The sequence below is a fragment of the Actinoplanes sp. NPDC026619 genome, from assembly GCF_040638295.1.
In the GTDB taxonomy this organism is placed as follows: domain Bacteria; phylum Actinomycetota; class Actinomycetes; order Mycobacteriales; family Micromonosporaceae; genus Actinoplanes.
The window spans coordinates 224,528-281,244 of sequence record NZ_JBEZYA010000015.1 but is presented as its reverse complement, the minus strand read 5'-3'; the positions used below and the strand labels follow the sequence as shown (position 1 = coordinate 281,244).

Genomic DNA, 56,717 nt, shown 5'->3' with positions numbered 1-56,717 from the left:
CGCCCCGACCTGCTGCTGATCGGCGCGTTCCTGCACGACGTCGGCAAGGGTCTGCTGGGCGACCACAGCATCGTGGGCGCGCCGATCGCCGCCGACATCGCCACCCGGATCGGCCTGCCGCCGGCCGACGTGGCCACCATCGAGAAGCTGGTCCGGCTGCACCTGCTGCTGCCGGAGGTGGCCACCCGCCGTGACCTGAGCGACCCGCTGACCATCTCCACCGTGGCCGAGAAGGTCGGCGACACCGCCACCCTCGACCTGCTGCACGCGCTGGCCCGCGCCGATGCGCACGCCACCGGCCCGGCCGCCTGGTCGGACTGGAAGGGCCGGCTGATGGCCGAGCTGGTTCGCCGGGTGCACACCGCGCTGGACACCGGCGAGCTGCCCGAACCGCCGGCGCCCGACCCGGAGCTGCTCGAGGGCGACCTGCCGGCCGTGCATCTGGACGGCGACCGGGTCGCGGTGGCCGCCGCCGACCGGCGTGGCCTGCTCGGCGCGGTCGCGGCCTGCCTGGCCATGCACCGGCTCGACGTGGTCGGGGCGAACGCGTCCACGGTCGACGGCCGGGCGATCGTCGAGTTCTTCACCCAGCCGCGCTACGGCTCGCCGTACGACCCGGTGGCGCTCGCCGCCGATCTGCGCCGGGTCGCGGCCGGCGACGTGTCGGTCACCCAGCGGGTGCGGGCCCGGGCGATGAGCGCCCGGGGTGGCACCGCCGAGCCGCGCGTGGTGTGGCAACGCGACGTGGCCACCGACGCGGCCGTGCTGGAACTGCGGGCGGCCGACTCGGCCGGGCTGCTCTACCGGGTGGCAACGGCGCTCGACGAGGCCGGCGCGACCGTGCGGGCGGCCCGCATCTCCACCCTCGGAGGTGACGTGGTGGACGCGTTCTACCTGGTCGGCCCGTGGGCCGAGCAGGCCGAGCGGGACCGGGTGCAGGCAGCGGTGCTGGCCGCCGTCTGATCGACCCGGCGTCACCCACCGGCCGCAGAGGCGTTGGTCGAGGCATGCAACACCCGCAGCCATTCGGCCTGCTCGATGATCACGTCCGGGCGATCGGCCCGCGGCTCCGGCTGGCGCTGACCGCCACCGCGTCCCGCAACCGTTCCCTTGACGCCCGGCAGCTGATGGCGCGGGCTGCGCTGGGCGAAGGCAAGGGCAAGCTGGGCGAAGGCAAGGGCAAGCCGGGCGAGGCGAACACGCTCGACGAACTGCTCGCGGCTGCCCGGCGTGGCGACCGGCGCTGGCTGCGCCGCCGTCGCCGGAAGACCGATCCCGGGCTGCTGGCCGCGGTGGCCCAGATCATCGCCCTGCAGGAGCTGCTGCCGGGGGACCGGGAGGATGCGCTCGCGCTCTACGACCTGGTGCGGCGGGCGTACGGTCCACGGGCGCTGTCCCCGGCCAACCAGGCCCTGCACGCTCAGATGGCGCTCGCCTTCCACGGCCCGGAAGCGGCGAAACGGCTGCTCGGCGACTATCGGCGGATGACCGCGCACACCCGCGAGTCGCTGCGCCTGGACCTGAAGAACCCGTTCGTGGCGGACCGGCCGGCCGAGCCGTGGCTGCGCGGCTTCCAGGCGCTGGTGCCCGCGCCCGGGCCGGTGGTGGGGGCGGGCGACGGCGTGCCGTTCGACCGGCTGGCCTCGCCGGCGGCCGAGCGGGTCGAGACCCCGCACCGGGTGTCGGTGGTGGTCACCGCGTTCCGCCCGGATCGCGGGCTGCTCACCGCGGTCCGCTCGATCCTCGCGCAGAGCTGGGCCAACGTCGAGATCATCATCGTCGACGACGCGTCGCCGCCGGAGTACGACGACGTGCTGCGGGCGGCGACCGCGCTCGGCGAGCGGATCCGGCTGGTCAAGCTGAGCGTCAACGCCGGCACCTACGCGGCCCGCAACGCCGGGCTGGACGCGGCCGGCGGGGAGTTCGCCGCGTTCCAGGACTCCGACGACTGGTCCCATCCGCGCCGGCTGGAGCTGCAGGTCGCGCCGATGCTGGCGGATCGCCGGCTGGTCGCCACCACCTCGGACGGGCTGGCCGTCACCGATCAGATGCTGCTCACCCGGCCGGGCGTGCGCAGCGGCCGGTTCAACCCGTCGTCGCTGATGATTCGCCGCAACGCCGTGCTGTCCCGGGTCGGCTATTTCGACCGGGTGCGCAAGGCCGCGGACAGCGAATACATCGGCCGCATCCAGGCCGTGTTCGGCCAGCGCCGGGTGCGGCACCTCGACTCGCTGCCGCTGGCGCTGATCCGGCTGTCGACCGGCTCGCTGTCCCGTTCTGAGATCAAGCCGCACTGGATGCATCCGGCGCGGACCGCGTACAGCTCGGCCTACCTGCGTTACCACCAGCTGATCGTGGCCGGGGTCGCGTCGCCGGTGCGGCCCGCGGACGGCTCGAACCGGCCGTTCGCGGCGCCCGGGCACCTGCTCGGCGCCGATCCGGAGCGGGCCGCCGAGTACGACGTGCTCATGGTGGCCGACTGGCGGTTCCTGGAGAGCGCGCAGCGGACCGCGATCGACGAGATCGGCGCGCTGCGGGCGGCCGGGCTGCGGGTGGCGTTGCTGCACCTCGAGTCGGCCCGCGCGGTGTATCTCAAGCGTCAGCCGATCTGCGCGCCGGTCCAGGACCTGATCAACTCCGGTGTGGTGGACCGGGTCGCGCCGAGCGAGCGGGTCGACGCCGCGCTGGTGCTGGTGCGGCAGGCCGCGGTGCTGCAGTTCACCGACGGCGTGGCCAGCCGGGTCGCCGGGCAGCGGGTGGTCGTCGTGGCCGACCGGGCGCCGATTCGGGCCGACGGCGCCGACCATCGCTATGTTCCGGCGACCTGCGCCGCCGCGGCGCGGCGACTCTTCGGCGCCGACCCGGTCTGGGTTCCGCAGGACGCCGGGGTACGCGCCGCATTGCGTACGCAGGAGGGCGTGACCCTCGCCGACCGTGACCTCCCCACCGTGCTCGCCGCGCCCGGCTGGGTGGCGGATCGCGTGGGCGTCTCGGCGGGCGGCCCGGCGATCGCCGGCACCGACCTGTGCGATGCCGCCGCGTGGCCGCCCGACCTCGAGGCCACCCTGGCCGCCTGCCGCCGCCTGCCCGAGGTCGACGTACGGGTCCGGCTGCCCGACCGCCCCCGCACCGAGCCGGCCAAGTCCGGGTCGGCCAACTTCGGGCCGGCCAACTCCGGGCAGGCCAACTCCGGGCAGGCCGATCCCGGGCCGATGGCGCTGCTGCCGCGCACGTGGCTCGGCTACGAGGCCGCCGATCTCGGCCCGCGGCCGTTCCTTCACCAGCTCGACTTCTATCTGCACTTCCCGCCGCCGGAGAGCGCCGAGTGGTATTCGCGCCCGGCCCTCGAAGCGGCCGCGATGGGCTGCGTGGTGGTGATGCCGGAGCGCTATGCGGGCCTGTACGGCGATGCGGCCGTCTATTGCGGCCGGTCCGAGATCGGCCCGCTGATCGACCGCTACCGAGCCGATCCCGCGCTGTACGCCGAGCAGAGCCGCCGGGCCCGCGAGGTGGTCGCCCGAGTCTGCGATCCGGCCCTGTTCGTCGAGCGGATCATGGAGCTTTCTCCCGTAACGGCCGCCACGACGGACGCGTTACCGATGGTGACCATTTAGTCGGATTCGGGTAAGCAGGCGGGGTGGCGGCGCGGTGGCTGGACGAGTGATAGCGAAACTGAAAAGGCTGGTCAAGGCGCTGCTAGGGCTCTCGTCCCGGCAAGTCGCGGGGCTTGCCGTGATGGCGGCGGTCGGGGTCGGCGTGGCCGTCGCGGCGGCGGCCGGCCGGGCCGCGCTCGCTACCGGCCTGCTCGCCCTGCTGGTGGTGGCGATGACGGCCGGCGTGGTCCACCTGTCCCGGCGGATCGGCGGGGTCAACCGCGCCACCCAGGACGCGGTCCGCGACCTGCGGGTGGTCGTCGAGCAGTTGCAGCGCCGGGTGATCGCCTCGGTGGAGAAGGAACGCCTCGCCGCCGGCGACCGGCACCAGGAGCTGACCGAGGCACTCGCGCGCAACGAGCGGCTCACCGGCCGCGGCGCCGAGCTGCTGCTGCGCGAGCAGAACCAGGAGATCGAGGCGCTGTTCCAGCTGTTCCAGCAGGTCAAGCCGCGGGCGCCGATGCCGGCCGGTGGCGGGCTCAACCCCACCGACCTGCTCGGGCTGCTCACCATCGCGGCCGGTCGGCAGCCGGGGCTGACCGTGGTGCTGGGCGGCGGGCCGGCGACGGTCTGGCTCGGCTACGGACTGGAGGCCACCGGCGGGCGGCTGGTCGCGGTCGATCACGACAAGAAGCGGGCCGACGACACCCGCTTGATGCTGCGCGAGCACGGACTCGACCGGGTCGAGGTGCGGCACGCGGCGTCGACCGAGCTGACCGTGGAGGGGCGCGCCGTCGACTGGTACGACGTCGACGCGCTGGCCGGCCTCGCCGACATCGACCTGCTCGTGGTGGACGGCACGGCCGCGCCCGGCGCCGAGGCGGTGGCGCCCGCCCTGCACGTGCTGGGCCGGCGGCTCGCCGACGGCGGCGCCGTGGTCGTGGACGAGGTGCCTGGTCGGATCGCGCCGCGGCAGGGCGTCTTCGGCCTCACCGAGCAGCGCCGCTTCGCGGGGCGGTGGACCACGCTCGCCCAGCCGTCGACGCCCGCCACGGTCGCAAAGTAAACGCGACCCCGCCGCGGGGGACGGCGGGGTCGCGGGTCGCGGGAGGCAGGGGAATCTCCCGCGACAGCCGGTCGGGGAACCGGCCGTTCTTGGTGACTTACAACCCCAAGAATCGGTTGGCCGGGGGCCCGCTTTAACTTCGGCTCGGGTGCCCTTGGGTTGCCAACAGGGCAGCGCGCTCGGCGTAGAGCTCGTGACCGTGGTTCCGGCGTACGAAATCGGGCCCTTTTGCGGCTTGGGCGTGCAGCGCCGGCCGGTTCTCGTGCAGAGCCCGGACCGTCTCCGGCACCTCCTCGGGCTCGCAGTAGACGGCCGCGTCGCCGAACGTGGCGGCATACCGGTAGGGGAGCAGCACCACGCAGCCGGCCGCGAGCGCGGCGAGCACGTCCGGGTCCGGATCGGCCGGCACCTCCGGTCGGGGCAGGTGCAGGTAGAAGTCGACCTGGTAGAGGAAGTTGCGCAGGGTGACCTCCTCCCGGCCGTAGACCAGCCAGGCGCGCGGGGCGCCGAACCGGCCGAACGACCGCCCGGCCGAGCCGTCGTCGTCGAGCAGCCGCAGGTCGACCCGGCTCGAGTCGGGCAGCTCGTCGCGCAGCCGCCGCCATTCGGCCCGGCCGCCCCGGCAGCGGCGGCCGACCACCGGCCGGTCGCCACGCGGGCCGCGCCGGTCCAGCCGCCAGTGCCCGACGTCCACAGTTCCGGGCAGGTCGACGGCGGTGAGCAGGTCGCCGGGGGCGCCCACGGCCAGCGGATCCTCGGCGAGGGCGGCGGTGAGGTGCCGCCGGCCGTCCGGGCCGGCCGGTGCCCACAGCGGGCGGCGGCCGAACAGCCGGCGGGCCGCGGCCGCGGCCGACCGGGAGATCGCCGCCGACTCGATCACCACGCGCTGGGCGCGGATGCCGCTGGCCAGGTCGGGGGCGTGCTGCAGCACCCGGGCCGAGCGGGCCACCACGAGCCGCGTGCGTACGTCGTCGGTCAGCTCCACCTGGGTGATGTCGCCGGAATTGATCAGTTCCTGCACGGCCGGGTCCAGGTTGTGCGGGCCGCTGCGCAGGTTGGCCAGTTCGTCCAGGTGCAACAGGGCCGCGCGCAGGCCGCGCTTGTCCAGCGCCCGCAGCTGCCCGATCCCGGCGGCTCCGGCGCCGCCGTCGGTGGTCCAGTCGCCGGCCAGCAGCACGTCGTAGGCGCGGGCGCCGGTCACGCCGCGGATCCGGCGCGGGGCCGCGAACGCGCGCGGCTCCCGTGGCGCCGCGGTCCCGGCCATGATCCGCCGATGCCAGGCCTGGAACGCGGAGAGATAGGAACGGCGGGCCGGGTGCATCCAGCCGACCCGGTAGTCGGCGCTGGACAGCGAGCCGGTGCTCAGCCGGATCAGGGCCAGCGGTGGTCCGCCGAGGTGCTGGGTGGCGGACCGGCCGAAGACGGCGCGGGCGCGTTCGACGTACTCGGCGTCGGCGCCCTTGCGGACCGCGTCGAGGTAGCCGACCCGGTCCAGCGCGATCTGCCGGCGAAACATCAAGGACGAGAGGTTGTACGACCGGGTCTGCTCGACGCCGGGCCGGGTCAGCACCAGGTCGGGGGTGACCCGCATGCCGGTCGACGTGGTCGAGAAGACGGCGTCGTCGGCGAGCAGCGGAGCGACCTGCTTCTCCAGCCGCAGCGGGTGCGACCAGTCGTCCGAGTCCTGGAACGTCGCGAAGTCGCCGGTGGCGGCGTCGAGGCCGGCGTTGCGGGCCACGTAGGTGCCGCCGTTGGTCACTATCCGGATCACCCGGACCCGCGGGTCGAGGGCGGCGGCGGCCCGCAGCACCGCGTCGAACTCCGGCGGCGAACCGTCGTCGACGACCAGGATCTCGTGGTTGGTCCAGGTCTGGGCGACCAGCGAGCGGACGGCGGTGAGCAGCGCCTGGTCGGGCCGCCAGGTGGTGACGATGGTGGTGATGCGCGCGGGGTGGCCGAGGCGCTGGGCGGCGCCGCTGGTCAGGCGGTCGAACGCGTCGCCGGGGCCGTCGCCGACCCGGATGCCGGGGTGTGGCGTCAGCTCCGCGAAGCCAGCCGCCCAGTCTGCGCCGCTGCCCCCGGCAAAGGGATTGGCCAGGTCGAGTCCGACCGCCGCGCGGATCGGGTCGGCGACGTCGGGGTACTCGTCGAGCAGCGAGATGGCCAGGGAGCGGTCGCCGGCCACGTAGGCGAGCTGGACGTGCAGTCCCTGATGCTCGGGCGCGATGACGCCGGCCCGGCGCAACCGGGCCAGGATGGCGAGCGCCCCGGCCTGGTCGTCCGGGCGCAGGTCCTGCAGAGCCAGCACCCGGGCCAGCTCGCCGGCCAGCCACGGCTCGGTGGCCTCGCCCGCGATCACCGCCTCGGCCGAGGCTGCCCCGGCCGCGCGGGCGAGCGGCCCGCGAGCGGCCACCGAGCGGGCCTGCAGGGCCGCAACGGCCAGCGGATCCGGTCCGGATGTCATCAGCAATCTCCTCGCGGCGGCGTACTCCTCGGAGTTCTTAACGAACCACGGCGCAAGGTGAATTGTCCGTATCGCCCACTTAGTTCCCGTCGTTTGACCGACCGTGACCTTGTACGACGTCGCCATCCTGTCCGACCTGCGATACCCGGGGGGCAATTCGGCGAGCATCGTCGCCGAGGTCCGCGCGCAGGCCGCAGCCGGGCTGTCCACGGTGCTCATCCACGTGCCGTCCCCGCATCTGCGGCACGCCCGCCCGTTCCAGTCCCGGATCGTCGCGTGCCTGCGTGACGGCCTCGCCGACCTGGCGCACGACGACGGATCCGAAGTGACCGCCCGGGTGCTGCTCATCCGCCAGCCCCGCATCTTCACCTCGGAGCCCGCGGTCGTGCCGAAGGTGCGCGCCGGGCACACCATCGTGGTGCTCAACCAGCCGCCCGGCGACGAGCGCCAGGACGAGCGCTACTACGTCTTCGACGACGTCCGGGAGCGGATCGAGCGGCTGTTCGGCGACGGCGTCGTCTGGGCGCCGATCAGTGGGCAGGTGCGCGACAACGTGCATCGGGTGGCGCCGCGGACGACGCTGCCGGACACCGACTGGCACGAGATCATCGACGTCTCGGACTGGGCCGCGGAAGACCGCGAGCCCGGCCCGGTGCCGGTCATCGGCCGGCACGGCCGGCCGGACGAGGTGAAGTGGCCGCGCGATCCGGGTGAGCTGCTGCAGGCTTACCCGGACTCGGCGGAGGTCAAGGTCCGGATTCTCGGCGGCGGCGAGATAGGTGTACGCCGTCTCGGCCGTCTCCCGGGCAACTGGGACGTCATCGAGTTCGGCGCGGAATCGCCACGCGACTTCCTGGCCGGGCTCGACTTCTTCGTCTATTTCCACGACCCGGACTGGAAGGAGGCGTTCGGCCGCACCATCCTCGAGGCGATGGCCAGCGGGGTGCCGGTCATCGTCGGCCCGCACTTCCGCGGCATCTTCGGCGATGCTGCCCTCTACACCGACCCGGCCGGCGTACGGGATCTGGTCCGCCGGCTCCATGCCGACCGGCCCGCGTACGAGGCCCAGGTCGAGCGGGCCCGCCAATACGTCACCGAGCAGTTCGGCAGCGCCTCGCACATCGCCCGGCTCGCCTCGCTCGGCATCATGCCCCGCGCCCGCCGGCGCCTCACCCACCCGCCGGTGCGCCCGTCCCGGCCGGATCGGCGGGTGCTGCTGGTCGGCGACGACGTGGCCCGCTTCCGGGCGATCGCCCGCCGGCTTCCGGCCGGCCTCGAGGCGGTCGTGGTGGCCGGCTCGGCCGGGTTGGCCGACGCACACGCGGCCGGGCTGCTCACCGAATACCTGCCCGACGCGGCCGAGCTGGGTGCGCCGGCGGCCCGCTGGGACGGATTCGTCCGTGCCCGGCTCGGTCATCTCGTCGAGCTCTACCAGCCGCGCGCGGTGCTGGTCGGCGGCCTGCCGCACGACGGCGTCCTCGCCGCGATCGAGGAGAACCCGCTGCCACGCTGGCTGTGGCTACGCCCGGCGATGTGGCGGCGCGGCACCGGCGGCCACTGGGCCGGGCGCGGCGCGGCCTTCGCCGGCATCCTGGAACCGGGCGAGTTCGCCGCGGCCGGCGACGAGGGCTGGACCACCACCGCCCGGGCCGGGGTTTCCACCGTGGCACCGATCACTGACCGGCCCGACCGCCGACCTGACCGGCATGCTCGCCGCGACGACGACACGCTGCTCTGCCGGGGTGTGCAGGCGTCCCTGCCCGGCTTCCGCCCGATCGAAGCCGTCGAGGCCGCCGAGGCCACCGCCGTTGAACTGGGCGAGGTCGCGGTGGCGGTGTCCCGGGCCGACTACACCAACTTCCACGAGCTGCTCGGCGCCGGCGTGCCGACCGTCTTCGTGCCCGACCCGGACGCGACCGACGACGAGCTGGCCCGCGCCCGGTTCGCGGCCGCGGCCGGGGTGGCGCGGTACGCCACCGACGACGAGTCGGCCGCAACCGAACTGGAGAAACTCGCCGATCCGGCGGTGCGGCAGGCAATCCGCCGCCGCTGCGCCGAGCTGTCCTTCGGCAACGGCGCCAACGACGCGGCAGTCTGGCTCGCCGGCCACTGCCGGGAGGTGAATCGTGCCCGACACTGACGATCTGTCGCTGGCCCGGTGGGAGGTGGCCGCGCTGACCGGCCGCCTGCGCTGCGTCGAGGCGGAGCTGGACGAAGCGGTCCGCGACCGGCAGCGCGCCCAGGATCTGATGCTCGAGCTGCGGCGCAGCCGCTCCTATCGGGTCGGCAAGACCCTCGTCGACCTCGCCCGCGATCCGATGCGGACGAGCCGGCGGCTGATGCGCCGGCGGCCGGTGACCGCAACTCGGAGCAAGCCCGCGCCCGGTCCGATGCCGGCCCGCGTCTACGTGGCCGTCGGGCTCGACCGGGACGCCTCGCACGACCTGGTCCGCGCGCTGCGGCAGCGCATCCAGGTGGACGGCGATCACCTGCCGGTCGTGGTCACCGACCAGCCCGCGCTGCGCGGCCTGCAGATGCCCGGCGTGGTACTGGAGTACCTGCCCGACCCGGTCACCTGGTCCCGGCACCAGACCGGCGAGTGGGAGGCCCTGCTGGCCGGCCGGGTCGCGCAGCTGTGCCGCGACCACCGGGCGGCCCGCACGGTCGTGGTCGACCCGCGTGACCCACTCACGCTGGCCCGCCTGCTCGAACCGTCGCGTTACTGAGCCGATCGTGATTTCGTTGGCCACTTCGTGACCGCGTCCGTGCTCGAAGCCGAGGCCCCCAAGGTCGCGATGCGTTTCGTCGTCGAGGGGCCGCCCGTCGGCGCGCTCTGGCGGCGGGCCCTTCTGCGAGCGGCCTTCGCGCCGCTGGTCGTGCTGGCGCCGCTGCTGGCGATGGCGCCGACCGCCGACCACCGATTCAACATCTACTGGCACGGCGGCCTGTTCCGGGACGACCCGTTGCGGATCGTCCCGCACACGCTCGACTCGATGCCGAGTTATCTGCGGATGGGCAACTTCCGGCCGCTCGGGCGGATGCTCGAGAAGCTGCTCGACCTGATCGCGTACGTCCTCGGCGACGTCGTGGGGATCCCGGCCAACATCGCGTTCCGGCTGGTGTCGTTCGCCGCCGCGGCGCTGCTCGGCGTGGTGGCGATGCTGCTGGCGGAGAGCATCGTGGCCCGCGGCCGGATGTTCCGGCGGGCGCCGTCCACGCTGGCCGCGGTCGTGCCGTTCGCGGTGGCCGGCGGCCTGGTCGCGGCCGGCCGGGCCAGCCCGGTGGTGCTGTTCGCCGGCCTGTACCTCAGCTCGGCCGCCCTGGTCCTGGCCGTCCCGGCGATGCTGTGCCGGATCCACTCGCAACGCCCGATCCGGTGGTGGTGGATCCTGCCGCTGATCGTGGCGGGCGCCGCGCTCGCCTCGTTCAACGAGGTCGCCTACCTCGCCCTCCCGCTGGCCACCGTGACCGTGCTGGCGCGCGGCCGGTGGGTGCTCGAACTGACCGGCCGCAAATTCTGGCTGGCCGCGCCCATGCGCGTACTCGGCCTGCTCTGGCTCGGTTTTCTTCCGGTCTTCCTGGCCGTCCGGGCGGTCATCAACCACTACTGCTCGGTCCGGGCCTGCTACAGCGGCTCGGACGTGTCGGCCGGCCCCGAGGTGTTCGCGGCCCTGCCGAGCCGGGCGCTCGGCTGGTTCCCGCCGCTGATGTGGGGCGACGCCGCCGGCGGGCGAACGTCGAGCATCGTGCTCGTCGTGGCCGGCGCCGTGCTGCTGGCCCTGGCCGTCTTCGCGCTCCGCGACCTGGGCCGGATGTCCGTCGTGGACCGGCCGGCCGGGGCGGCGCTGGTGCTGGTCGCGGCCACCGCGGTGCTGCTCGGCGCGACCATGGGCGCGCTCAACGGGGAGATCCAGCGGGTCGCCGCGCACGGTGACTGGGGGATGGGCTGGCGCGACTCGGCCATCACCATGCCGGCCGGCGCGCTGCTGCTCGTCGCCCTCGGTCATCTGATCCGGCCGGGCCGCCGGGCGCTGATCGCCGGGCTGGTGCTGCTGTTCGCGGCCGGCGCCACCGTCTCGGCCACCGTGAACAAGAGCTTCCGGGACGCCGTGATGGCCGCCCCGGCCGCCCGGCTCGACAACCGGCTCGCCCAGGCCATGGCCGACTTCGATCCGACTCCCGGTGGACAGGCGCGGCGCTGCGAGCTACGCGCCGAGTTCTTCGCGATGTTCGCCGACGCGCCGTTCTCGCGGTACCGCTTCGACCAGTCGTTCGACGTCGCGGCGCAGCAGAAGGCCGGGGTCCAGTTCTGCCCGCACGCTCCGATTGCCCGGGGAGGCAAATGATGGAGAGACTCCGGAAGATCACCCCTACGCAGGCCGTTCTGCTGGCCGCCGCGATCGTCCTCGGCACCGCGATCGGCGGCAGCTCGCTCACCGGTCACGTCGGCCTCGCGCTGGCCGTGCTCGGCGTGGTGCTGGCCTGCCTGGCCGCCGGGCTGGTGCTGGTGCTGCACCGGCTGGCCGTGTTCGGCCGCGAGCAGCGCCGGGCCTACCGCGAACAGCGGGCCGTGCTCGACCAGACGCAACGCCGGGTGCTCGGCGCGGTCGAGCAGTTACTGCTCACCGCGGGCGACCGGCACCGGGAGCTGACCGAGCTCAACGCCGCCGCACAGAAGGCGGCCGCGAACGGCACCGACCGGCTCCTGCGCGCGCAGACCGGCGAGGTGGAGGCGCTCGTCCAACTGTTCCAGGGGTTCACGCCGCGGGCGCCGATGCCGTCCTCGGGTGGCTTCGCGCTCAACCCCACCGACCTGCTCGATCTCCTGCACCTGATCCAGGTGCGCCGGCCGAAGCTGGTGCTGGAACTGGGCAGCGGCACCTCGACGGTGTGGATCGCGTACGCGTTGGAGAAGGCGGGCGGCCGGCTCGTGTCGCTCGACCACGACCCCGGTTACGCCGAGAAGACCCGGATCGCGCTGGCCGCGCACGGGCTCACCGAGGTGGCCGAGGTTCGCGACGCGCCGCTGCGCCCGGTCGTCCTGGACGGCCGCACGTTCCCCTACTACGACACCACGGCCGTGGCCGACCTGCGCGGTGTCGACCTGCTGCTGATCGACGGGCCGCCGGAGAAGACCGGCAAGGACGCTCGTTACCCGGCCATGCGGGTGCTCGAGGACCGGCTGGCCGACAACGCCACCGTGGTCTTCGACGACGCCCACCGGCAGGACGAGGCGGAGGCGCTCCGTAAGTGGGTGGAAACGATCGAGGGCCTCACCCAGGAGGAAGGTGAGGCCCGCGGACGGCACGCCGTGTTGTCGTACCGCCGGATCGTTCGTCAGTTGACGCCGGCGCAGTGACTGTCAGACGGCTCAGTAACCGAAGTCCTGGGTGTAGTACGGGGTGCCGTTGGCGGCGTAGACCGCGCCCACGCCGACCCGGGTCGACGCGCAGTTGAGGATGTTGGCGCGGTGGCCCGGGCTGTTCATCCAGCCCTTGACGACCTCGGCGGCGCTGCGGTAGCCGTAGGCGATGTTCTCAGCGGACGGCTTCGAGTAGCCCGCGGTCTTGATGCGGTAGTCGAAGGTCGAGTTGCCCCGGCCGGTGTGGCTGAACGAGCCGGTGGTGGCCATGTAGGCGCTGTGCGCACGGGCCGCGGTCAGCAGGTGGCCGTCGACGGTGAGCGCCTTGCAGCCGTGCGCCGCGCGCTGCTGGTTGATCAGGGTGTTGATGCCGTTCTGCAGGTTGACCACGCTGGTCGGGGCGGCCTGGGCCGGTGCGGCGAAGAGCAGAACCATGCCGAGCAGGGTGGCGGGGATCATCGCGATCAGGGCCAGACGCTTGGTGATGGTACGCATCGAGTTGAACTGCCTTTCGCCGTGTGGGCCCGGCTGCTACCGCCGGGTTCACCGACATAGTTCGGCGACGCTTCAGGCCCGATGAAGCCCCGGCGGTTGCCTTGCCGTGGCCCTTGAGTTGCCGCTCGGTTGGCTGCCATCGGCCGGTTGCCGTCACGGTGCGTACCTGTTTGCCGTTAGTTGTAAGGGACCATGCTGTGCCGACTGAGGGAGATCACCACAGTGCCCGAGACCGCCTTTGACGTGGCGATCCTGTCGGACTTCCGTTATCCCGGCGGCACCTCGGCCAGCATCGCCGCCGAGGTGCAGGCGCAGGCCGAGGCCGCCCTCTCCACCGTTCTCGTGCACGTGCCGTCACCGCACCAGCCGCGCGCGCTGCCGTTCAGCCCGCGCATCAGCGAGCTGCTCCGCGACGGCGTGGCCACGCTGGCCCGCGACGGCGAGCCGGTCTCCTGCAAGCTGCTGCTGGTGCGCCAGCCCCGCATCTTCACCGAGGATCTGGCCGTGCCGCCGGAGATCCGGGCCGAGCGCACGGTCATGGTGATCAACCAGGCGCCCGGCGATGTGGGCAACCCGTCCCGCTACTACGACTTCGCGGCCGTTCGCGACCGTGTGCACCGCTATTTCGGCGACGACGTCGAATGGGCCCCGATCAGCTCGCAGGTGCGCGACCTGGTGCGCCGGGTCGCCCCGGACGCGGTGCTGGCGCCGGCCGACTGGCACGAGATCATCGACGTGGCGCACTGGTGGCGCGATCGGGACGGCTTCGTCGGCGACGTGCCGGTGATCGGCCGGCACGGCCGCGGCGACCCGGTGAAGTGGCCGCTCGACCCGGAGGAGATCCGGCAGGCCTATCCCGAGCGCGACGACGTGCGGGTGCGGGTGCTGGGCGGCGGCGAGATCGCGGTGCAGCGGCTCGGCCAGAAACCGGACAACTGGGACGTGGTTCGCTTCGGGGCCGAAGCGCCCGAGGAGTTCCTGCGCACTATCGACTTCTTCGTCTACTTCCACGACCCCGACCTGGTCGAGGCGTTCGGCCGGACCATCCTCGAGGCGATGGCCAGCGGCGTCCCGGTGATCATCGGGGAGCACTTCCGGCCGACGTTCGCCGAGGCCGCGCTCTACGGCACGCCGGCCGACGTGCAGCGCCTGGTCGCCGAGCTCTATGCGGATCCGGCCCGCTACCGCGAGGTGGTCAGCCGGGCGCGGGAGTTCGCCGAGCGCCGGTACGGCCACCAGTCGCACCTGGCGAGGCTGGCCGAGTTCGGGCTCCGGTCGAAGCTGACCCCGCCCAAAGCGGACCAGAAGCCTGTCGGGGGCAGTAAACGGCGCGTCCTCATGGTCAGCGACAACGGCGCCGGGATGGGACACCTGTCCCGCCTGATGGCCATCGCCCGCCGTCTGCCGGCCGGCATGGAGACGGTGATCGCCACCCAGTCGTACGCCGCGAGCGTCGCCCACCAGGAGGGCTTCCTCACCGAGTACATCCCGTCCCGGAAGGTGCTCGACGCCGCCCAGCCCCGCTGGACCGCGGTTCTGCGCGCCCGGCTCGCCCACCTGATCGAGCTGCATGAGCCGAGCATCGTGGCGGTCGACTGCCTCCCACACCCCGGCATCGTCGAGGCGGTCCGCGACCACCCGGAGATCGTTTGGGTGTGGGTGCGCCGGGCCATGTGGCAGCGCGGCGTCGGCGCCGACTGGATCACCGAGGGCAAGGTCTTCGACCACGTGCTGGAGCCGGGCGAGTTCGCATCGCCGGCCGACGCCGGGCCGACCGTCGCCGACCGGGCCAACGTGCACCAGGTCGGCCCGATCACGTTCCTCGACGAGCGCGAGCTGCTCGACCGGGAGGCGGCCCGCACGGAGCTGGATCTCGACGGCCGGCCGGCGGCGCTGCTGCAGCTCGGCGCCGGGAACATCAACGACATCGCGTCGCCGATCGCACGGATCTGCGCGCACCTGTCCGGTCACGGCTTCCAGCTGGTGCTGGCCGAGTCGACGATCGCCACCCGGCCGATGCCGAAGGTGCCCGGCGCCAAGGTCATCAAGATCTATCCGGTGAGCCGCTACCTGCGGGCGTTCGACCTCACGGTGAGCGCGGCCGGCTACAACTCGTTCCACGAGCAGATCGGGTTCGCGGTCCCCACCGTGTTCCTGCCGAACACCTCGACCCGGCTCGACGACCAGCTCGGCCGGGCCCGGTTCGCGGCCGCCACCGGAGTGGCGCTGACCGTCGAGGACCCGTCCTCGGCCGAGCTGGAGCAGGCGCTGGACCAGGCGGTCCGGCCGGAGGTGCGGGCCGGGCTCGCCAATCGTTGCCGCGAGCTGGGAAGCGCCGGTGGCGGTGCCGCGGCCGCCGCCTGGCTCAGCGGCCTGCCCGAGAACACGTGGAGGATGGCGTGACGGAACGCGTGAAGATCCCGGTCGGCCGGGTGGCCGTGCTGGACGCCTCGGAGCGGGCCCGCTGGGAGCTGGCCGCGATGGCCGGCCGCCTGCGTTCGCTCGAGGTGAAGCTGGCCGAGGAGCAGGCCAGCTCCGAGGAGATGCGCCGCGAGCGCGACCGCGAACGCCGCCGCCTGGAGCGGCTGCGGCACAGCGAGTCCTACCGGCTGGGGTACGGCCTGGTCTCGCTGGCCAAGGATCCGCTGCACACAGTGCCCCGGATCGCGCGGGCGGTGGTGCGCCGGATGCGTGGCCGGCACCGGGCCGGGAGCGCGCCGGTCCGCCGGGCGCCCGCCGCCGCTCAGCGCCCGCCGGTCCACCTCTACGTGGCGATCGGCCTGGACATCGTGGCGGTGCGCGAGTTCGTGCTGACCCTGCAGCAGCGACTGCTGGTCAGCCCGGACCATCGCCCGGTGGTGGTGACCGACTGCCCGTCCTTCGCGCTGCTGCGTGACCTGGGCGTGCTGCTGGAGTACCTGCCGGACCGGGCGACCTGGGAGAAGCACCGCCCGGACCGGCCCTGGGACGACGTGCTCTCCCAGCGCCTGACCCGGCTGTACCGCGACCACGACACGGCCCGGACCATCATCGTGGACCGGGCCCAGCCGCCGACCCTGGCCGACCTACTCCGCTAGAACGGGTAGCCGGGCCCCGAGCAGTGGGGCCAGGGCGGCGGAGTACGTCGTGGTCATGTGGTTCGAGTCGCGGTAGACCAGCAGGTTGCCGACCACCGGCGGGCAGGCGTCGGTGCAGAACCAGGTGATCGGATTGATCACCGTGGTGCGCGGCCGTCCGGCGTACGCCAGGAACACCTGTCGCTGCTCCGGGCCGCGCAGCGCCGATCGCAGGCTGCGGGTGCACTTGCCGGCGTGTCCGGCGTTGGCCGGTTCGGCGAGGCATTCCGGAACCGGACCGCCCATGTACGGGGTGTCGGCGATCGCCGCCACCCGGGCGCCGGTCGCCTCGAGCGCGCCGAACGTGCGGTCCCAGGCCGCCCGCCACTGCCCGGCGACGTCCGCGGCGGGCTGGGCCGGCCGGTAGTTGAAGCTGGACCCGATCACCACGAGCGACGGGCGCAGCCGCGCGATCCGGTCCAGCGCCGAGGCGTGGAAGGCCTGGCACTCGGTGTAGGCACGCTTCAGGGTGTCGTGCCAGACCGGCAGGTCGGCGGCGGTGCACGAGGTCTTGGTGAGCTCCACGAGGCGCCAGTGCCGCTGCGTCGCGAGCGCCTCCATGGCGGGGAACCACTGCGCCGCGTGCGAGTCGCCGAACAGCACCACCGTCTCGGCGCCGTTGAGGTCGCCGAAGACGCAGCCGGTCGGCGCGACGGTGACCGGAGTGTCGGCGTGGCAGCCGTTGTCCCAGACCCGGGGCCGGTCCCGGGCGGCCTTCGTGAGCTTCGGCAGCAGGTTGGCGGGCAGCGCGCCCATCGCCCGGCTCGCCTCGATCGCGCGGGCCAGCTCGGCGGCCGGGTCCTTCGCGGTGGCGAGAGTGTGGCGCAGGTCGGCGCGGCGCCCGGCGGATTCCACGCCGTGCGGCAGCAGCACGAGCAGCACCGCGGTGGCCGCGACCGCCGCCGAAAAAGCGGCGCCCACGCTCAGCGACCGCAACGCCGGCCGGCGGCGGTGCCGCAGCGGGTTCTCCACGAACCGGTAGGTGAGCCAGGCCAAGCCGAGCGCACCCACCGCGAGCAGCAGTTTCTGCCACGTCCTCGCGGCCGGGAACATCATCAGCACCGGCCAGTGCCACAGGTACCAGCTGTAGGAGAGCCGGCCGATCGCCTGCATCGGCCGGAGGCCGAGCAGCCACCCGACGCCTTGGGCTTTGTCACCGGCGGCAAGCAGGGCGACGGCGCCGGCCACCGGGAGAAGAGCACGCCAGCTTGGGTACGCCGTGGAATCGTCGAACAGCACCGCGGCAAGGAGGATCGCCCCGAGCCCGGCCCAGCCCAGCAGGGCGCTCTTCGGGACCCGCCGGATGCCCAGCGCCAGCAGCGCGCCCGCGCCCAGCTCCCAGGCCCGGGTGTGCGGTCCGAAGTAGGCCCAGGGCGCCGAGCGGGCGGTCTCGGTGATGCTCAGCACGAAGGAGGTCACCGACAGGACGGCGAGGACCGCCGCGAGCGGGCGGCGGCGTCGCCACAGATGCGCGCCGGCCAGGATGAGCAGCGGCCAGACCAGGTAGAACTGCTCCTCGACGGCGAGCGACCAGAAGTGCTGGAACGGCGACGGCGCCTGGTCGGCCTGCAGGTAGTCGGTGCCGATCGCGGCGAACCGCAGGTTGGCGAAGTAGCCGGTGGCGGCGAGCGCGTCCTTGCCGAACTCGCCGAGCCGGGTCAGCGGCATGAGCAGCCGGGCCGCGATCAACGTCGCGACCAGCACCACGGCTGCGGCCGGCAGCAGCCGCATCGCCCGCCGGGCATAGAAGCGGGGCACCGAGATGCGGCCGGTCCGCTCGGCCTCGCGCAACAGCAGCGAGGTGATCAGGAAGCCGGAGATGACGAAGAAGACGTCCACTCCGACGAAGCCGCCCTGAACCCCGGGCAGCCCGGTGTGGGCGGCCACCACCAGCAGGACGGCGATCGCCCGGAGCCCTTCGATGTCGGGCCGGAACCGGGCGGGTGGCAGGACCGAGAGGGGCATCGATCGGGGCCGAGTCTCCACTACTGCGTTGCGCACCTCATGCCAACGCTCGCGAGGGCGGGCAGGACGCGTGTGACGCAACTTTCGGCAAGTCGTGGTCGTTGCTCATTCGTGACCGCCGAGATCGTCAACGTCCCGCCGCCACGCGCGGAGGCCGATCCGTCGGCGCTCTCCATCACCCCCGCGCCGCCCGTGCGCCGGCAGTGGCGGGCGGTGCTGCTGCGCAGCGTCCTGGTGCCGCTGATCGTGCTGGCGCCGCTGGTCACCCTCACCCCGTCGGCCGACCACCGATTCAACGTGTACGCCAACGGCGGCCTCTACGGTGCCAAGCCCTGGCTGCTGGTCCGCAATGCGTTCAGCACCGTGCCGACGTTCCTGGACCTGGGCAACTTCCGGCCGCTGGGCCGGATCACCGAATGGTCCCTGGACGTGGCCGTCTTCGCGCTGACCGCGCTGTTCGGCCTGCCGGCCAACATCGGGCTGCGACTGGTCTCGTTCGTCTCTGCCATCCTGCTGACCATCGCGACCGTGGTCTTCGCCGCCGCGGTGGTCTCCCGCCGTGACCGGTTGTTCGCCACGCCACCGCCGGTGCCGGTGGCGCTGCTGCCGTTCGCGGTCGGCGCCGGCCTGGTCGCGGCCGGCTGGACGAGCACGACGGTGCTGTTCGGCGCGCTCTACCTCGCCACCAGCGCCCTGGTGCTGGCCGTCGCCGCCTGGGCGTGCCGCAGCCGCCGCCCGGGCGTGCTGGTGGTGCTGGCCGGCGCCGGGATCGCCGCGTTCAACGAGCTGGCCGTCCTGGCCGTCCCGCTGGCCACGGCAGCGGTGCTCGTCCGGAATCGCGTCGTTCTCGGCCGGTCGCCGTTCCGGGGACCGAATGCCCGGTTCCTCGTGCTGCTCTGGGCCGGCTTCCTGCCGGTGTTCCTGCCGGTGCGCGCGATCATCTACCTGCGCTGCGCCGACGGCGGCTGCTACGCGGGCTCCGACCTCGCGCCCGCCGGGGCGCCCGCGGCCCTGCCCGGCCGGATGGTGTCCTGGCTGCCGCCGCTGATGTGGGAGCAGGCCGCGCACGGTTTCCCGCGGGTCGCGGCCGCCGTCCCGGTGCTGGCGCTGATCGCCCTCGCCCTGGTGGCCTGGCGGACCGTGCCCGGCCTGCGCCGGCTGCCCGCCCTCGACCGGGGGCAGACCTACGGCCTGGCGCTCGCCGCCGTCGCGTTGCTGATCCTGGCGTCGTCGATCGCCGCGCTCAACGCCGACGTGCAGCGGTTCGACATCGGGCTCGGCTGGCGCGACAGCGGTCTGACCACGGCCGCCGGCAGCATCCTGCTGCTCGTCCTCTGGCGCCGCTACCTGGTGGTGGCGCTGGTCGGGCTGGTGCTGGCCGGAACCCTCTCGGCCGCCGCCAACAAGGACTTCCGCGACCGGGCCGCCCGCGGTCCGTGGCCGTACCTGCACGACCGGATCGCGCAGGAGGTCGCCGATTTCGACGTCACGCCGGCCGGCGACGCCCGCCGTTGCGCGCTCCGCGCCACCTTCGTCCAGACCTCGGCCCACAACAACCACCAGGGCGTGGGCCCCAACGAGCAAGAACTGAGGCGCTTCGACGTGAGTCTCAACCGTGCCACGATCCTGCTGGCGGGCGTTCGCTTCTGCAGCACGGCTCCGCGATGAGTGAGCGGAGCGAGCGAATCAATCGGCTCAGTGCCCTGGTGTCGGTGGTTGCGCCGATCTTCAACGAGGGCCCGGGCGTGGAACGGTTCGTGCGCCGGCTCACCGACGTGCTCGGCGACGCCGGCCTGCGTTACGAGCTCGTCCTGGTGGACGACGGCTCCTCGGACGACTCCTGGGACCGCATCGTCCAGCAGGCCCTCGCCGACGACCGGGTCCGCGGCATCCAGCTGTCCCGCAACTTCGGCAAGGAACCGGCCGTCCTCGCCGGACTGGAGCACGCCGCCGGCGACGCCGTCGTGGTGATCGACTCCGACCTGCAGCACCCGCCTACCGCCATCCCGGCCATGGTGCAGCGCTGGCGGGACGGCGCGCACGTGGTCGAGGCGGTCAAGCGCAACCGCACCGGGCAGGGCCTGATCGGCCGACTCGGCGGCAAGGTATTCAATCAGGCGTTCACCGGCCTCACCAAGGTCGACCTGGTCAACGCGACCGACTTCCGGCTGCTCAGCCGGCCGGCGCTGGACGCCCTGCTGAAGATGCCGGAGCACTCCTCGTTCTTCCGCGGCACCTCGAGCTGGATCGGCTTCCGCCGCACCACCATCGAGGTCGATATCGACCACCGCGAGGGCGGCGCGTCGCGCTGGACCTTCCGCTCGCTGTTCCGGCTCGCCGTCAACGGGCTCACCTCGTTCACCTCGGCGCCGCTGCACCTGGTGACTATGGTCGGCCTGGCGTTCGCCGCGTTCGCGGTGCTGCTCGGCGCGCAGACGCTCTACCGCTGGCTGCGCGGCGGCTCGGTGGCCGGCTTCCCCACCGTCATCCTGCTGCTGCTGGTGATGGGAACGTTCATCCTGCTCGGGCTGGGCGTGATCGGGGAGTACCTGGCCCGGATCCACGAGGAGGTCCGCGGCCGCCCCCGTTACCTGGTGCAGGAGCAGTCGGCCCAGTCGGCCGCGACGCCGGTGCCGGAGCAGTTGGTGCGGGCCGAACGTGCCGATCACTGAGAGACTGGCTCGTCCCGGTCTGAGGCGGCTCTGTCGCTATGCGGTCAGCGGCGGGGCCAGCGCGGCCACCCATTTCGGCGTGGGCCTGCTTCTGAACGGGGCGGGTGTCCGGCCGGTGGTGGCGTCGACGGCCGGATTCGTCGCGAGCATCCTGGTCTCGTACGGCCTGCAGCATGCCTGGGTTTTTCGCTCCGAGGCCGGCCATGCGGTGGCCGGTGGTCGCTTCCTGGCCGTGACCGCCGCCGCTTTTACGCTCAACACCGTGGTGTTGTGGCTGGGCACCGAGGTCCTGCATGCGCCGTTCGTTTTTGTGCAGGCGGTGGCGCTGGTGGCCATCCCGGTCCTGAACTACACGCTCAACTCGCGCTGGACGTTCGCCGAGGGGGCCCGCCGGACCCCCTCGGCCAAAAGCTAGAGGCGGTGTGCCTCGCGGGCGGTGGTCACGCCGCGGGTGTCGAAGAAGCGCTTCGCCACGCCGGCCAGGTGATCCGCGTCGTACTCCCGGTGGTGCTGCACCAGGATCACCAGGTCGGCCGAGGCGGCCGCGCCCTCCAGGTCATCGGTGCGGGTGATCTCGACGTCGCCGACCTTCCAGGTCGGCACGTGCGGGTCGTGGTAGAGCACGGTCGCGCCCAGTGAGGCGAGCTGCCGGGCCAGCGGCGTCGCCGGCGATTCCCGCTGGTCGGCGATGTTCGCCTTGTAGGTGACCCCGAGCATCAGGATCGTGGCGCCGTGCACCGCCTGGCCGTCCGCGTTCAGCAGGTTCTGCGCCCGCCGGGCCACGTAATCCGGCATCGTCGCGTTGATCTCCTGGGCCAGCTCCACGAAGCGGAACGGGTAGCCGAGCTTGCTGCGTACGTTGTGCGAAAGGTAGTTGGGGTCGATCGGGATGCAGTGGCCGCCGACGCCCGGCCCGGGGTAGAACGCCTGGAACCCGAACGGCTTCGTCGAGGCCGCACGGATCACGTCCCACAGATCGATGTCCAGCTCGTGGCAGAACCGGGCCATCTCGTTGACCAGCGCGATGTTCACGTGCCGATAGGTGTTCTCCAGCAGCTTCGCGGTCTCCGCCTCGCGGGTGCCCTTGGTGCGCACCACGGTGTCGACGAACCGGCCGTAGAACGCGGCCACCCGGTCGCTGCACCCGCTCGTGTAGCCGCCGACCACCTTCGGTGTGTTCCGGGCGCCGAACCGCTCGTTGCCCGGGTCGATCCGCTCCGGCGAGAACGCGAGGTGGAAGTCGATGCCGGCGGTCAGCCCGGAGAGCTTCTCCAGCAGCGGCCGGACCACCTCGTCGGTGGTGCCCGGGTAGGTGGTCGACTCGAGCACGACCAGCATGCCGGGGCGCAGGTTGCGGCCGATCGCCTCGGTGGCGCCGATGACGGCGCGCAGGTCGGGGCCGTCGCCCTCGGCGAGCGGGGTCGGCACGCAGATGACTGCGGTGTCCGCCCGCGCGATCAGGGTCTCGTCGGTGGTGGTGTGGAATCCGCCGGCCAGCATCTCGGCGACGTCGGCGTCGCTGAGATCGTCCACGTGCGACCGGCCGGCGGTGAGGGAGTCGACGAGGCGTGCGTTGACGTCGAAGCCGAGCACGGTCATGCCGGCCCGGATGGCCTGCTGCGCGAGCGGCAGTCCCACATACCCCAGTCCCAGGACAGCGACATCATAAGTCACGAAATTTCCCCCTCTTTGGGGCCGGCGGTTTCGCCGGCAGATTTCGGGTCAGGAAGCTTTAGGCGACGCTGGAGTCCGAGGCGGACGGCGGCGTCGGCTGCGCGGGCAGGGCGATGTCCGGATGTGGCTGATCCGGGTGCGGCTGATCCGGGTGCGGCTGATCCGGGTGCGGCTGAGCGGAACGCGAGCTCTGCCGGGCCACCACCGGTCCACGCGGCAGCTCGAGCCGGGTCGTCGCCGGGCGCGGGGTCGCCAGCTCGTACGGCGACGGGAACGGCAGGTAGGCCGGCAGGAAATCGCCCAGCAGCGCGGCCTGCTCGGCGGCCGCCGACACCGACGAGTCGGTGTCGTTGAGGCAGAACGCGTCCAGGTGCCGGTCGTGCAGCACCCGGGCCAGCCGCATCGGCGTCCCCGCGTCGGCCAGGTCGGTGTACATGTATTTGATCTCGCCGGGCGCCGCCCGCCCGGTCAGGTAGCCGTAGTACTGCTGCAGCGACGACAGCAGCGAGACGTCCTCCGGATGCCGGAACGGATGCTCGGCCGTCGCCGCCACCTGCTCGGCGAAGCGCAGCTCGATCTCGGCGAGCACACTGCGCCGCGACGGGTGCGGGGTGTGCTTCATCTTCCGGGTCAGCACCCGCCCGAACGCCTGCTGGATGAGCCGCCGGTTGTTCTTCCCGGCCGAGTTGGCCGGCGGGTCGTCGTCCCGCCGCGGCGCCGAGTCGACCAGCGCGGTGGAGGGGAAGAACCGGGTCAGCCCACCCGGCGTGAAGAACATCTCCGGCGGCACCGGCCGGGCCAGGAAGACGTCGTCGTTGAGGTAGAGGAAGTGCTCGGACAGCCCCGGGATCCGGTGCAGCCGGGACTCGATGGCCTGCGAGTTGAACGTCGGCAGCCGCCCGGTCTCGCCGAAGATCTCCCGGTGGCTGACTACGGTCAGATCCGGCCGGGTGGTGTCCAGCCAGGCCGGCACCTGACCGTCGGTGACCAGGAAGATGTGCCGGACCCAGGGCGCGAACGAGTGCAGCGCGCGCAGCGAGTAACGCAGCTCGTCCCGCGAGGCGTACCGCGAGTCGTTCGTGGCCAGTTCGCTGATCTCGGCGACCCAGTCGTTCTCGCCCATCGCCCGCGCCTTGCGCTCGAGCCACTCCGGGTCGCCGCCGTCCACCCAGGTGTAGACCACGTCGATCGGGAACGCGACTCGGTCCGGGCTGACCATCGTGAAGATCTCGCGGGTGCGGTAGGAGGCCGGATCACTCGGCGCGCTGAACGAGCCGAACACGTGCTCGCTCGCGTCCACCACCGGCTCGTCGACCGGCACCACGTCGGCGACCGGGTTGCTGCGCGGCCCGATCATGTTGCCGTCCACGACCTGCCAGAACTCGACCTCGCAGCCGTACTCCGGCCCGAACACCAGGTTTCCGCCCGGGTCGGTCACCGGGCGGCTCAGCCGCAGCACGGTCGCGGTCCGGCGACCACGTCGCCCGTGCCGGCCCTGCGGCCGGACGATCTCCAACAGCCCGGCGTCACTCGCGCTCAGCGTCTCGAGCAGGGCGATCACCCGGTTGCGGTCATCTTCCAGTACGGCGACAGCGGAACCGGTCACCGAGTCGACCGGGATCCGGAACCAGTCGATGGCCGCCGTCTCGAGCGCGGTCACGACTCGGTCGAGGTTCTCTCGGCGTACACCTGCCGGGGTTGCTCTTTCGGTGACCCGCGCCGCCACCCGGGTCCACCCAGCCCGGACCCGCCGCTGCCGGCCGCTGCCCAGCGGAACGACCCGCCTGGCCGTGGCCAGGCGGCGTTCGGCCGGCAGATAGCGCAGCAGCTTGTGCTGCATGCCGGCCATCAGCCGGCGTCGGACCGGCCAGGGCGTGTGTCGCAGGATCCGCCGTATCGGCACGCCGTCGTCCTTCCGCCCGGCCGTTGTGGTCACTGACCCTCAACGGCTGCCTCGACTCGAAGTTGCGGTCGTATGTGACGCCTGATATCGCCGGTATACGCGGTTTGACCGGTGTGACGTGGGAAAACGGCTGTGACCAACCCCTACGGGTGCGCTCAGGGATAACGCCCATGGGCAGATTTGCCTCGCTGAGGCATCGTGGAGGCCGACGCTCTCTTCGGCGTCGTTTCCAGGAGGAGGACCCGATGGGCAAGGCTCTCGCGTTTCTGCTGGCCCTGATCGGCGGCATCGTGGTGGTCGGCTGGGTGGTGCACGCCATCATCGGCCCGCTGTTCTACCTGATCCTGGTCGCGCTGGCCGTCGTCGGCGGCGTCTACCTGTACTCGAAGGCCAAGAAGTCGCTGGCTCCCGGCACTCGCACCCAGAACCGCATCGAAGCGGCCCAGAAGACCTACCGGATGCGCAACCGGTAAGGATTCGCCCGGGCGGCTAGGCTTGCGGCATCGCTCCTTCTGACCTACGGGAAGTCTTGCCGTGTTTGACACCTTGAGTGGCCGCCTCTCCGGCATCTTCGACAAGCTGCGGAGCAAGGGCCGGCTCACCGAAGCCGACATCGACGCCACCGCCCGCGAGATCCGCCTCGCGCTGCTCGAGGCGGACGTCGCGCTGCCCGTGGTCAAGTCCTTCATCTTCAATCTGAAGGAGCGGGCCCGCGGCGCCGAGGTCTCGCAGGCCCTCAACCCGGCCCAGCAGGTCATCAAGATCGTCCACGAGGAGCTCGTCACCATCCTCGGCGGCGAGGGCCGGCGCCTGCAGTTCGCCAAGACGCCGCCCACCGTGATCATGCTGGCCGGCCTGCAGGGTGCCGGTAAGACGACGCTGGCCGGCAAGCTGGCCCGCTGGCTCAAGGGCCAGGGCCACCAGCCGATGCTCGTCGCCGCCGACCTCCAGCGCCCCAACGCGGTCAACCAGCTGCAGGTCGTCGGCGGCCGGGCCGGAGTCGACGTCTACGCGCCGGAGCCCGGCAGCGGCGTCGGCGACCCGGTCAAGGTCGCGAAGGACTCGATCGAGCACGCGAAGCGCACGGCGAAAGACATCGTCATCGTCGACACCGCCGGCCGCACCGGCATCGACGCCGAGATGATGCAGCAGGCCCGCGACATCCGCGACGCCGTCGACCCCGACGAGGTCATCTTCGTCATCGACGCCATGGTCGGCCAGGACGCGGTGCAGACCGCCGAGGCGTTCCGCGACGGCGTCGGCATCACCGGCGTGGTGCTCTCCAAGCTCGACGGCGACGCCCGCGGTGGCGCCGCGCTCTCCGTCCGGCACGTGACCGGCGAGCCCATCCTGTTCGCGTCCACCGGTGAGAAACTCGAAGACTTCGACCTCTTCCACCCCGACCGGATGGCCAGCCGCATCCTCGGCATGGGCGACGTGCTGACCCTCATCGAGCAGGCCGAGCAGGCCTTCGACGAGGATCAGAAAGAGAAGATGACCTCCAAGCTGCTCGGTGGCGAGCAGTTCACCCTGGAGGACTTCCTCGACCAGCTGATCGCCGTGCGCCGGATGGGCCCGATCGCCAACATCCTCGGCATGATGCCCGGCATGGGCCAGATGAAGGCCCAGCTTGACGACCTCGACGACTCGCACTTCGACAAGGTCACCGCGATCATCCGCTCGATGACCCCGGGCGAGCGCACCAACCCGAAGATCCTCAACGGCTCCCGCCGCTCCCGCATCGCCAACGGTTCCGGCGTCACCGTGATGGACGTCAACCAGCTGCTCAATCGCTTCGCCGACGCGCAGAAGATGATGAAGCAGATGACCGGCATGATGGGCCTGCCCGGCGCTAGGCGTAAGGCCACGAAGAGCCCGAAGAACAAGCGCAAGGGCACCAAGAGCGGCTCGACCCGCCCCCGCGCGATGCCCGGCGGCGCCATGCCGGGCGGCTTCCCGGGCGGCATGCCCCAGCTCCCCCCGGGCCTCGACCCGAACGCCCTGGGCGGTGGCGGCGGCCCCGGCGGCTTCAAGCTCCCGAACATCGACTTCAACAAGCTGATGAAGCCCCAGAAGGACGACGACGACAAGAAGTGAGCGAGGTGGCAGCACTGGTCGTGGGTAAGGTAGTCTCGTGACATCCCCTGAGGAGGTCCCGATGACTGCGGCCCTACAGCTGCCGAGCCTGCTGGATGAGAAGCAGGACTGGACCGTCGATGACCTGGCGAGCCTTCCAAAGGATCTTCGTTACGAGTTGATCGACGGAAGGCTCGTCTTGCCGTCCCCTACCGGTTTCCATCAGATTCTGGGCGTCGAACTGGTCCTGGCTCTGCGCCCCGGGTGTCCGTCCGGCTATGCGCCCGTTCCTGATCTTTCCCTTAGTGTCGATCGCAGCAACGAGCTGCGTCCCGACGTGGTGGTGATTCCGGAGAGTGCGCTCCGAAGAAGCCCTGTGCCGATCGACAATGCGTTGCTGGCACTCGAGATCGTGTCACCGAGTTCGCGTGCTAGAGACATGAAGTCGAAGGTTGTGGCCTATGCTGCCGCGGGCGTGCAGAGCTACTGGGTTGTCAACCCCGAGGATGTGGACGGCATCGTGCTCACCGAGTTTCGGCCGGGCGTCGATGGCGCTTATGACGTGGTGACAAGTACGAACAAGCTGTTCACCACTGAAGTGCCCTATTCGGTTGTCATCGATCTGCCCGCCCTTACCCGCCTTCGGAACAGGGTTTCCGGAGACTAGTAGTCATGGGTAAATTGGACTCATGACTACCTCTCGGGCCGATTCCGTGATGACCGGCGGCTGGACCGTTGATCGTCTGGCCGAGCTTCCTGACTTTCCCCGCTACGAGCTGGTCGACGAACGAGCCGTATCCCGTGACTATCGACCTACCCGCGCTCACAGCTGAGTGGAGGCGGCGGTGGGATCGGATCCGCACCCGAAGCTGACGCTCTGATCGGGTAGGAATTACCCATGGCGTTTCATGTGCGTGGGGCGGTCCTGCCTGAGGGCGACGTTCGGGATCTGTGGCTTGTGGGGGATCGGGTTACCTTCGAGCCGGTCGCCGATGCCGAGACCATCAGCGATGGCGGCTTCATTGTTCCTGGGCTGGTTGATGCGCACTGCCACCTTGGGATCGCCCTGGGGGCCAAGCCGATCACCAGCCTTGACCAGGCCCGGGAACTTGCCTTCACCGACCGGGACGCCGGGGTGCTGGCGCTTCGCGATGCCGGGTCGCCGTTTCCCTATCCCGAACTCGATGACGAAGTGGAGATCCCGCGGCTCGTCCGGGCCGGGCGTCACGTTGCGCCACCCCGGCGCTATCTGCGGGACGTCGGGATCGAGGTTCCGGCCGAGGAGGTCGCGGCCACCGTCACCGCGCAGGCCAAAGCCGGCACCGGCTGGATCAAGATCGTGGGGGACTGGATCGACCGGTCGGTCGGGGATCTTGCGCCGTCCTGGGATGCCACCACCATGACCGCCGCCGTCGAGGCCGCGCACGCCGCCGGGGCCCGGGCCGCCACGCACACGTTCTCCGAGGAGGGCGTGGAGATCATGGTCAAGGCCGGGGTGGACTCCGTTGAACACGGGACCGGGCTCTCGCTCGACCTGATCGACGAGATGGCCCGGCGGGGGACCGCACTGGTGCCCACGATGATCAACATTCGGACCTTCGGGAACATCGCTGATCAGGCGCGGGAGAAGTTCGCCGGCTATGCCGATCACATGATCGCGCTGCGGGATCGGTTCCCGAGCGTGGTGCGGGCCGCGCACGAGGCCGGCGTGCCGATCTACATCGGGACCGACGCCGGTGGCGGGATCCGGCACGGACTCGCTGCCGAGGAGATGCTGATCATGGAGGAAGCCGGGATCCCGGCCGCCGACATCATCGCCTCCGCCTCGTGGAAGGCGCGGGAATGGCTCGGCTTTCCGGGGCTGGTCGAGGGCGGCCTCGCCGACCTGGTGGTCTACGAGGCCGACCCTCGAGCCGATCTCCGGGTGGTGCGGGCCCCGCAGCGGATCGTGCTGCGCGGCCGAGTCATCAAATAGGAGCTAGCGAACCCGCCAGATCCGCAGGCCGCTCTCGCCCGGGCAGATCAGCAATGAGCTGGTCGAGGCGCAGAGGCCGAGCATTCCGTTCGGCGGTGGCCCGAGCGGAGTGAGCTTGTGGTCCGCGATCGACCACCGGGACCAGCGGTTGGTGCCGTCCGGGGCATAGACGAACAGCGTGCCCGCGTCCAGCCAGCCGGTGGGCACGTTCGCGGTGTAGATCCTTTTGCCGTTCTCGTCGAACAGATCGAAGCCGCCCAACCCCGAGCCCAGCGCCGTCCGGCCGCGCGCCGAGGCGATCTGGTCTCCGGTGCCCGAGGTGATGGTCTGCCACAACCGCCGGTGTTTCACCACGTCGAACGCGCTGAGCAGGGTGGACTTTTCGTCCTGTTTGGTCGAGGTGATCACGCACACCCGGTTCGGGCCGCAGCCGTCCATGCTGCGGAATCGGCCGCTGACTGTGCCAACGATCGCCGACGCGCCACTGCCGGTCAGGTCGGTCGACCGGATGTGCTGCGGGCCGCCGTTGTCGTCGGCCTCGTCGTGGCTGAACAACCGGCCCCCGTAGGCGGTCACGGTGTCCCCGGAGCCGGCCGGGATCGCCGCGTCGGCCATGACCAGGCCGGTGCCGGCGTCGCGCACCTGCACCTTGCCAGCCACCGTCACCACCACGACGCGGCCGTCGGTGAGGTCGGGGCGCGGCCCGGCCATGTCGATCCGTTCCTCGTCGTCGGCCGTGCGCATGCCGACGGTGCGGGCCGGCCGGTCGTCCTCCAGCAGGAACTGCCACTTCTTGTCGCCGGTGCGCCAGTCGAGGCCCTCGACCACGCCGGTCGACCGGGACGAGCGCACCAGCGCCCGGTCGCTGTAGACGACCGAGTCGCCGGCCTCGATGTAGTCCTGCCACAGCGGCACGCCGTCGGCCGGGTCGAACGCGTACATCGCCCGTTCGGGGAGCGCGCCGCTGTAGGTCTTGGTGACGACCAGGACGGCGGACGGTACGACCAGGATCTGCTCGATGGACCGGTCCTTGTCGGCGATCTCGTGGGCCGGCCAGGCCTGCACGCCGGTCGACAGGTCGGCGGCGACCACCCACTGCCGGTTGTCGTCCTGGCTGACCCAGGTCGTGTAGGCCCGCTGACCGTCCTGGGCGGTGAGCGCCTGCGCGAAGTGGCTCGTGCCGAGGCTGACCGTGCCGACGACCGGGATGTTGTAGGTGAAGACCGACGGCGTCGGGGTGGACGCCGGACGGGACGCGCGCGGGTGCGGGTCGCGCAGGACGAAGCCGATGCCCACCACGACCAGCACCACCGCGGCGGCCGCGGCCACCGCCGCCTGGGTCCAGGTGCGCTGCCGGCCGCGCCGTTTCGCGTCCGCCGCGCCGGCCAGGGGGAGCGCGTCGGCGTTGCGGCTGAGCGCGTCGAAGAGGTCGTCGAGATCAGCGGGCACGGTCGGCTCCTTCCCTGAGTGCCGGGATGTTCAGCGCGGCGGCGAGACCCGCCCGGCCGCGGGACAACCACGACTTCACCGTTCCGATGGATGCGCCGGTCTCGGCGGCGATCTCCGCCACCGACCGGTCCAGCAGGTAGTGCAGCGCGAGCGCCCGCCGATGGGCGGCGGGCAGCGTCTTCATGGCGGTGACCAGCAGAACCACGTCCTCGGACGGGGGCTCGACCGGCGCGGGCGCGTCCAGACCCCGCAGCCGGCGCACGCCGAGCCGGCGCCACCGGTCGGTGGCCAGCCGATTCACCACGAGACGCAGCCAGGCTTCCGGTTCGTCGTAGTCGACCAGCCGCCGCCATCGCTGCCACGCTCGCGCGTACGCCTCCTGCACGAGATCCTGCGCCTCGCCCGGATCCCCGGTCAGCCCGTACGCGTATCGCAGCAGGCGCCGGGAGGTGTCCCGGTAGAACGAGTCGAAGTCCATCCGTCACCGCCCCTTCGCCAATGGACACGGCGTGCCCACCGAACGGGTTGCAGGAAGGGCGCGACTAGGATGCACCCTCATGGCTCGTGTGCTCACACCCCGTGCGGAAGACTTCCCCCGCTGGTACCAGGACCTGATCGCCAAGGCGCAGCTGGCCGACAACGGCCCGGTGCGCGGCACCATGGTCATCCGCCCGGTGGGTTATGCCATCTGGGAGCGCATGCAGGCCGACATGGACGCCCGCATCAAGGAAGCCGGCGTGCAAAATGCCTACTTCCCGCTCTTCATCCCGGAGAGCTACCTGCGCCGCGAGGCCGACCACGTCGAGGGCTTCTCGCCCGAGCTGGCCGTGGTCACCCACGCCGGCGGCAAGGAGCTCGCCGAGCCGCTGGTGGTTCGCCCCACCAGCGAGACGGTGATCGGCGAGTTCATGGCCAAGTGGGTCGACTCCTACCGCGACCTGCCGCTGCTGCTCAACCAGTGGGCCAACGTCGTGCGCTGGGAGCTGCGCCCGCGCACGTTCCTGCGCACCACCGAGTTCCTCTGGCAGGAGGGGCACACCGCGCACGCCGGCGAGGCCGACGCCCGCGAGCACGCCCGCGACATCCACAAGAACGTCTACGAGGCGTTCATCACCGAGATGCTGGCCATCCCGGTCGTGCCGGGTCGCAAGACCAAGAGCGAGCGCTTCGCCGGCGCCACCAACACCATGACCGTCGAGGCCATGATGGGCGACACCAAGGCGCTGCAGATGGGCACGTCGCACGAGCTCGGGCAAAACTTCGCCAAGGCCTTCGACATCACCTACTCGTCCGCCGACCGGACGGTCGAGCACGCCTGGACGACGTCGTGGGGCACGTCGACCCGCATGGTCGGCGGTCTGATCATGGTGCACGGCGACGACAACGGCCTGCGGCTGCCGCCGCGGCTCGCGCCGATCCAGGTGCAGGTCATGGTGGTCAAGGCGGGCGAGGGCGTGGCGGAAGCCGCAGCGAAGCTGCGCGACGAGCTGAAGACCGCGGGTGTACGCGTGAAGCTCGACGACCGCGCGGACATCCCCTTCGGCCGCCGCGCCGTCGACGCCGAACTGCAGGGCATCCCGATCCGCATCGAGATCGGCCCGCGCGACCTGGCGGTCGGCAACGTGACGGTGGCCCGCCGGATCGACGGCACCAAGTCGCCGATCTCGCTGGGCGACGCCGTCGGCGCGGTGACCGGCGCGCTCAAGGCCGACCAGCAGCGGCTCTACGACGACGCGCTGGCGTTCCGCGAGGCCAACACGGTCGACGTGAAGACGCTCGGCGAGGCGATCGAGGCGTCCCAGACCGGCTGGGCCCGGGTGCCGTGGTCGGCGGTCGGCGACGAGGGCGAGAAGGAAGCGAACGGCAAGGCCGTCACGGTCCGTTGCCTCACCCGCGAGGACGGCACGATGCCGGATTCGGACGAGGAACCGAACCTGATCGCCTACTTGGGCCGCTCCTACTAAGGCATCGTTTACAGACGTGACATTTTCACCGGGCCGGCTGGTCCTTCACCGGGACACCCACCTGGGCCGGGTCGCCTTCGTGCATCCGTCTCGGGTGATCTCCGACGACGAGCGAGGGCTGCTCGTGTGGCTGGCCCGGGGTTCGGCCATCGCCGCCGAGCGGTCCGCCGACGGCCGTGGCCCGCGTGACATGCCATTCGCGGAATGGTCGGCACAGCGCTACGAGCTGCGGCCGGCCAGCTGGCAGGGGCCGGGCGTGCTGCGTTTCTTCCCGACCGGCGCGGCCCACTCGGTCTGGTTCTTCCGCACCGAGGCCGGCGACTTCAAGAACTACTACATCAACCTCGAGGAGCCGGCAGTCCGTTGGGACGACGGTCACGTTGCCGGTTTCGACGTGATCGATCAGGACCTCGACATCGTGGCCGCCCCGGATCTCGCCTGGGAGTGGAAGGACGAGGACGAGTTCGCCGAGCGCTTGGCCATGCCTGACCGCTACTGGGTGCCGGACGAGGCAGCGGTCTGGTCGGAGGGCCGCCGGGTGATCAAGATGATTGAGGCAGCCGAGTTCCCCTTCGACGGCACCTGGACCGATTTCGAGCCGGACCCGACCTGGGAAACGCCTATCCAGCTGCCGGAGGGCTGGAACCGTCCGTTAGCGGTGAGATCGTAGGTTTTGCCACGCACGCAGAATGAAGGCCTCGGGCCAGCCCTGCTGGCCCCAGGCCGGCCTCGGCGGGAGCTCCGGTCCGCACCACGCAACCAGGCACGACATCTTGATCTTGAAGTTGGTTTTTGTCCGGATTCCCCGCCCGATTGGGAGTTGGCCGAAACCGTCTGGCAGAATGGATTCGCTTGGCACGCGTGAGGCGCCCTCTAACTCTGAGCGCGTTGCCATCCCCGAGGCTCGGTCCCACATCCCCACGTGGGCGCTGACCTCAACACCTCACGCAGTCATCAGGAGCGAAATCACCGTGGCCGTTAAGATCCGGCTCCTGCGGATGGGCAAGATCCGCAACCCGCAGTACCGCATCGTCATCGCTGACTCGCGCACCAAGCGCGACGGCCGTGCGATTGAGTACGTCGGCATTTACCAGCCGAAGGAAAACCCGTCCATCATGCAGGTGAAGTCGGAGCGCGTGCAGTACTGGCTCTCCGTCGGCGCGCAGCCCAGCGAGGCCGTGCAGCGCATCCTGGAGAAGACGGGCGACTGGCAGCAGTTCAAGGGTCTTCCCGCGCCGCCGCCGCTGCTCGTGGCGGAGCCGAAGAAGAGCCGCACCGAGGTGTACGAGGCTGAGTCGAAGGCCGCCGCCGGCGTCGCCGACACCAAGCCCGCCACCCCGAAGAAGTCCGCCAAGGCTGAGCCGAAGGCGGAGAAGGTTGCCGCTGCCCCGGAGGCCGCTGCGGCCAAGCCGGAGCAGACGAAGGCTGCCGACCCGGCCGAGCCGAACCGCGAGGCTGTCGCCGAGACCGCAGAGGACCCCGCCGGTGCCGGCGCCGACAAGAACTGACGGGGCGCTCCGGCCCGCGCTGGAGCACCTCGTCAAGGGCATCGTCGAGAACCCGGACGACGTCCGGGTCCGGCTGGTCGACTCGCGCCGCGGCAAGCGGCTCGAGGTGCGCGTGCACCCCGAGGACCTGGGAACGGTCATCGGGCGCGGCGGGCGCACGGCCAAGGCTCTGCGGCAGGTCATCGGGTCGATCGGTGGGCGCGGCATCCGCGTCGACATCGTCGACGCCTACTGACCGAGCTTCCTAAACGGCTTCGCCGTACTGCAAGGGAGTTTGAGTGCTGCTTGTCGTCGGCCAGATCGGTAAGCCGCACGGGATCCGGGGCGAAGTCTCGGTGGCCGTGCGCACGGACGAGCCCGAGGAGCGCTTCACCGCCGGTTCGGTGTTCACCACGGAGGTCCCCCGGGACCGCCGGGTGACCACCGGGCCGGCGGCCGCCCCCGGTTTCGTCTATCAGGTTCCCCCGTCGCTCGTGATCGAGTCGGTGCGCTGGCACCAGGGGCGGGCGATCGTCCAGTTCGAGGGTGCGCACGACCGGAACGTGGCCGAGGCGCTGCGTGGGGTGCTGCTCCAGGTCGACAGCTCGACCGTGAAACCGCCGTCGGACCCGGACGAGTTCAACGATCACCAGTTGGTCGGTCTGCGGGTCGTCTCGGTAGCCGGTGATGATCTCGGGACGGTTGCCCGGATCGATCACGCGCCCGCGTCCGACCTCATCGTTCTGGACAAATCGGGTGGGGGGACGGCGTTGATCCCGTTCGTCAGCCAGATGGTGCCCACCGTGGATGTGGCCGGGGGCAAGATCGTCGTGGACCTGCCCGAGGGCCTGCTGGACCTCTGAGCATGCGCGTCGACGTCATCACCATCTTCCCGGACTACTTCGGGCCGCTCTCGTTGTCGCTGATCGGCAAGGCCCGCGGTCTCGGCCTGCTCGACCTCGAAGTGCACGACCTGCGCACCTGGACGTCCGACGTGCATCGGACCGTCGACGACACGCCCTACGGTGGCGGGCCGGGCATGGTGATGCGGCCGGAGCCGTGGGGGCAGGCGCTCGACGCCGTCGGCGCCGGCACCCTGGTCGTGCCGTCCCCGGTCGGCAAGCCGTTCACCCAGGCCGACGCCCACGAGCTGGCCGCGCTCGATCACCTGATCTTCGCCTGCGGGCGGTACGAAGGGATCGATCAGCGGGTCATCGACGACGCGGCGGCCCGGATGCCGGTGCGCGAGGTCTCCCTGGGCGATTACGTGCTGTTCGGCGGCGAGGTCGCGGTCATCGTGATCATGGAGGCGATCACCCGGCTCCTCCCGGGTGTGCTGGGCAACGCCGACTCGCTCACCGAGGAATCGCACGCGGCCGGCCTGCTGGAAGCACCGGTCTTCACCAAGCCCGCTTCCTGGCGTGGCCACGACGTTCCGGACATCCTGCGCTCCGGGGACCACGGGCGGATCGCCCGGTGGCGGCGGGACCAGTCGCTGCTGCGAACCGCCGCGCGGCGTCCCGACATGATGGCCGTCTACCCGGCTGCCGATTTGGACAAAAAGGATAGGAAGGCCCTCGACGAGGGCGGATTTCGGATCACGCCTCCCTCTGTGGCAGAGTAGGAGGTTGCCGTTTTCATCCCGCGCCGCGGGGTGAAACGAGGATCTCTAGAAGTAGCGAGGGATCAGAATTACCCACCGCGCATCGAACTTCCGATGCGCTTGAGCACGAGGATGCAGCGATGAACACCCTGGACGCTCTCGACGCCCAGTCGCAGCGCACCGACCTTCCCGACTTCCGTGCCGGTGACACCGTCAAGGTGCACGCCCGGGTCGTCGAGGGTAACCGTTCCCGCGTTCAGGTCTTCCAGGGCGTCGTGATCGCCCGCCAGGGTTCTGGCCTCCGGGAGACCTTCAAGGTCCGGAAGATCAGCTTCGGCGTCGGTGTCGAGCGGAGCTACCCGATCAACAGCCCGGTGATCGACCGCATCGAGGTCATCACCCGCGGTGACGTGCGCCGCGCCAAGCTCTACTACCTGCGCGAGCTCCGTGGCAAGAAGGCCAAGATCAAGGAGCTTCGCGAGAAGCAGACCGTCTGATACTCATCGATTCGGTCACTGGCGAACTACGCTTGCGCCAGTGCCGGATGGGATCAGTGTGAACCCTTCAAGTACTACCGCCCGTAAGTCTCCGCGAGGGGATACTCGGGCGGTAGTGCTGTATCCGGGGCGGTTCGGCCGGGCGGCGGCGGGAGATGCGAAGCGTGGAACCGATGCAGGGCTATCGACCGTCAGCACGACGGCGGGCGATCACACGACGTAAGGAAATGCCCCTGTGGCAGGAGCTTCCGCTTCTGCTGGTGGTGGCGTTCTGCCTCGCCGTGCTCATCCGTACGTTCCTGGTCCAGGCGTTCTACATCCCCAGTGGGTCGATGGAGAAGACGCTGCTGGTCAAGGACCGCGTCCTGGTCAACAAGGTCATCTACGACATGCGCGATCCAGTGCGTGGCGAGATCGTGGTCTTCCGCGGCACCGACAACTGGGCGCCCGAGGTGACCGAGCCGGTCAGCAACAGCTTCGCGGCCAAGCTCGGCCGCACCATCGGCGACCTCGTCGGCGTCAGCCGCCCGGGGGAACGTGACTTCATCAAACGGGTGATCGGCCTGCCGGGTGACAAGGTCGCCTGCTGCGACGCGCAGGGCCGGATCACGGTCAACGGCGTCGGGATGGACGAGGCGTACATCGCGGACGGCTACAACTCCGACATCAACCAGCCGCCCAACCCGACGCAATGCACCAGCCGGAAGTTCGCCGAGGTGACCATCCCGAGCGGTGAGATGTTCGTCATGGGCGACCACCGCGCCGTCTCCCAGGACGCGAGATGCCAGGGCCCGGTGCCGATCAAGAACGTGATCGGCCGGGCATTCGTCATCGTCTGGCCGAGCAGCCGGTTCACCAGCCTGTCGGTGCCCGACGTGTGGAAGGCCTACGCCGCCGATCATCCGACCGCCGCCGCCGAGGGTCAGGTGCCGGTCCGCCGCGAAGATCCGGCCGGCGACGCAATCGTCCTACCATTTCTCATTAGTGCCGCACTATCCGCGCGTTCCGGACTGCCGTACGCGACACGGCGTCGTAGGCTCCGTTCGTGATTGACGAGCAGACCGAAAAGCGCCGCGGATCCTTTTGGCGTGAGCTTCCCATCCTGCTGGGTGTCGCGATCCTCGTCGCGGTCCTGGTGCGCGCGTTCGTGCTGCAGACCTTCTACATCCCGAGTCCGTCGATGGAGCACACGCTCAACGTGCTGGACCGGGTGCTGGTCAACAAGCTCGTCTACGACTTCCGCGACCCCAAGCGCGGCGAGATCATCGTCTTCAAGGCCCCTTCGGACTGGCAGTCCGGCGCCGAGGGCGAAGACTTCATCAAGCGGATCATCGGCACGCCCGGCGATCGCATCATCTGCTGCGACGCCCAGGAACGCCTGACGATCAACGGCAAGTCCCTCGACGAGCCGTACATCTACAAGGACGCCGACGGCAACCAGGACCCGGCCGCCGACCGCAAGTTCGACATCACCGTGCCGGCCGACCGCCTCTGGGTGATGGGTGACCACCGGTCCGCCTCCGGCGACTCCCTCGAGCACTACGAGGAGACCAACGACGTGCAGGAGGCGACCATCCCCGAGGATTCGGTGATCGGCCGTGCCTTCACGGTGTTCTGGCCGATCAAGCGGGCCGACTGGCTGTCCGTTCCGGACGGCTTCAAGAACATCCCGGCCCCGTCGGCCGGGAAGTAACCTCCACCCGGTCGAAAGATCCACCACGGGCGCATTAGCCTTGTTCGGGTGACCGTCCTCGACCGCCGCGCCGCTCGCGTTCTGCTCGTCGACGCCGCGGGCCGCACGCTGCTGCTGCACGGCGGCGATCCGGCCCGCCCCGGCGAGCGCTGGTGGTTCACCCCCGGCGGCGGCCTGGTCGCCGGCGAGACGCCCGCCGAGGGCGCCGCCCGCGAGCTGGCCGAGGAGACCGGCCTGCGGGTCGACCCGGCCCAGCTGGGCGATCCGGTGTGGCACGAGGTGGCCGAGTTCAGCTTCCGCGAGCAGGAGTACCGGCAGGATCAGGATTTCTTCCTGCTGCGGGTGAGCGAGTGGCAGGTCGACACGGCCGGCATGGACCATAACGAGCAGCAGACCATCACCGAGCATCGCTGGTGGTCGGCCGCCGAGATCGACGCCAGCCCGGAGCAGATCTTCCCGGTCACGCTGGCGTCCCTCCTGCGGGGGCTCTGATGCTGGCCCCTCCGCGCACCGTGGTCCGCCGCGAAGGCGGCCTCTACGCCCTCGAGCGGGCGCTGCAGCGCCGTGGCTTCCGGGTCGTGGCCGGCGCCGACGAGGCCGGCCGTGGCGCCTGTGCGGGCCCGCTGGTGGCGGCCGCGGCGATCCTGCCCGAGGGCAAGCGTGGCGAGGTCCCCGGCCTGGCCGATTCCAAGCTGCTCACCCCGGCCGCCCGCGAGCGCGTCTACGCCGAGGTGGTCGCCCGCGCCTCCGCCTGGTCCGTCATGATCATCCCGGCCACCGAGGTGGACGCACGCGGGCTGCACGTCTGCAACCTCGCCGCGATGCGCCGCGCGCTCGCCTCGCTGACCACCGCACCGGAGTACGTGCTGACCGACGGTTTCCCGGTCGACGGCCTGGGCGTGCCCGGTCTCGCCGTGTGGAAGGGCGACCGGGTCGCCGCCTGCGTGGCCGCCGCGAGCGTGCTGGCCAAGGTCACCCGGGACCGGATCATGGTGGAGATGCACGACCGGTTCCCCGACTACGGCTTCGCCGTGCACAAGGGATACATCACCGACGAGCACAGCGCCGCGCTGCTGCGCCACGGTCCGTGCGCCGAGCACCGGTTCTCTTACGTGAACGTGGCCGCCGCGTCCGGCCGGGTGAACCGGCCGCCTCGGGCCCGGCGTCCCGTTCCTTTTGACGGACAACAACCACTGTTGTTTGATGCATCAACGGCCGAGCCACCGGTGTTTCCGGACGCTGCTGAGGGTACCGTCGGCGTGGCGTCGGGCGACCAGCCTCAGCCGTCGCCGATGGTGGGGGAAGATGAGGCCATGGAGGGCGAGAAGCGATGAGCGCAGAGGATCTCGAGAAGTACGAGACCGAGATGGAGCTGCAGCTCTACCGGGAGTACCGCGATATCGTCCGCCAGTTCTCCTACGTGGTGGAGACGGAGCGCCGGTTCTACCTGGCCAACCAGGTCGACCTGCACGTGCGCAACTCGGACGGCGAGGTGTATTTCGAGGTTGAGATGCATGACGCCTGGGTGTGGGATATGTACCGTCCTGCCCGGTTCGTCAAGAACGTCCGCGTAATGACGTTCAAGGACGTGAACGTCGAGGAGCTGGAGAAGCCGGACATCTCCCTACCTGATGAACCCGGGTTCGGCGGCAGCTAGCAAGTTATCCACAAAGTGCGGCCGTCCACAGGGCCGGCCGCACCCTGACCGACTTTTCGCCAGGGTGGGTGGCATGCCACTCACCCTGCTGCTTCTTCTGTTTCTCTGGCCCGTGCAGCCGGCACAGGTCGTCCGGCGCTTCGACCCGCCGCCACAGCGCTGGCTGGCCGGGCACCGCGGCGTCGATCTCGGCGCGCAGCCGGGCGCCGTCGTCCGGTCCGCGGGCGCCGGGCGGGTCAGCTTCGTCGGCTCCCCGGGCGGCGTGGGGACGGTGACCGTCTCGCACGCCGGCGGGCTGCGCACCACCTATCAGCCGCTGTCGCCGACCGTCGCGCTCGGCGACGACATCACCGCCGGCGACCAGTTGGGCCTGCTGACCGCCGGGCGCGAGGACTGCCCGGCAGCGGCCTGCCTGCACTGGGGCCTGCTGCGCGGCGACGCCTATCTCGATCCGCTGGCGCTGCTCGGCCTCGGCCAGGTCCGCCTGATGCCGTTGGCTCAGCGTTGATAACCGGCCAGCAGCGGGGGCAACCGTTCGGCCAGCCGGTCGTACTCCTCCGGCCGGTTGTAGACCTGGGCGCTCAGCCGCAGCAGCCCGCGCCCGCCCCACGCGTTCACCGCCGTCTCGGTGCCCAGCTTGTCGGAGATGTGCAGACGCAGCGCGATCGCCTCCGGCGCCGTCGATGCGAGACCGGACGGCAGCGGGATCACCCGCATCGCGATCTCCGGCACGGCCGGCCGTGGCAGCTCGGCCGGCGCCACCCCGAGCGCGGCCCCGACCACCCGCTGGCCGTAATCGACGAGGGCCGCATTGTGCGCCCGCACCGCCTCCCAGCCGAGCGTGCGCAGCGTGAACAGCCCGGCCGGCGCGGCCAGCCAGGGCGTGTAATCGATCGTCCCCTGGTATTCCACCGAGAGCGGGAAGCCCTGCTCCTGCTCCCACGACACGATCAGCGGCTCGATCCGGCGGCGCCAGGCCGGCGCGACCGCCAGCAGAGCGGTGCCGCGCGGGGCGAACGCCCACTTGTGCAGGTTGCCCACCCAGAAATCGGCCCCGATCGCCGACACGTCCACCGGCAGCATGCCCGGCACGTGCGCGGCGTCGACCAGCACCGGGATCTCGTGCTCGCGGGCGGCCGCGGCGATCTCCGCGACCGGGAAGACCGCGGCCGTCGACGACGCGATCTGATCGATGATCAGCAGCTTGGTCTTCCCCGGCCGCAGCGCGGCCCGCACCCGGCCGACCACCTCCTGCGCCGAGGCCGCGAGCGGAAGCGCGACCGTCCGCGCGGTGGCGCCGGCCCGCCGGCACCGACGGCGGGCTGCCAGCGCGACCGAGCCATAGCCATGATCGGTGAGCAGCACCTCGTCGGCCGACTCCAGCCGCACCGACTGCAGCACGGTCGAGACCGCGGCGGTCGTGTTCGGCATCAGGGCGCTGCCGTCCGGGTCGGCGCCGAGGAACGACGCGATGTGCCGTCGGGTGTGGATGACCCGGTCGAGCATGCCCTGGGTGAAGAACTTGTGCGGGTTGGCCTCGATCTCGTCGCGCAGCCGCTGCTGGGCGCGCTGCACACCGACCGGCACCGCCCCGAAGGAGCCGTGGTTGAGATAGGACACGGCCGGGTCCAGCGAGAACAGGAGTCGGGCACCGGGCAGGGGTGCGGGCGGTTCTCCGGCGCTCACGCCTCGATCGTACGGGGTCAGGCCCGGGGGTGGGCCTGTTTGAACGCGGCCCGGAGCCGCTCGGTGGACACATGCGTATAAATCTGGGTGCTCGACAGCGAAGCATGCCCGAGCAGATCCTGCACCGCCCGCAGGTCAGCACCCCCGTCGAGCAGGTGGGTCGCGGCCGAGTGCCGCAGATCGTGCGGGCTGACATGCGGCAGCCCGGTCTGCTGCGAGGCCGTGCGCACGATCCGCCGCACCACGGTCTGCTGCAGCCGGCCGCCCTTGACCCCGAGGAACAGCGCCTCGCCACTGTCCGCCTGCTCGAGGGCGGGCCGCCCGTGCCGCAGCCAGTCATCCAGCGCCCGCTGCGCCGGCAGCCCATAAGGGACGGCCCGCTCCTTGGCCCCCTTGCCGAAGACCCGCACCACCCGCCGCGCGTCATCCACGTCGGCGCGATCCAGACCGCAGAGCTCACTGACGCGAACCCCGGTGGCATAGAGCAGTTCCAGCACGGCCCGGTCCCGGAGCCCCTCCGAGCTCCCGGCCTCCGGGTTCTCGACCAGACTCGCCGCCTGATCGGCCCGCAACACGGTCGGCAGATCCCGATGCGCCCGCGGACTGGCAAGCTGCGCCCCCGGATCCCGAGCCGCCAGCCCGCTGCGATGCGCCCAAGCGGTGAAGGCCCGAGCCGCCGCGGCCCGGCGTGCCTGCGAGGTGCGCGCCGCCCCCTGCCGCATCCGCGCGGCCAGCCACCCACGCAACAGCCCGATGTCGAGATCACCCACCGAGGCACACCCCGCGCCGGCCGCATGGTGCAGCAGCGAGACGACGTCCCCCAGGTAGGCCCGGACGGTGTGCTCCGACCGGTTCTCCACGCGGGCAAGATGCCGCCCGAACTCATCCACCGCCCCACGGAGGTCAGTGGGCAACTCTTCATGCATCGCGCGCGTATCCATCGCCTCCGAAGGTCACCGCCGCGCCCCGTTTCGTCAAGCACCTTTTCGGTTTGCCACCCACTTCTAGACTGCGCTGACCATGGCATCGATCCGACTGCTGGCTCTTGGCGCCGCGCTGTCCACCCTGGCCGCCCTCGGCGCCCTCTCCGGCTGCGACTCATCCGGCGGCACCACCCCATCACCGACGCAATCCGCCCATGCCGGCTTCGGCGGCCCCGCCACCCCACCCGCCGTCACGGACGTGAAGGAAGCCTTCTTCCGAACCCCGTCGAAGAACATCGTCTGCGCCCTCACCCCGTCCGAGGTCCGCTGCGACATCGCCCAGAACAAGTGGAACCTCCCCACCAAGCCGGCTGACTGCGACTTCGACTGGGGCAACGGCGTCTACCTAGGCCCGGAAAAACCCACCTTCACCTGCGCCAGCGACTCGTTGCTGGGCTCAGCGACACAAACGCTCGAATACGGCACCGCCCTACGCTCCGGCAACGTCCTCTGCAACAGCGAAAGCACCGGCCTGACCTGCAAGAACGAAAAAACGACCCGCGGCTTCACCATGTCGATAGCCCGCTACAGCTTCTTCTGACGCCACCCCGGCGGGTAGCCGCTCTCCGCATCGCGGCGAAAGCTTTCCGGCAGCCTTCCCAAGTACGCCGCGGAACCTCACAACCGCAAGCCACCCGAACCCACCGCAGCGCCCCGCCAGCTGCAACGCAAGGCCGCCCCGACCCACCGGCCCGGAACGCCGCCGCACCGCCGGGCTACTCGGGTCGCTTGAGCCGCTGGGCCGCCTGGCTGTTGGGCCGCCGGTTTGCTTGAGCTGCTGGGCCGCCGGGCGTCTGGCCCATCGGGCCGGCGAGGCGGGATGCGAGGTGAGGCGGGCGCCGGGCTTCGGCTTTGTAACGGCTGTCCTCCGCGCACTTTGAGCCTCTACCGCTGCCGGCCAGTTTTGTCGTACCCCCGGCCTAGCGTCGACGCATGACCACCGAGCAGGCATCCGTTCGTCACTCCGTGCGGTCCTGGCCGCGTGGCGATGCCACGTCCAGTGGCCGGGGGCCGGCTCGTAGACAAGTCGATCCGGGGGTGCCACGCCCAACCGACGTGCAGCTTCCAGCGACCCGACTGCGCTGCGCCCAGCGCCGGCCGGCGACCCTTGGCCGAAGGCTGCGAGAGCGAGAAGAACGCCTGCCATCGAACGCGAGAGCCGATCGCCCCTGGCCGGCGGTGAAAGAGGTGTGCCTGCCGTCGAAAGATCGCCTATGGCTGGCGGTGGAAGAGGAGCGCCCGCCGTCAGGGGCGGGTGACCTGCACGCGGTCGGCGGGGTGGACGGTCGCGGTGCCGTCGGTGGACGTCACGACCAGGACCGGAACGCCCTCGCCAAGGCGATATTTCCGTCGCTCCGCGTCGGTGGGCATGCGGGCGCTGGCCCGGTCGCCGCGAGCAAGTGTCACCAGTTCCGTCGGCTCCGGAACGCGCACGAATGTCCCTCGTGGCCGGTCGACCGTGACCAGACCCTCAGTGCGCAGCTGGCCGATGGCCTGCCGCACGGTGGTCCGGCTGATCCCATACTCCTGCGCCAACCGCAGCTCGCTGGGCAGCGGCTCCCCAGGCCCGAGCTCACCCGACTCGATCTGATTGCGGAGCAGGTCAGCCAGCTGGCGGAACACCGCCCGGTCCGCCGAGGGATCGATCATGTCAGTCACCTTACGTGGCCACGATGCTCCATCGTATTGTACGTATGAAGCCCTGTAGGTATGATACAACTGCCGCACTGAGAAGGCCCAGACTAGATCAGGCGGCAGGGCGGGCGGCGGTCGCCGATCGCTCGTAGGGTCGCCGTCGCGCCTGGTGCGCGGTCCGGCCGTCGCCCGTTCCACCGCAGATTGGGAGACCTGCGGTGACCGGCTCGAAGGGCGAAAGCTTCCCGAGCGCGGAGACCAGAAAATCAGTAAGGCGATGGCGAAGAATCGACCCCGTATGTCCACAGTGGTCAAACAAATCCTAGCGCCACAACCCCGCCGAGCTCCAAAGACCCGCGACATCTGCAGCCCCACGACCGTCCGTAATGGACAGCAATCGACAATCACACACTGTGACGCAGGCGCGCGCAGGCAAGCAGTTAGCTGACCGCGCAGCCAGCCCTCAAACCGAGGTCGGCGTGCCCGCCGGGCCCGACAGGCAACAGCGCAGCCACCCGCAGCCCGAGGGCCGCGCGCAGCCCACGAGCCTGTACTCGGCGCTTCCGTCACCTGGTCGCCACGGCCAATGACCGGCCGAACCCGGCCGAGCGGGCGAATACTGATCGAGCCGAATACTGGCCGAGCGAGCAGCGAAGCACCGCGCCACGCGCAGTCCGAGGCACGGCACGGCCAAGGTGCCGCGGCGGGCGCAGTTGCCACGCGCACTCAGGTGCGCCATGGGCGCGCGGGTCGCGCAAGTCGTCGCACGGTGCCTACGTTGACGTCGCCCGTGCCCGCAGTGCGTGGCGCCGGGATGTAAGGCGACCGGGATGTGCGGCGCGCGGGCTGTGTCGTCGGCGTCGGCATCGTGCGGGCCCGAGGTGTGAGGCGGGCGCTGCCGCGTCCGGTAGTGGTCGGCGTTAGGCCTGGCGGGCCTGAGGTGTGAGGCGGGAGCTGTCACGTCCGGTAGTGGTCGGCGTCAGGCGTGGCGGGCCCAGGAGACGAAACGCTCGTAGAGGTCCGGTGGAGTCGGTTCGCCTCGGGAGGTCAGGTCGCCAAGAGCGTCGTACATCTGGGCCGACAAATAGATGGTCAGCACGGTGGGGAACCTGCGGAACTCCACCAGCAAGTTGGCCCTGGCACCCGCGCACGGCCATGGCTGCTCGCAGCAGCGGCAATCCCAATTGGGACGTCTGTGCAGATGCTCGATGCGGTTGACCGTCGTTGTCATCGGTTCCCCAATCGCCGGCCACCTTCAGCCGCGGCGAAGTTGTAGATCCTGCTTGTGCCGTCCCGCCCGCTCCGTGCGGCCGGCCTCACTGGTGCAGCCGACTCGCCTCAGTCGGCTGCGTTTGTAGGACGCGCCTTGCCCGCCGGTCGGCTTCCCCGCGGCCCGTTCCACCAGGCCGCGCAGTCCCGTCGGCCGGCGGCTGTCCAGCCGAAGGCATGCCGGCAGACGGCCGGGCCGTGCCTGGCCATGCCGTGCCGTGCCCGGCCGTGCCATGCCGTGCCCGGCCATGCCGTGCCGTGCCCGGCCGTGCCATGCCGTGCCGTGCCCGGCCATGCCGTGCCGTGCCATGCCCCCATTGGGCCGTGCTGGGCGTGGCCGTGCTGGGCTTGGCTGTGGTCGGCCCCTCCTTGCTGTGACCCTCCTGGGCCGTTCCCGGCCACAGGGTTACTGGTCCGGGCGGTGTGTTCAGCGGGCGGGGTCCGGTCCGGGATGTTGTGCCAGCCGGGCGGTCCTGGGTTGGTGGTTGTGTCTGGCCAGGAGCGAAGCCCGGCGTGGTGGTTAGGGGCGGTTCTGTGTTTTGTGGCGGGTGGTTGGTGGGCGAGGTCGGGTTGTGGTGGCGCGATCGCGCCGGGCCCCGTCCGGCTCGGTGCGCGACCCCTGCGTACCGAGGCGGACGGGGCGTTCGCCTGCCTTGGTGTTTCCGGGTGGGGTGGTGCAGGGGGATTTCGGTTCGGGGGCGGCCCCGAGCCCAACGCCGGGGCATCGGATTGGGTCGGGGCCGCCCTCGGCGCCTTGCCGGCCGGCAGGGGCGGCAACGGCGCTGGAGGGTGGCGTTTGCGGGATGGGAGCAGGGACGGGGCTCTGGCGTGGCGGTGGATCGGCGGGGTCGGGTGGGAGTGGGGCTTCGCGGGGGAAGGTCCGCATGGCGGCGAAGCCGCAGTAGGTGGGAAACGGGATCGTTGCGAGGTATTCGGTGTAGGTCGGGAGAGGGCGCCGGTCGCTGATGGAGAGTGGCGGCGGCGGTGGGAACGGGCGGGGTTTCGGAGGGATCACCTGATCTATGCAAGGCGAGGTCAGGCCGCAGATGCAGCGGCGCCACAGCGTGTGCCAATCGCGTCTGTGCGTGGGGCCCTGGGGGACCGGACGAGCGGTCTGGCGACGCCTAGTCATGGGGCCAGTATAGGTGACATGCGACTAGCTGTCTCCTATCAACTTGATGATTGACTAATAGTCTCACGCCTACGGTCGATCATGTGGCAGTGAAACCGATCCGGCTCATGGGCGCGCACGAGATCCGCATCCGATTGGGTGGGGTCAGCCGGCAGCGTGCGTACCAGATCACCAGTCGGGCTGACTTCCCCAAACCGCTCGCCGACCTGGCGCAGGGCAAGGTGTGGTTGACCGACGACGTCGAAGCGTGGATGAAAGTCCATCGCCGCGACCTGGACGACTCCGAGGACTGACCCCGAGCCGTCCGAATCACCGCGGGCGGCGCCCGGGAGCCCCGCGGGCTCACCGGGCCGCCTCCCGTGCCGATGAAGCAGCCGATGAAGCAGCCGACGAAGCAGCCGGAGAAACGGCCGAGGCAGCAGCGGCTGAAGAAGCAGCCGGAGAAACGGCGGGCGAAGCCGGCCGGGGCAGGGCGAAGCCGTCCTCGCGGCGTTCGACCAGGCCGGACAGCTCGAGCAGGGACAACCGGCGGAGCACGGTGCGCAGCGCCAGACCGGCGTGGACGGCCAACTCCTCGGGAGTGGCCGCGCCTTTCGGCGGGACGGCCTCCAGCACCAGGGCCGATTCCTCGTCGAGGGCATCCCGGCGGTGTTCGGGGCCGCGGGGCGCGTCCGAGTAGTACTCGCCGATCCGGCCGACCGCCTCCAGCACGTGTGGCAGCCCGGTGACCAGCGTGGCCTCGGGATAGGTGCGCAGCAGCTCGTGGCAGCCGACCGACATGGCCGACGTGACCGGGCCGGGCACGACCATCGCCGGTCGCCCCAGGGCGAGCACGCGGTTCATCGTCTGGGCCGCGCCACTGCGGGCGGCGGCCTCGACCATGACCGTGCCGGCGGTGGCGGCCGCGATGACCCGGTTGCGGATCAGGAAGCGGTGCTTCAGTGGCTCGGCGGCCGGGGGCCATTCGCTGACCAGGAGTCCGGTCTCGACGATCCGCTCGAACATGGCCGCGTTGCCGGCCGGGTAGGGCCGGTCGACACCGCAGGCGAGCACCGCCACCGTCCGCCCGCCCGCGGCCAGGGCGCCCCGATGGGCGGCGGCGTCGATGCCGAAGGCGCCGCCGGACACGACTGTCCAGCCGCGCTCGGCCAGGCCGTACGCGAGGTCGGTGGTGATCTGTTTGCCATACCCGGTGCAGGCCCGCGCGCCGACCACCGCGACCGAGCGGTCCAGCGTCTGCCCCAGCGGCCAGGACCCACGGACCCAGAGACAGAGCGGCGGCCGTACGTCGTGATTGATCCGCAGCGTCCCGTCCAGCTCGAGGAGGGCCAGCGAGTCGACCCGGGCCGGCCATTCGTCGTCGCCGGGCACCACGATCCGCGCGCCCAGTTGGTCGGCCCGGCGCAGGGCTGCCTCCGCCACCCGGGCCGGGTCGAACTCGGCCGTCCGGGCCTGGACCGCGGCCCTCAGCGCCTTCTCCGGGAGGTGCTTGCTCTGCAGCCGCTCGACCGTCTCCGGCGCACCGTGCTTCTGCACCATTTCCCAGACCGTCCGATTGCCGGGCTCGGCGAGCCAGGTGAGCACCACCCGGGCCGATCGGTCGGATGCGGTGGGGCTATTCGGCGTACTCATGGGATTCCCCCATCCGTAATTGGATCGCTTCGGTGATCTCCGCCCGGCCCGGCCGCCCCCGGCCGTCCAGGTCGGCGATGGTCCAGGCCAGGCGGGTCACCCGGTCGAAGCCGCGGGCCGACAGCAGGCCGCGGTCCAGGGCCGCGCGCAGGTCGGCGGTGTCGGCCGGTGGCAGGCCCCACGGCGGGCGGCGGAGGATCGGGCCGGGCACCTCGGCGTTGACCCGCCGGCCGATGGTCTGCCAGCGCGAGGCGGCGGCTTCCCGGGCGTGCCGGACGCGGGCCGCGACGACCGACGACGGGGTGGCCGGCCCGGCGGTGGTCATCAGCTGGGCGGCGCGGACCGGGTGCAGGGTGATCCGGATGTCGATGCGGTCGAGCAGCGGGCCGGACAATTTGGCCCGGTAGCGCCGCCGGACCGAGGGCGCGCAGGTGCATGCCTGGTCGCCGGCGGGGGAGGCGCAGGGGCAGGGGTTCGCGGCGGCCACCAGTTGCACCTGCGCCGGGAACTCGGTCGTGCCGCGGGCCCGGCCCAGCACGATCCGGCCGGTCTCCAGCGGTTGGCGCAGGGCCTGCAGGGTGGCCGGGGCCATCTCGGCGACCTCGTCGAGGAACAGCACGCCCCGATGGGCGAGGGAGAGCGCGCCGGGCCGGGCCAGCCCGCTGCCGCCGCCGATGAGCGCGGCCATGGAAGAGGAATGATGCGGCGCCTGGAAGGGCGGGCGCCGGATCAGATGGCCGTGTGGGGGCAGCACGCCGGCGACCGACTGGAGAGCGGTGACCTCCAGGGCGGCCGCGTCGTCGAGCTCGGGCAGGATCGACGGAAGGCGCTCGGCGAGCATCGTCTTGCCGGCGCCGGGCGAGCCGAACAGGGCCAGGTGGTGACCGCCGGCCGCGGCAACCTCGAGGCCGTACCTCCCCAGTTCCTGGCCGGACACGTCGGTCAGGTCGGGGCCCTGCGGCGGTGGGGTCGGCGCGAGTGCCGGCGGGTCGAGCAGCGGACCGCTGCCGCGGACGAAGTCGACGAGCCGGCGCAGCGAGTCGACCGCGCGGACCGTGACCCCGGGAACCACGGTGGCCTCGCGCGCGTTGTCCAGCGGCACGATGACCCGGGTGATGCCGGCCCGGACCGCGGCCGCCACCATCGGCAGCACGCCGCGCACCGGCCGGACCGTGCCGTCGAGACCCAGCTCGCCGAGCACGACCACGCCCTCCAGGGCCACCGACGGCAGCTCGCCGGCGCCGGACAGCAGGGCGGCGGCGATCGCGAGGTCGAACGAGCTGCCCTGCTTGGGGAGCGCGGCGGGCTGCAGGTTGACCGTGATCCGGCGGTTGGGCCAGGTCTCGCCGGAGTTGACCACGGCGGCGCGCACCCGGTCGCGGGCCTCGTGCAGCGCGGCGTCGGGCAGGCCGGTCAGGACGACGGCGGGCAGGCCGGGGGACAGGTCGGCCTCGACCTCGACGAGGTGGCCGGTGACTCCGACCAGCCCGACGCTCAGGACGCGGGCGTAGCTCATCAGAAGGCCGCGCGGGTGTGCGCGACCCGGGTGGCGCCGCGCGGCTGGGGGAACACCTCGACCACGTCGAAGCGGATGCTCCGCGGGTGGATGCCGGTCTCGTCGAGCCACCGGCCGGCGAGTTCGCGCAGTTTGCGCACCTTGCGGTGGCCGATGGACTCGGCCGGGCTGCCGAAGGTGGTGCCCCGTCTCGTCTTCACCTCGCAGAAGACGAGGTCGTCGCCGTCGCGCAGGACGAGGTCGACCTCGCCCGCCGAGCAGCGCCAGTTGCGGTGGAGGATCACGAGTCCCTGCTCTTGCAGGTGCTGCGCGGCGACCCGTTCGCCGTACGCGCCGACCGCCCGTCGTTGAGTCGTCATGGCTGTCAACCGTGGCCGGGTCGGGGCCGGGATGCGCGGAGGATTGTGGACAGCGCGTAACTGTGGAGAACCGCTACGTAGCTGTGTTGATCTGTTATGTCATCTCCGGTGGCGCACGTGACCGCGGTCACCTAGCGTGCGAGATCGTGGAGGGACACCGCTACGCCGAGGATGAGCCGGGCTGGCACCCGGGACAAGGCCAGTTCGCTCGATCGACCGATCCGGAGACAACGGGTTCGCACGCGCGCCCGTCCGGCGCGTTCCGCCTGCCCGAGCAGCGCCCGGCGGTCGCCCCGCCGGCCAATCCGTACGCGATGGCCGACCCGCTCGCGACGACATCCAGCCATTCCCGCGCGGTGCGCGGCCCGGAGTATCCGACAATTCGCCCGCAAGGCGAGTTGGAGAGAGCTCCGCAGGCCGAGATGCCCCCAGCGGAGATCAAGACCGCTCGCCGCCCGCTTTCGGCATTTCTGGTGGCGTTCGTCATGGTCGTCCTGTCCATCCCGGTCTTCCGCCTCCTGGTCGACCAAGGCTTCCGGGGTGACCCCACTCCGGCCGGAATCGTCCCGGCTGTCCTGCTCACGCTCGGCTTCACGCTCACCGGCGTCGGCCTGTTCGCCGTCGCGAAGGGCGGCGCCGTCACGCGCGAGAACTGGTTGCGCCCTCCGGTGGCGTACCTGCCGGCTGGTTTGATCTTGCTGTTGGCGGCCGGACTGGCCGTGGCCTGAGGCACTCGGAGTAATAAATCGGCTTGGCGTATGCTTGTGGCCGGCGACCGCCCCGCGCGGTCGACCTCGCGCGCCCTCTGCCGGTTCCCTGAAACGAGAACCGCAGCGACGGCCCTCCCTGGTCTCGATCTTCTTCGGGTCCGACTGTGGCCGGCGACCGGGCGCCAGGACGCCTACCGCCGGTGGGCGTGACAACCAGGGAAATGCAGGGAGCAATCACCCATGGCCGTCGTGACCATGCGTCAGCTGCTGGAAAGCGGTGTCCACTTCGGGCACCAGACCCGGCGCTGGAACCCGAAGATGAAGCGCTTCATCTTCACCGAACGTAACGGCATCTACATCATCGACCTGCGCCAGACCCTCGAGTACATCGAGAAGGCCTACGCGTACGTGCGGGACACCGTCGCCGAGGGTGGTCACATCCTCTTCGTCGGCACCAAGAAGCAGGCGCAGGAGGCCATCGCCGAGCAGGCGACGCGGGTCGGCCAGCCGTACGTGAACCACCGCTGGCTGGGCGGCATGCTCACCAACTTCCAGACGGTGTACAAGCGTCTGCAGCGCATGAAGGAGCTCGAGGCTCTGGGTGACCTGACCGGCACCGCTGCCGGTTACACCAAGAAGGAGACCCTCCAGCTCTTCCGTGAGAAGACCAAGCTCACCAAGACCCTCGGTGGTCTGCGTGACATGACCCGGGTGCCGTCGGCGATCTGGGTCGTGGACACGAAGAAGGAGCACATCGCCGTCGACGAGGCCCGCAAGCTGGGCATCCCGGTCATCGCGGTGCTCGACACCAACTGCGACCCGGACGAGGTCGACTTCCCGATCCCGGGCAACGACGACGCGATCCGCTCGGCCGAGCTGCTGACCCGGGTCATCGCGACCGCCGTCGCGGACGGCCTCATCGCCCGCTCCGGCCGTAACCGGGGCAGCAACGCCGACGAGAAGCCCGAGCCGGGCACCGTCGCCGCCGGTGAGCCGCTGCCCGAGTGGGAGCGCGACCTGTACGAGGGCGCCGAGAAGAAGGCCGCCGACGTCGAGCCGGCCGCCGCCGAGGCTGTTGCCCCCGAGGCTGTTGCCCCCGAGGCCGTCGCTGCCGAGGCCGCCCCGGTCACGGTCGAGACCGCCGAGGCCACCCCGGTCGTCGACGAGACCGTGTCGGGCGCTGCTGAGCTCCCCGCGGTCCCCGCGGCCGCCGCTGCCGAGTAAGTACGCCGCAGACCCGACATCGAGAGAGAGTCATGGCTAACTACACCGCCGCGGACGTCAAGAAACTCCGCGATCTGACCGGTGCCGGCATGATGGACTGCAAGAAGGCGCTCGAGGAGTCCGAGGGCGACTTCGACAAGGCCGTCGAGTTCCTGCGCATCAAGGGTGCGAAGGACGTCGGCAAGCGGGCCGGTCGCACCGCCGCCAACGGCATCGTCGCCCACTACGGCAAGGCGCTGCTCGAGCTCAACTGCGAGACCGACTTCGTCGCCAAGACCGCCGACTTCGTGGCCCTGGGCCAGCAGCTCGTCGAGCTGGGCGCCAACAACAACGTGGCCGACGCGGCCGCGCTGTCGGTGGCCACGCTGCCCGACGGCAAGTCGGTGGCGGACACTATCCAGGAGTACTCCGCCAAGATCGGCGAGAAGATCGTCCTGAACCGTTTCGTCAACCTCGACGGCACCGTCGCGGTCTACCTGCACCGCAAGGCGCAGGACCTGCCGCCGCAGGTGGGCGTCCTGGTGCAGTACGAGGGCAAGACCGACGAGGCCGGCGACGCCGACGCTCGTGGTGTCGGCATGCAGGTCGCCGCCATGCGCCCGCGTTTCCTCTCCCGCGAGGAGGTGCCGGCCGAGGTCGTCGAGTCCGAGCGCCGCATCGCCGAGGAGACCGCCAAGGAGGAGGGCAAGCCGGAGAAGGCTCTGCCCAAGATCGTCGAGGGCCGGGTGAACTCCTTCTTCAAGGACTACGTCCTGCTCGAGCAGTCCTCCGTGGTCGACAACAAGAAGACCGTGAAGCAGATCGCGGCCGAGGCCGGGCTGACCATCACCCGGTTCGTCCGGTTCGAGGTCGGCCAGGAGTAAGAACAGACGGCTGGTGCACGGGAGGTCGGGAACGCGATTCTGCGCCCGGCCTCCCGGTCACATAAGGTCTCTGCGGGGCTATGAAGGGAAGGCGGGTCTCATGACGATGGTGACCGAGCAAGCAGTTCCGGTTGACGATCCGACCGCGCCGGCCTTGCGGCCCCGTCGAGTCGTCCTGAAGCTCTCCGGCGAGGTGTTCGGCGGCGGCGCGGTCGGTGTCGACCCCGACGTGGTCCAGGGTGTCGCCCGGCAGATCGCCACCGTGATCCGGCGCGGCATTCAGGTCGCCATCGTGGTCGGCGGCGGCAACTTCTTCCGCGGCGCCGAGCTGCAGAAGCGCGGGATGGACCGCAATCGCGCCGACTACATGGGCATGCTCGGCACCGTGATGAACGCGCTCGCCCTGCAGGACTTCCTGGAGAAGGAAGGCATCGAGACGCGGGTCCAGACCGCGATCACGATGGCCCAGGTCGCCGAGCCGTACATTCCGCTGCGCGCCATCCGGCATCTCGAGAAGGGCCGCGCCGTGATCTTCGGCGCCGGCGCCGGGATGCCCTATTTCTCGACCGACACCGTCACCGCCCAGCGCGCGCTCGAGATCCACGCCGACATCGTGCTGATGAGCAAGAACGGCGTCGACGGCGTCTACACCGCCGACCCGCGCGTCGACCCCGACGCCCAGAAGATCGACACTGCTACCTACCAGGAGATCCTCCAGCGCGGTCTGCGAGTGGCCGACCAGGCCGCGTTCAGCCTCTGCGAGGAGAACAACCTGCCGATGCTGGTTTTCGGCGCCGAGGGTGACGACACGATCGTCCGTGCCGTCAGCGGCGACAAAATTGGCACTCTGATCACCGCCTAGCCCCTGAGCCGCCTGAACAGCCACCACCGAAGAGAGCAAGGAGGCGAGAAGAGCCGGTGATCGACGAAACCCTCTTCGAGGCCGAAGAGAAGATGGAAAGCGCGGTCGAGCACGCCAAGGAGGAGTTCGCTGCGATCCGCACCGGGCGCGCGACTCCGGCGATGTTCTCCAAGATCCTGGTGGACTACTACGGCGCGCCCACGCCGGTGACGCAGATGGCCTCGGTCGGCGTCCCGGAGCCCCGCATGGTCATCGTCAAGCCTTACGACGCGACCCAGCTCGGCCCGATCGAGCGCGCGATCCGCGACTCCGACCTCGGTGTCAACCCGAACAACGAGGGCACCCAGCTGCGGATCCACCTGCCGCAGATGACCGAGGAGCGGCGCCGCGACATGATCAAGGTCGCGCGCACCAAGGCGGAGGAGGGCCGGGTGGCCATCCGCAACATCCGCCGCCGGGCCAAGGAGCAGCTGGACAAGCTGGTCAAGGACGGCGAGACCGGCGAGGACGACGGCCGTCGCGCCGAGAAGGAGCTTGACGACACGACGCACAAGTATGTGTCTGTCGTCGACGAGCTCGTCAAACACAAGGAATCCGAGCTCCTCGAGGTCTGATGTCCTACCTCGATCCGCGTGCCGGGCAGAGCGCCGGCGATATGACCAGCGAGCCGGAGGCCTGGCACGCGGACGACCGGGCACGCCCGGAGCATCTGGGAGACGTCACGGAACCGGAGAAGCGGGGCCCGGGCAAGCGCCGGGCCGGTAAGCCCAAGGGCAGCCGCGCCGGCCGCAACCTGCCGGCCGCGATCGCGGTCGGCGTCAGCCTGATCCTGCTGGTTCTCGCCTCGCTGCTGATCTGGACGCCGGCGTTCATCGGCCTGATCGCGGTCGCCTCCGGCGCCGGCGCCTGGGAGATGGCCAACGCGCTGCGCAAGACCGGCGCCAAGGCTCCGCTGATCCCGCTGATGGCCGGCGCCGTGGTGATGTCCGCGCTCACCTATTACGACGGGGCCGACTCGCTGGTCGTCGGCCTGGCGGTGACGATCCTCGCCGCCCTGGTCTGGCGGATCGCGGACGGCTTCGCCGCGGTGCGCCGCGATTTCACCGCGATCCTGATGGTCGCGATCTACGTGCCGTTCCTGCTCAGCTTCGCGCTGCTCCTGCAGCAGCCGGACGCCGACGGCGACGGCCGGTGGCGGGTGCTGTGCACGCTGTTCGCGGTGGTGCTCTCCGACACCGGCGGCTATGCGTCCGGCGTCTTCCTCGGCCGGCACAAGATGGCCCCGTCGATCAGCCCGGGCAAGACCTGGGAGGGCTTCGCCGGCTCGATCTGCGCGGCCGCCATCGGCAGCGGCCTCTTCCTCTACTTCCTGCTCGACATCCCGGTCTACTGGGGCCTGCTCTTCGGTGCGGTGATGTCGGTGGTGGCGGTGGTGGGCGACCTGGCCGAGTCGATGCTCAAGCGCGACCTCGGCGTCAAGGACATGAGCAATCTTCTGCCCGGCCACGGCGGCGTGATGGACCGGCTCGACTCGATCCTGTTCGCGGTGCCGACCGCCTATCTCCTGTTCGCCGTCATCTACGCCAACCTGTCATGACGGGGCTACTTCTGCGGCGTGGGAGACTGGATACGCCATGACGATTCTTCCGGTCATCCCGACCAGCCCCGACCAGCCCGACGCCGTAAAAACCCGTCGCCGCGCATCGATGCCTCCACGCCATCTCGCCGACCTCGATCTCGCCGCCCGCAAGGTCGCGGTGACCACGCTGGGCGAGCCCGCGTTCCGCGCAAAGCAGCTCTCCACGCACTATTTCGGGCGGCTGGTGCGCGACATCGACGAGATGACCGACCTGCCCGCCGCCTCCCGGGCTCGGCTGACCGATGATCTGCTGCCCACGCTGCTGACCCCGGTCAAGGAGCTGGCCTGCGACGACGGCGCCACCCGCAAGACGCTGTGGCGGCTGCACGACGGCGCGATGGTCGAGAGCGTGCTGATGGGCTATCCCGACCGGGTCACCGCTTGTGTCTCCAGCCAGGCCGGTTGTGGCATGGCGTGCCCGTTCTGCGCGACCGGCCAGCAGGGCCTGACCCGCAACCTGTCGATCGCCGAGATCGTCGACCAGGTGGTCTATCTGGCCGGTGTGGCGGCCAGTGGCGCGGTCACCGGTTCCCCGCCGCGGCTGTCCCGCGTCGTGTTCATGGGCATGGGCGAGCCGTTGGCCAATTACCCCCGGGTGCTCGAGGCGGTCCGCCGGCTGACGGCGCCGGCGCCCGAAGGTCTCGGACTTTCGCAACGGCACATAACCGTCTCAACCGTGGGTCTCGTGCCCGCAATGCGCCGGTTGATCGCGGAACAGCTCAACGTGACCCTTGCGCTGTCCCTGCATGCCCCCGATGATGATCTGCGCGATGAGCTAGTGCCCGTCAATCAGCGTTGGAAGGTGGCCGAGGTCCTCGACGCCGCGTTTGATTACGCGGCGCAGAGCGGTCGTCGAATCTCAATCGAATATGCCCTGATCAGGGACGTGAACGACCAGCCCTGGCGTGCCGACCTACTAGGCAGGCTCCTGCGCGGCAAGCTGGCGCATGTGAATCTCATCCCGCTGAACCCGACCCCGGGCAGCAAGTGGGATGCGAGTCCGAAACCGGTCGAGCGCGAGTTCGTCCACCGGCTGCGCGAGGCCGGGGTGGCAACGACGGTCCGCGACACCCGGGGCCGGGAGATCGATGGCGCCTGCGGCCAGTTGGCTGCGGGCGAGCTCACGGAGGCCGGCGCAGGGGGCGCGGCCGACGCGGGGGTGGCACAGTGACTGGGCGCAGGTCCCAGCGAGCGGAGTGGGAGACGTTGTGACGAGTCAGGGGCAGCGTTTCCGGCGGCGTGCGCTGCGGCGCGGCTACAAGGTCGACGAGGTCGACAGCTTCCTTGACCGTGTCGAGGCAACGCTGGCCGGGGAATCGGTCGGTGCGCCGGTCGGCGCCCAGGAGGTGCACGACGTCGTCTTCCGGGTGCGCTTCGGCGGTTACGACGAGTGGCAGGTCGACCTGCACCTGGACCGGGTCGAGCGGCAGCTGGCCGAGCTCGAGGACCGGGGTGGCCGCCCCGGTGCTCCCGACCCGATGCGCGACTCGCTCCGCGGCGGTCTGACCACCGGCAGCATCAGCGCCGGGGGCCCGAACACGGGCGGCTTCAACACCGGCGGCGGCATGGCCGCGCGCGGCGCCGGCCCGGGTGCGATGGGTGGGGCCGCCGCGGGCGGCATGGCGAGTCGGATGGCCCCGCCGACCGAGCGCCTGCCCGCCCCGCCGATCCGCGAGGACCGGATGCAGCAGCAGATGCAGCAGCGCCCCCAGATGCCCGCGGCCGACCCGTACGGGCGGTACGAGGAGCCTCAGCCGCAGTACGGGCAGCCCCAGCAGCCGCAGCCGCAGCTCCCGCAGCGTCAGGGCCCACCGCCCGGCTACGACCCGAGCGGTTACGACAACACCGGTGGCTTCGACGGCTTCGAGGCCGGCCGGCACGGCAAGACCGACATGACCGCCGAGATCCGCATGCCGCAGGACCCGCGCGGTGGCTACGGTGAGCCCGACCCGCGTGGTGGCTACGGCAACCAGCCGATGTCCGCCCCGCCGATGGGTGGCGGTTACGGCCAGCAGCCGCAGCTTCCCCCGCCGATGGGCGAGCCGGGTGGCGAGCTCTACCGGGTCGACCAGCTGCGCCGCACGTTCCAGGTGCGCCGCTTCGGCAGCGGCTACGACCCGATGCAGGTGGATCGCCTGTTCGAGGGGATTCTGCAGGCGATGACCGGTCGCGGCCCGATGCCGGTGCCGGAGAACGAGCTGGACATGCTCCAGTTCGGCCTGGTGTCCGGTGGTTACTTCGAGGCCGAGGTCGACGCCGCGCTGCGCGAGGTCAAGGACATCCTGCTGCGCCGGCGGTAGATCAAAAGCGGAAACGGAAAAGGCCCGCGCAAGCGGGCCTTTTTGCTGCGTAGAAACTACTGGTCGTTCGGCTTGAGCCCGTTCCGGCGCAGCACCGCGTCGCCGATCACGATGGCGATCAGGCCGACCGCGAAGAGGACGAGGTAGATGTTCTCGGTGTTGCCCTCGTGGTTGCCCCAGAAGAACAGCAGCATCG

General features: G+C 71.0%; 53 protein-coding genes (2 of these 53 running past the window's edge). 39 read left to right on the top strand and 14 right to left on the bottom strand.

Annotated elements, in window-relative coordinates:
* The 3 genes in view from AB0E90_RS30470 to AB0E90_RS30460 are tightly spaced (at most 44 nt apart) and all read left to right on the top strand, a layout consistent with a single transcriptional unit that may run on beyond the window.
* Positions 1-963, top strand: the 3' portion of a protein-coding gene (locus AB0E90_RS30470) for a [protein-PII] uridylyltransferase (protein ID WP_360413330.1). The gene continues 1,299 nt to the left of window position 1, outside the view; 963 of the gene's 2,262 nt are visible here — the last part of the coding sequence; its start codon lies beyond the left edge, outside the window; the stop codon is at positions 961-963.
* A gap of 44 nt (positions 964-1,007) precedes the next feature.
* Positions 1,008-3,614, top strand: coding sequence for a glycosyltransferase family A protein (locus tag AB0E90_RS30465; RefSeq protein WP_360413327.1), 2,607 nt, complete (start codon positions 1,008-1,010; stop codon positions 3,612-3,614).
* Positions 3,615-3,648: 34 nt separating this feature from the next.
* Entirely contained in the window at positions 3,649-4,659 is a 1,011-nt protein-coding gene (locus AB0E90_RS30460; RefSeq protein WP_360413324.1) for a class I SAM-dependent methyltransferase, read from the top strand.
* A gap of 133 nt (positions 4,660-4,792) precedes the next feature.
* Here the strand turns inward: AB0E90_RS30460 and AB0E90_RS30455 are convergent, their stop codons facing one another.
* Entirely contained in the window at positions 4,793-7,123 is a 2,331-nt protein-coding gene (locus AB0E90_RS30455) for a glycosyltransferase family 2 protein (RefSeq protein WP_360413321.1), read from the bottom strand.
* Between the two features lie 103 nt (positions 7,124-7,226).
* Here AB0E90_RS30455 and AB0E90_RS30450 point away from each other — a divergent pair, with 103 nt between their 5' ends.
* Genes AB0E90_RS30450 through AB0E90_RS30435 form a run of 4 tightly spaced genes read left to right on the top strand, consistent with a single transcriptional unit; the run spans position 7,227 to position 12,482 of the window.
* Positions 7,227-9,263 (top strand): glycosyltransferase, encoded by a 2,037-nt coding sequence (locus AB0E90_RS30450; RefSeq protein ID WP_360413318.1) that lies wholly within the window; start codon positions 7,227-7,229, stop codon positions 9,261-9,263.
* Positions 9,250-9,849, top strand: coding sequence for a hypothetical protein (locus tag AB0E90_RS30445; RefSeq protein WP_360413315.1), 600 nt, complete (start codon positions 9,250-9,252; stop codon positions 9,847-9,849). Before AB0E90_RS30450 ends, AB0E90_RS30445 begins: the two co-directional genes overlap by 14 nt.
* Positions 9,850-9,876: 27 nt before the next feature.
* Positions 9,877-11,469, top strand: coding sequence for a hypothetical protein (locus tag AB0E90_RS30440; RefSeq protein WP_360413312.1), 1,593 nt, complete (start codon positions 9,877-9,879; stop codon positions 11,467-11,469).
* Positions 11,466-12,482 (top strand): class I SAM-dependent methyltransferase, encoded by a 1,017-nt coding sequence (locus AB0E90_RS30435; RefSeq protein WP_360413309.1) that lies wholly within the window; start codon positions 11,466-11,468, stop codon positions 12,480-12,482. Before AB0E90_RS30440 ends, AB0E90_RS30435 begins: the two co-directional genes overlap by 4 nt.
* Before the next feature lie 12 nt (positions 12,483-12,494).
* On the opposite strand, the gene AB0E90_RS30430 is transcribed toward AB0E90_RS30435, so the two are convergent.
* Positions 12,495-12,980 carry a CAP domain-containing protein gene (locus AB0E90_RS30430; RefSeq protein WP_360413306.1) on the bottom strand — a complete coding sequence of 162 codons (486 nt, stop codon included), beginning with the start codon at positions 12,978-12,980 and terminating at the stop codon, positions 12,495-12,497.
* A gap of 222 nt (positions 12,981-13,202) precedes the next feature.
* On the opposite strand from AB0E90_RS30430, the gene AB0E90_RS30425 reads away from it, so the two are divergent.
* Both AB0E90_RS30425 and AB0E90_RS30420 read left to right on the top strand, forming a co-directional pair.
* Positions 13,203-15,383: a glycosyltransferase gene (locus AB0E90_RS30425; protein ID WP_360413303.1), complete on the top strand. Its 2,181-nt coding sequence runs from the start codon at positions 13,203-13,205 to the stop codon at positions 15,381-15,383.
* A complete protein-coding gene (locus tag AB0E90_RS30420) occupies positions 15,380-16,057 on the top strand; it encodes a hypothetical protein (RefSeq protein ID WP_360413300.1) in 678 nt (225 codons plus the stop codon). Before AB0E90_RS30425 ends, AB0E90_RS30420 begins: the two co-directional genes overlap by 4 nt.
* Here the strand turns inward: AB0E90_RS30420 and AB0E90_RS30415 are convergent.
* A complete protein-coding gene (locus AB0E90_RS30415) occupies positions 16,046-18,061 on the bottom strand; it encodes an acyltransferase family protein (RefSeq protein WP_360413297.1) in 2,016 nt (671 codons plus the stop codon). The genes AB0E90_RS30420 and AB0E90_RS30415 overlap by 12 nt on opposite strands.
* Positions 18,062-18,172: 111 nt before the next feature.
* Here AB0E90_RS30415 and AB0E90_RS30410 point away from each other — a divergent pair, with 111 nt between their 5' ends.
* Genes AB0E90_RS30410 through AB0E90_RS30400 form a run of 3 tightly spaced genes read left to right on the top strand, consistent with a single transcriptional unit; the run spans position 18,173 to position 21,148 of the window.
* A complete protein-coding gene (locus AB0E90_RS30410; RefSeq protein ID WP_360413294.1) occupies positions 18,173-19,729 on the top strand; it encodes a hypothetical protein in 1,557 nt (518 codons plus the stop codon).
* Positions 19,726-20,733 carry a glycosyltransferase family 2 protein gene (locus tag AB0E90_RS30405; RefSeq protein ID WP_360413291.1) on the top strand — a complete coding sequence of 336 codons (1,008 nt, stop codon included), beginning with the start codon at positions 19,726-19,728 and terminating at the stop codon, positions 20,731-20,733. The genes AB0E90_RS30410 and AB0E90_RS30405 overlap by 4 nt, the downstream gene beginning before the upstream one ends.
* Positions 20,720-21,148 (top strand): GtrA family protein, encoded by a 429-nt coding sequence (locus AB0E90_RS30400; protein ID WP_360413288.1) that lies wholly within the window; start codon positions 20,720-20,722, stop codon positions 21,146-21,148. Before AB0E90_RS30405 ends, AB0E90_RS30400 begins: the two co-directional genes overlap by 14 nt.
* Here the strand turns inward: AB0E90_RS30400 and AB0E90_RS30395 are convergent.
* Positions 21,145-22,407 (bottom strand): nucleotide sugar dehydrogenase, encoded by a 1,263-nt coding sequence (locus AB0E90_RS30395; RefSeq protein WP_360413285.1) that lies wholly within the window; start codon positions 22,405-22,407, stop codon positions 21,145-21,147. The two genes, AB0E90_RS30400 and AB0E90_RS30395, sit on opposite strands and share 4 nt — an antisense overlap.
* 58 nt (positions 22,408-22,465) lie before the next feature.
* Complete coding sequence (locus tag AB0E90_RS30390) at positions 22,466-24,310, bottom strand: stealth family protein (protein ID WP_360413282.1); 1,845 nt, start codon at positions 24,308-24,310, stop codon at positions 22,466-22,468.
* A gap of 245 nt (positions 24,311-24,555) precedes the next feature.
* On the opposite strand from AB0E90_RS30390, the gene AB0E90_RS30385 reads away from it, so the two are divergent.
* The 4 genes from AB0E90_RS30385 (at position 24,556) to AB0E90_RS30370 (ending at position 28,361) form a co-directional block, all read left to right on the top strand.
* Positions 24,556-24,783, top strand: a complete 228-nt coding sequence (locus AB0E90_RS30385; RefSeq protein WP_360413279.1) for a hypothetical protein — start codon at positions 24,556-24,558, stop codon at positions 24,781-24,783.
* Positions 24,784-24,844: 61 nt separating this feature from the next.
* Positions 24,845-26,407, top strand: coding sequence for a signal recognition particle protein (gene ffh, locus AB0E90_RS30380; RefSeq protein WP_360413276.1), 1,563 nt, complete (start codon positions 24,845-24,847; stop codon positions 26,405-26,407).
* Positions 26,408-26,468: 61 nt separating this feature from the next.
* Complete coding sequence (locus tag AB0E90_RS30375) at positions 26,469-27,053, top strand: Uma2 family endonuclease (protein WP_360413273.1); 585 nt, start codon at positions 26,469-26,471, stop codon at positions 27,051-27,053.
* A gap of 231 nt (positions 27,054-27,284) precedes the next feature.
* Positions 27,285-28,361 carry an amidohydrolase family protein gene (locus tag AB0E90_RS30370; protein ID WP_360413270.1) on the top strand — a complete coding sequence of 359 codons (1,077 nt, stop codon included), beginning with the start codon at positions 27,285-27,287 and terminating at the stop codon, positions 28,359-28,361.
* Positions 28,362-28,364: 3 nt separating this feature from the next.
* Here AB0E90_RS30370 and AB0E90_RS30365 read toward each other — a convergent pair whose 3' ends face one another.
* Both AB0E90_RS30365 and AB0E90_RS30360 read right to left on the bottom strand, forming a co-directional pair.
* Positions 28,365-29,810, bottom strand: coding sequence for a PQQ-binding-like beta-propeller repeat protein (locus AB0E90_RS30365; protein WP_360413267.1), 1,446 nt, complete (start codon positions 29,808-29,810; stop codon positions 28,365-28,367).
* On the bottom strand, positions 29,800-30,288 hold the full coding sequence (locus AB0E90_RS30360; protein ID WP_360413264.1) for a SigE family RNA polymerase sigma factor: 489 nt from the start codon (positions 30,286-30,288) through the stop codon (positions 29,800-29,802). Before AB0E90_RS30360 ends, AB0E90_RS30365 begins: the two co-directional genes overlap by 11 nt.
* 79 nt (positions 30,289-30,367) lie before the next feature.
* Between AB0E90_RS30360 and proS the strand changes: the two genes are divergently transcribed.
* From proS to AB0E90_RS30295, 13 genes are all read left to right on the top strand, one after another.
* The gene (gene proS / locus AB0E90_RS30355; RefSeq protein ID WP_360413261.1) at positions 30,368-31,774 is read left to right on the top strand and encodes a proline--tRNA ligase; all 1,407 of its coding nucleotides are present in this window, start codon (positions 30,368-30,370) and stop codon (positions 31,772-31,774) included.
* A gap of 16 nt (positions 31,775-31,790) precedes the next feature.
* On the top strand, positions 31,791-32,444 hold the full coding sequence (locus AB0E90_RS30350) for a DUF402 domain-containing protein (protein WP_360413258.1): 654 nt from the start codon (positions 31,791-31,793) through the stop codon (positions 32,442-32,444).
* Between the two features lie 301 nt (positions 32,445-32,745).
* On the top strand, positions 32,746-33,282 hold the full coding sequence (gene rpsP / locus AB0E90_RS30345; protein WP_360413389.1) for a 30S ribosomal protein S16: 537 nt from the start codon (positions 32,746-32,748) through the stop codon (positions 33,280-33,282).
* Complete coding sequence (locus AB0E90_RS30340; RefSeq protein WP_360413255.1) at positions 33,260-33,517, top strand: RNA-binding protein; 258 nt, start codon at positions 33,260-33,262, stop codon at positions 33,515-33,517. The genes rpsP and AB0E90_RS30340 overlap by 23 nt, the downstream gene beginning before the upstream one ends.
* A 46-nt stretch (positions 33,518-33,563) precedes the next feature.
* Positions 33,564-34,124 (top strand): ribosome maturation factor RimM, encoded by a 561-nt coding sequence (gene rimM / locus AB0E90_RS30335; RefSeq protein ID WP_360413386.1) that lies wholly within the window; start codon positions 33,564-33,566, stop codon positions 34,122-34,124.
* 2 nt (positions 34,125-34,126) lie between these two features.
* On the top strand, positions 34,127-34,885 hold the full coding sequence (trmD, locus tag AB0E90_RS30330; protein ID WP_360413252.1) for a tRNA (guanosine(37)-N1)-methyltransferase TrmD: 759 nt from the start codon (positions 34,127-34,129) through the stop codon (positions 34,883-34,885).
* A 119-nt stretch (positions 34,886-35,004) separates the two neighbouring features.
* Complete coding sequence (gene rplS, locus AB0E90_RS30325) at positions 35,005-35,361, top strand: 50S ribosomal protein L19 (protein WP_360413249.1); 357 nt, start codon at positions 35,005-35,007, stop codon at positions 35,359-35,361.
* 173 nt (positions 35,362-35,534) lie between these two features.
* A complete protein-coding gene (lepB, locus tag AB0E90_RS30320; protein ID WP_360413246.1) occupies positions 35,535-36,410 on the top strand; it encodes a signal peptidase I in 876 nt (291 codons plus the stop codon).
* Complete coding sequence (lepB, locus tag AB0E90_RS30315) at positions 36,407-37,054, top strand: signal peptidase I (RefSeq protein ID WP_360413243.1); 648 nt, start codon at positions 36,407-36,409, stop codon at positions 37,052-37,054. The genes lepB (AB0E90_RS30320) and lepB (AB0E90_RS30315) overlap by 4 nt, the downstream gene beginning before the upstream one ends.
* A gap of 48 nt (positions 37,055-37,102) precedes the next feature.
* Positions 37,103-37,546 carry an NUDIX domain-containing protein gene (locus AB0E90_RS30310; protein ID WP_360413240.1) on the top strand — a complete coding sequence of 148 codons (444 nt, stop codon included), beginning with the start codon at positions 37,103-37,105 and terminating at the stop codon, positions 37,544-37,546.
* The gene (locus AB0E90_RS30305) at positions 37,546-38,388 is read left to right on the top strand and encodes a ribonuclease HII (RefSeq protein WP_360413237.1); all 843 of its coding nucleotides are present in this window, start codon (positions 37,546-37,548) and stop codon (positions 38,386-38,388) included. The genes AB0E90_RS30310 and AB0E90_RS30305 overlap by 1 nt, the downstream gene beginning before the upstream one ends.
* Positions 38,385-38,711, top strand: coding sequence for a DUF2469 domain-containing protein (locus AB0E90_RS30300; protein ID WP_133874843.1), 327 nt, complete (start codon positions 38,385-38,387; stop codon positions 38,709-38,711). The genes AB0E90_RS30305 and AB0E90_RS30300 overlap by 4 nt, the downstream gene beginning before the upstream one ends.
* 73 nt (positions 38,712-38,784) lie before the next feature.
* On the top strand, positions 38,785-39,219 hold the full coding sequence (locus AB0E90_RS30295; RefSeq protein ID WP_360413234.1) for a M23 family metallopeptidase: 435 nt from the start codon (positions 38,785-38,787) through the stop codon (positions 39,217-39,219).
* Here AB0E90_RS30295 and AB0E90_RS30290 read toward each other — a convergent pair.
* The gene (locus AB0E90_RS30290; protein ID WP_360413231.1) at positions 39,210-40,397 is read right to left on the bottom strand and encodes an aminotransferase class V-fold PLP-dependent enzyme; all 1,188 of its coding nucleotides are present in this window, start codon (positions 40,395-40,397) and stop codon (positions 39,210-39,212) included. The genes AB0E90_RS30295 and AB0E90_RS30290 overlap by 10 nt on opposite strands.
* A 17-nt stretch (positions 40,398-40,414) precedes the next feature.
* On the bottom strand, positions 40,415-41,338 hold the full coding sequence (locus AB0E90_RS30285) for a tyrosine recombinase XerC (RefSeq protein ID WP_360413228.1): 924 nt from the start codon (positions 41,336-41,338) through the stop codon (positions 40,415-40,417).
* 79 nt (positions 41,339-41,417) lie between these two features.
* On the opposite strand from AB0E90_RS30285, the gene AB0E90_RS30280 reads away from it, so the two are divergent.
* Positions 41,418-41,921 carry a DUF6636 domain-containing protein gene (locus tag AB0E90_RS30280; protein WP_360413225.1) on the top strand — a complete coding sequence of 168 codons (504 nt, stop codon included), beginning with the start codon at positions 41,418-41,420 and terminating at the stop codon, positions 41,919-41,921.
* A 704-nt stretch (positions 41,922-42,625) separates the two neighbouring features.
* On the opposite strand, the gene AB0E90_RS30275 is transcribed toward AB0E90_RS30280, so the two are convergent.
* Positions 42,626-43,030 (bottom strand): winged helix-turn-helix domain-containing protein, encoded by a 405-nt coding sequence (locus tag AB0E90_RS30275; RefSeq protein WP_360413222.1) that lies wholly within the window; start codon positions 43,028-43,030, stop codon positions 42,626-42,628.
* Positions 43,031-45,523: 2,493 nt separating this feature from the next.
* Here AB0E90_RS30275 and AB0E90_RS30270 point away from each other — a divergent pair.
* Complete coding sequence (locus tag AB0E90_RS30270; protein ID WP_051115563.1) at positions 45,524-45,709, top strand: hypothetical protein; 186 nt, start codon at positions 45,524-45,526, stop codon at positions 45,707-45,709.
* Positions 45,710-45,758: 49 nt separating this feature from the next.
* On the opposite strand, the gene dprA is transcribed toward AB0E90_RS30270, so the two are convergent.
* Genes dprA through AB0E90_RS30255 form a run of 3 tightly spaced genes read right to left on the bottom strand, consistent with a single transcriptional unit; the run spans position 45,759 to position 48,923 of the window.
* Positions 45,759-47,048 carry a DNA-processing protein DprA gene (gene dprA / locus AB0E90_RS30265; protein WP_360413219.1) on the bottom strand — a complete coding sequence of 430 codons (1,290 nt, stop codon included), beginning with the start codon at positions 47,046-47,048 and terminating at the stop codon, positions 45,759-45,761.
* Positions 47,032-48,564 carry a YifB family Mg chelatase-like AAA ATPase gene (locus AB0E90_RS30260; protein WP_360413216.1) on the bottom strand — a complete coding sequence of 511 codons (1,533 nt, stop codon included), beginning with the start codon at positions 48,562-48,564 and terminating at the stop codon, positions 47,032-47,034. Before AB0E90_RS30260 ends, dprA begins: the two co-directional genes overlap by 17 nt.
* Positions 48,564-48,923 carry a YraN family protein gene (locus AB0E90_RS30255; RefSeq protein ID WP_360413213.1) on the bottom strand — a complete coding sequence of 120 codons (360 nt, stop codon included), beginning with the start codon at positions 48,921-48,923 and terminating at the stop codon, positions 48,564-48,566. Before AB0E90_RS30255 ends, AB0E90_RS30260 begins: the two co-directional genes overlap by 1 nt.
* A gap of 146 nt (positions 48,924-49,069) precedes the next feature.
* On the opposite strand from AB0E90_RS30255, the gene AB0E90_RS30250 reads away from it, so the two are divergent.
* The 8 genes from AB0E90_RS30250 (at position 49,070) to AB0E90_RS30215 (ending at position 56,521) form a co-directional block, all read left to right on the top strand.
* On the top strand, positions 49,070-49,651 hold the full coding sequence (locus tag AB0E90_RS30250; RefSeq protein ID WP_360413210.1) for a hypothetical protein: 582 nt from the start codon (positions 49,070-49,072) through the stop codon (positions 49,649-49,651).
* Positions 49,652-49,873: 222 nt separating this feature from the next.
* A complete protein-coding gene (rpsB, locus tag AB0E90_RS30245) occupies positions 49,874-50,857 on the top strand; it encodes a 30S ribosomal protein S2 (RefSeq protein ID WP_360413207.1) in 984 nt (327 codons plus the stop codon).
* A gap of 32 nt (positions 50,858-50,889) precedes the next feature.
* On the top strand, positions 50,890-51,720 hold the full coding sequence (gene tsf / locus AB0E90_RS30240; RefSeq protein ID WP_360413204.1) for a translation elongation factor Ts: 831 nt from the start codon (positions 50,890-50,892) through the stop codon (positions 51,718-51,720).
* Positions 51,721-51,820: 100 nt separating this feature from the next.
* The gene (gene pyrH / locus AB0E90_RS30235; protein ID WP_360413201.1) at positions 51,821-52,582 is read left to right on the top strand and encodes a UMP kinase; all 762 of its coding nucleotides are present in this window, start codon (positions 51,821-51,823) and stop codon (positions 52,580-52,582) included.
* Positions 52,583-52,638: 56 nt separating this feature from the next.
* Positions 52,639-53,196: a ribosome recycling factor gene (gene frr / locus AB0E90_RS30230; protein WP_360413198.1), complete on the top strand. Its 558-nt coding sequence runs from the start codon at positions 52,639-52,641 to the stop codon at positions 53,194-53,196.
* The gene (locus AB0E90_RS30225) at positions 53,196-54,179 is read left to right on the top strand and encodes a phosphatidate cytidylyltransferase (RefSeq protein ID WP_360413195.1); all 984 of its coding nucleotides are present in this window, start codon (positions 53,196-53,198) and stop codon (positions 54,177-54,179) included. The genes frr and AB0E90_RS30225 overlap by 1 nt, the downstream gene beginning before the upstream one ends.
* Positions 54,180-54,216: 37 nt before the next feature.
* Positions 54,217-55,392 carry a 23S rRNA (adenine(2503)-C(2))-methyltransferase RlmN gene (gene rlmN / locus AB0E90_RS30220; protein ID WP_360413192.1) on the top strand — a complete coding sequence of 392 codons (1,176 nt, stop codon included), beginning with the start codon at positions 54,217-54,219 and terminating at the stop codon, positions 55,390-55,392.
* A 37-nt stretch (positions 55,393-55,429) separates the two neighbouring features.
* Positions 55,430-56,521 carry a DivIVA domain-containing protein gene (locus tag AB0E90_RS30215; RefSeq protein WP_360413189.1) on the top strand — a complete coding sequence of 364 codons (1,092 nt, stop codon included), beginning with the start codon at positions 55,430-55,432 and terminating at the stop codon, positions 56,519-56,521.
* A gap of 56 nt (positions 56,522-56,577) precedes the next feature.
* On the opposite strand, the gene AB0E90_RS30210 is transcribed toward AB0E90_RS30215, so the two are convergent.
* Positions 56,578-56,717, bottom strand: partial view of a DUF2631 domain-containing protein gene (locus AB0E90_RS30210; protein WP_360413186.1) — the 3' portion only. It continues 94 nt past the right edge of the window; only the last 140 of its 234 coding nucleotides appear in the window; its start codon lies beyond the right edge, outside the window; it ends in the stop codon at positions 56,578-56,580.

What these genes read in the sequence shown, in the direction of transcription:
- AB0E90_RS30465 (WP_360413327.1), top strand. Translation starts at nt 1,008, where the DNA reads ATGCAACACCCGCAGCCATTCGGCCTGCTCGATGATCACGTCCGGGCG.
- AB0E90_RS30455 (WP_360413321.1), bottom strand. Translation starts at nt 7,123, where the DNA reads ATGACATCCGGACCGGATCCGCTGGCCGTTGCGGCCCTGCAGGCCCGC.
- AB0E90_RS30435 (WP_360413309.1), top strand. Translation starts at nt 11,466, where the DNA reads ATGATGGAGAGACTCCGGAAGATCACCCCTACGCAGGCCGTTCTGCTG.
- AB0E90_RS30430 (WP_360413306.1), bottom strand. Translation starts at nt 12,980, where the DNA reads ATGCGTACCATCACCAAGCGTCTGGCCCTGATCGCGATGATCCCCGCC.
- AB0E90_RS30415 (WP_360413297.1), bottom strand. Translation starts at nt 18,061, where the DNA reads ATGCCCCTCTCGGTCCTGCCACCCGCCCGGTTCCGGCCCGACATCGAA.
- AB0E90_RS30405 (WP_360413291.1), top strand. Translation starts at nt 19,726, where the DNA reads ATGAGTGAGCGGAGCGAGCGAATCAATCGGCTCAGTGCCCTGGTGTCG.
- AB0E90_RS30385 (WP_360413279.1), top strand. Translation starts at nt 24,556, where the DNA reads ATGGGCAAGGCTCTCGCGTTTCTGCTGGCCCTGATCGGCGGCATCGTG.
- AB0E90_RS30375 (WP_360413273.1), top strand. Translation starts at nt 26,469, where the DNA reads ATGACTGCGGCCCTACAGCTGCCGAGCCTGCTGGATGAGAAGCAGGAC.
- AB0E90_RS30370 (WP_360413270.1), top strand. Translation starts at nt 27,285, where the DNA reads ATGGCGTTTCATGTGCGTGGGGCGGTCCTGCCTGAGGGCGACGTTCGG.
- AB0E90_RS30360 (WP_360413264.1), bottom strand. Translation starts at nt 30,288, where the DNA reads ATGGACTTCGACTCGTTCTACCGGGACACCTCCCGGCGCCTGCTGCGA.
- proS (WP_360413261.1), top strand. Translation starts at nt 30,368, where the DNA reads ATGGCTCGTGTGCTCACACCCCGTGCGGAAGACTTCCCCCGCTGGTAC.
- trmD (WP_360413252.1), top strand. Translation starts at nt 34,127, where the DNA reads ATGCGCGTCGACGTCATCACCATCTTCCCGGACTACTTCGGGCCGCTC.
- rplS (WP_360413249.1), top strand. Translation starts at nt 35,005, where the DNA reads ATGAACACCCTGGACGCTCTCGACGCCCAGTCGCAGCGCACCGACCTT.
- lepB (WP_360413246.1), top strand. Translation starts at nt 35,535, where the DNA reads ATGCAGGGCTATCGACCGTCAGCACGACGGCGGGCGATCACACGACGT.
- AB0E90_RS30305 (WP_360413237.1), top strand. Translation starts at nt 37,546, where the DNA reads ATGCTGGCCCCTCCGCGCACCGTGGTCCGCCGCGAAGGCGGCCTCTAC.
- AB0E90_RS30300 (WP_133874843.1), top strand. Translation starts at nt 38,385, where the DNA reads ATGAGCGCAGAGGATCTCGAGAAGTACGAGACCGAGATGGAGCTGCAG.
- AB0E90_RS30295 (WP_360413234.1), top strand. Translation starts at nt 38,785, where the DNA reads ATGCCACTCACCCTGCTGCTTCTTCTGTTTCTCTGGCCCGTGCAGCCG.
- AB0E90_RS30285 (WP_360413228.1), bottom strand. Translation starts at nt 41,338, where the DNA reads ATGGATACGCGCGCGATGCATGAAGAGTTGCCCACTGACCTCCGTGGG.
- AB0E90_RS30280 (WP_360413225.1), top strand. Translation starts at nt 41,418, where the DNA reads ATGGCATCGATCCGACTGCTGGCTCTTGGCGCCGCGCTGTCCACCCTG.
- AB0E90_RS30275 (WP_360413222.1), bottom strand. Translation starts at nt 43,030, where the DNA reads ATGATCGATCCCTCGGCGGACCGGGCGGTGTTCCGCCAGCTGGCTGAC.
- AB0E90_RS30270 (WP_051115563.1), top strand. Translation starts at nt 45,524, where the DNA reads ATGGGCGCGCACGAGATCCGCATCCGATTGGGTGGGGTCAGCCGGCAG.
- dprA (WP_360413219.1), bottom strand. Translation starts at nt 47,048, where the DNA reads ATGAGTACGCCGAATAGCCCCACCGCATCCGACCGATCGGCCCGGGTG.
- AB0E90_RS30260 (WP_360413216.1), bottom strand. Translation starts at nt 48,564, where the DNA reads ATGAGCTACGCCCGCGTCCTGAGCGTCGGGCTGGTCGGAGTCACCGGC.
- AB0E90_RS30255 (WP_360413213.1), bottom strand. Translation starts at nt 48,923, where the DNA reads ATGACGACTCAACGACGGGCGGTCGGCGCGTACGGCGAACGGGTCGCC.
- rpsB (WP_360413207.1), top strand. Translation starts at nt 49,874, where the DNA reads ATGGCCGTCGTGACCATGCGTCAGCTGCTGGAAAGCGGTGTCCACTTC.
- tsf (WP_360413204.1), top strand. Translation starts at nt 50,890, where the DNA reads ATGGCTAACTACACCGCCGCGGACGTCAAGAAACTCCGCGATCTGACC.
- pyrH (WP_360413201.1), top strand. Translation starts at nt 51,821, where the DNA reads ATGACGATGGTGACCGAGCAAGCAGTTCCGGTTGACGATCCGACCGCG.
- AB0E90_RS30225 (WP_360413195.1), top strand. Translation starts at nt 53,196, where the DNA reads ATGTCCTACCTCGATCCGCGTGCCGGGCAGAGCGCCGGCGATATGACC.
- rlmN (WP_360413192.1), top strand. Translation starts at nt 54,217, where the DNA reads ATGACGATTCTTCCGGTCATCCCGACCAGCCCCGACCAGCCCGACGCC.